This window comes from Paenibacillus aceris, assembly GCF_017874035.1.
Taxonomy (GTDB): domain Bacteria; phylum Bacillota; class Bacilli; order Paenibacillales; family NBRC-103111; genus Paenibacillus_E; species Paenibacillus_E aceris.
On the sequence record NZ_JAGGKV010000002.1, the window covers coordinates 344,899 to 402,569 of the forward strand.

Consider the following 57,671-nt stretch of genomic DNA (forward strand, 5'->3'; position numbering starts at 1 on the left):
CTGACATGAGATTAGCCTCCTCTAATTACAACCAACAAGAAATAATTTATAAGTCACAAAGCAGTATGTAAGCTTCTACTCTGTTTCAAACAAAAACAATGATTATCATTCGCTTTTAAAGATAGTATAATTCCAAGCTTTCATTTCCATACATTTGGCTTATGCCTTGCTATATGTACTGTGTAAGCGGCGAATTTCTTTCATAATAGCTTCAGTTGCAAGCTCTAAATCTTCAGAGCTGGCTCCTGCATATGCAGTAAGATCAAGTGGTTTGCCATACACGATGGTCATGCTGCGGAATAATGAATAATTACCAACAATAGCAACAGGCACGACCGCTGCACCAGATTTCAATGCAAGAGAGGCAGCGCCCTTCTTGCCCATTCCCCCAGCGTTATTGCGTGAGCCTTCCGGGAAAACCCCTAACATATTACCATCGCGGAGCAGTTGAACCGCAAGACGGATCGAATCTCTGCTAACGCCTCCGCGTTTGACGGGAAAGGCGCCTACTTTCGAAATGACAGAGCCCAAAACCGGAATATCAAACAGTTCAGCTTTCGCCATGAAATGAACCATACGCTTTAGCGGAGTTCCTAATAAAGGCGGATCCAACAAGCTTGTATGATTACCGCATAGCACTACGGCACCATGTTTAGGAACATTCTCCATTCCGATGGCACGCAATCGGAAAAACAAAGTGAAAAAGCAGCGAAACAAGGCCCTGCCGATGCGATATAGCATCTTATTTGCCACCTCCGACTTTGTCTTTACAAAGCCCAAGTATCTCGTCAACAACTTCTTCAATGGTCATGGAGGTACTGTCCATTAACACAGCGTCATGAGCGCGTCTGAGCGGAGAAATCTCTCGTTCTTGGTCCAATTGGTCCCTGCGAGCGATATCCTGTTCAAGCTCGGAGAGCGTCAAGGTACAGGTACCGTTGTTCTGCATCTCCTTAAAACGTCGCTCTGCACGTTCTTTCACACTGGCTGTCAGAAATACCTTGATTTCCGCATCTGGCATGACATGTGTGCCGATATCCCGGCCATCCATGACAACGCCCTTGGAAATCGCCATTTGCTTCTGAAGCGTGACCAGCAGCTGGCGTATCGCGCCATAACTGGCGATTTGGGAAACATGATCCGTAATAGCTGTGGTACGGATTGCTTTCGTCACATCCACACCATCAACGAAAACCTGTTGTCCTTCCTCTCCAGGAATGAGCTCAATCTTCATGCGATTAGCCAAAGCAGCCACTTCTGTTTCTTGATCAGGTAGCAGCCCTTCTTGCTGTACTTTCCATGTTACTGCCCTATACATGGCTCCTGTATCCACGTAAACGAATCCAAGTGCTCCGGCAACTAGCCGAGCGATGGTACTTTTACCGGCTCCAGCAGGTCCATCTATGGCAATATTGAACTTATCCAAGCTGCTGTTCCTCCTAACGATACTCCACAATACCTTACGAACAAAAAAGCAGGCACTGCCTGCTAATTGATTCAAATTATACCACACTACCTAGGCATATGCAAAACTTGGACGCATAATAGATTGCTGTGCGGCGCGCTTAAGAGCGCTCTCCCTTACCGTCGTGAGGCAGTATGTAGGGCTTTCCTTCAAGCGGCTCTACTCGCGTAAAATGCTTGCGTATGTAGGGAATTTGGAGGAGCAGTTGCACGCAAATAAGCACAATAAAACATACGAGAGTTGTCCGAATGATCACCTTCTCGACTTTTGCCGAAAAGAGAATAAACAACTGCTCGTAGGACTTCGCTTCCCGATCATTGGACATGAGCTTTCACCTGCTCGAATAGGCATATTGTCTGGTAGTATACCCATGCGAGCGTGCTCTCATGCATTTATCTTTTCCGGAAATCCATCTGGCGTTCAAAACAAAAACGAATTAATTTCTGCCGCTCCCGGTCGAGAATGTCAACAAAACTTAGCATAGCAAGCTGCTTGCCAGTTTCCAGCTGCTTAACACGAACAACCTCGCCGTTAAAGGGAATATGCTCAATATTTCCATTCTTAAATGGAACAAGCAGCCAGCAGGATACAGCCATATTCATACCGATTGGGATTTGTCTATCACAAACAAAGGAGATACCGCCTCCGCCAACATCTTCGGTCACGCCGATGAATTGGATTTGGTCTGATAATTTGACCGCGATTTCAAGTTCTGCCGGTACCCTCAAGAAGTTTCTGCGTTGGACCTGCGTTATGGCTTCCGGTTCCGGTTTGTGCAATTCCACCAGGCGAATAACATCTTCCCGATACCCCGTCACGGTCGTAGTGAAATAATTCTTCACGCCTCCCTGGCCGACAAAAAATGTGTTCAGCTCATCGCCGTGATACAGCTTTTTGAGTCTCCGTGTCTGCTCATTCATCGGAATTTCGATAACGATAGAAGTATCCGTCACATCTGCAATTCTGGATCTGTATTCGATCTTGGATTCTTCTTCATCGATACTATTTACTTGTATATGTAAAATTTGGTTAACCTTGGGCAGCAATTCCTGCACCTCCGAAACATATTATGACATAATTATACCACGCCCCTATCATTTGAATAGCAAAAAAAAGAAGCTAGGCACAAACCCGCTTCTCTCCAGACATTTATTTTGCCGCTCCGGCTGCTGCTTCGGCTTGATCCGGGCGAATGTTCTCGATTTTCTCCTCTGTTCCCAAATCACCATTAATATAAATTCGATAAATATTATTGTTCATTTTTCCGATAAACTCATGGCAGAGAACCTCTTCATCCAGCTCATTTTTGATAATAGCCAAAGATTCACTTGTCACTTTCATATTCGGACTTAACTGCTTACGCGCTTCGGCCGCTGTAATTTTGGGTTGTCCCAGGTTGCGCTGTACTTGGCCATAGATATAATCCCCAGCTTGAAGTCCGATCACTTCCAAGGTGTCAAGTGCCACCTTAACACTTATTTGTTGAGGGTAAATCGTTACATCCTTCTCACGTTTAGCAAAAATAATATTCGCAATATTTTGATATTGGTCATAGCTAACAGCACTCATGTCTTTATATTCATGTTGATCTAAAAACTCATTAGCAACATCCCGCGCTTGCCGGAGATCGAATTTCTTCTCCTTGACGTCACGCGGTTTCATAAAGTAAATCAATTGGCCGCCTTTCTTTGTATAGTCCATCTGGACGTTTTCTCCGCTGCCGCTACCCTTTGGAATCACAACACTAAAGCTTTTATTTTCGGGCGAGTTACCGCCGTTTTCTACAACCTGCATATTTGCGGTATCGTTTTGCCCCAGGAATTGTGCAGCTTTTTGCTTGATCTGATCAGCCGTCATGTCATTGCCCGACAGCATGCTCACTCTATTTTTGGATAAGGTGTTCATATTGCCGGGGCCCCAATTCAGCTCTTCATATGCCCCCACTTTTTTGTCCACAATGGAGAAGCCGTCAATGATTGCATTATCGTGCACTTCATTTTCAGAGGCTAACGCGAGTTCCACGTCCATCCATCTCAAATTGTTCGTCATGACTTTGTCTTGAACACCCCTTATTTCCTTCGTAATCTCAGCGGAGTGATCGTAAAGTGCACTTAACGTTTTTATTTCTGTTTCCGTTAATGGCTGTTTGGTCATGTCACGAACAGACATACGATAGGAATAATTAGCCATATTCGCTAAAAAATCTTCCGTTTTGTTAAATGGCAGCAGTGATAGCGGAAGCTGTGTGATATCACCTTGAGCCTGACTTGTCAGACGCCACACATTCACAAGCCCTTTCCGGTAGGAAGGTTCAGAGGTCGTGTTAACGGCCAACGTGTTTCCAAGTTCCGTATGCAGCTTATCCATATGGAAGGAAAGATCGTGGAACGCCCGCTGATATTGGTTCTCTGCTTTAATCAAAATCGTATTTTTCTCCTGATGCTCCAAATATCCCCAAACCGAAGCGCCGATTAAGGCAATCAAAAGGAATGGAAACATGACAATACTCAATCTTTTATACACGCGAATACCCCTTTCATCCCCTAACTTGCGCTTAGTTTTTGCTCGGAAAGACAGGTTTATACAAGATTGACAACAAAAAGAGGCCAATTCTTAAAGAACGGCCTCTCGTTACTCTTCGGTCTCCACTTCAAAATCATGCTCATTACTGCAGATGCATTGCCTAAAACCTGTTTCAATCTTGCCTTTTTCTTTCCTGCCTTTCAGCACAAACTTCTCTCCGCACTGTCGGCATCGAATCTTCACTTTCACACGTGATATGGACATGTATACCCTCCCGGTAGTTCCAAGCTTTGTAAGCCAGGAATCGCCATCTCTACAGTCCAGTATTGCCAAATTAACTCATTTTAATCTTCTCATCTGCTGCCGCAACACGCAGCGGTGAATGAGCATTCGCCCGGTCCACCCTCCAAATCGTACGAATCCAGAGAAAAGTCATGACCGGAATCATCACCCAAATCCAATTGGATTTGAAAACGAGCAGGATGTAGTCAAACAATCCATGCCAGAAAATCGGCAAAAGGAGTGAGAACCAGAGATACTTTTGCATTTTGTGAGGAACGAATTTGGCCTTCCCCAAATAGTACCCCATCATGACACCAAACAGTGCATGCGCCGAAACCGGCAGCAGGGCGCGGATCATAAGGGCGGTGAAAGATCCTGCATGAAGGAAAGCGTAGATGATATTTTCTAATGTCGCGTAACCCAAGCTTACCGCAACCGCGTATACAATCCCATCGTAGGGCTCGTCAAAGGCTTGATGCCGAAAAATCAAATGATACAAGACGAACCATTTCAGGAACTCCTCAACGCCACCTGACAGAAAGAAGGATGTGATGAAGGTTCCCTCGCCAAACTCTTGAGTCAAGGCATTTTGCAGCACCATCGTGGGATATACAAGCAGCACACCGAACAAGAACATGCGGATAACCAAATGAATCGGTTCTGTTTCGTATCGGTCTTTTAAATAAAAGTAAGCAAGCAGTGAGAGTCCTGGGGCTACAGCAGCAAGAACAATCGGCAGTATTTGCAAGTGCGGCTCCCCCTTTTACTAGAAGTCATGAACTACCGCGATCGAGGTACATTCATGTCATCTTACATTATAGTCATTTTCTAACGACTTATCTATGATTTATTCCGTGAACAAGGCGCGATCATTATGGAAAATGAGTGGAATATTCCCTATTGTGCCATTGCGGTTCTTCGTTAAGGCAAGTGAGATGGACTGCTGTCCGTCCGCATCAGATTTCTCCGGCTGCATAATCATCACAACATCAGCGGAGGCCTGCACGCGGTCAGGCACGTTATCTTGCCCCAGCTCTAACGCAGTAGCGGCAATAATCGGACAATCCCATTCCCGGGACCATTGTTTTAACGTAAAGGCAATAGCCGCCTGCTGCTGCTGCCAGGTCAATGTCGCCGTCCCTTCTTGTACTGGGATTCGCTGTAAATGATCGATGAAAATGACCGGCTCTTTGCCCACGATAACCGCAATCCGTTCAATGGAAGCTGCAACTTGATCCAATGTTGTATTCATCGTACATTCAAGCATCCACAGCATCTTGCTAATTTTGGCATAGTGTTTATTCGCCTCAGCCACCTGTTCGGGTTCGACTTTCCCGCCAAGCACCATCTGCGGTGCGATGCCGATTATACGCGCGATGCTGCGGGACCACAATTCGAAATTCGTCATGTCCCACGATACAAAGATGACAGGCGTTTCTTCGAACGCGATATGATCCGCCATCTGCTTCAGCAGCATGCTTTTGCCTATTGAACCTGATCCCGCTAGGAGGTACAGTCCATTCCCGAAGCCACCGAAAAGCAGCGTGTCCAACTTGGAGAAACCTGTACGGATGCTGGCTACTTGCCCACGGAATCGCTTCATATATTCTTCTAAATAAACCGTACTGTTCTTGATATCCGGCGCGACAGGAGCCAGCATAGCCTCCTCAACGGACTGATTCACCAAAGCTAGGAAAGCTTCTACCGGATTTTGAGCTCTCACGAAAAGATCGTTAATATCCCGAATGGTCTCAGGCAATGAGATGATATACGTCTCGTTCCCCTGTTCCCTCAAAACAGCTTCAATGCGCGTAGACTCTCGTCGTCCATACTCATCGTTCCCCATGCAGATATATACGCGTTTCCCGGCGAAAAGCGAGAGATGATGTTCCTTAAACACTCCGTAATCCGGCACGCAAACGGATGGGATTTTGGCCTGCGAGAGAGAAAGCACATCGAATATGCCGTTACATAGAATGACTTCATCGGATTCCTCTAAAGCCGTGTAATTAAAAAGATACTGGTCAATCCCATACAATGCCTTATATTTTGGTTCCTTATTGTCAATGGATCGTCCGATTAAGTCGACAATGTCGCCGTCGTAATTACGAATTGGCACAATAACCCGATGCTCGAAATAATCACCCAGTTGATTCTGGTCGACATAGAATCCGATCTTGCCGAGTTCAAAGCCAATCCGGTACAGTTGAGCGGTTTCTTCCGAAATCCCTCTCTTCTTTAAATACAAATAAGCCTCTTCTCTCATCTGTTTTTGGTAATAGCTCAATAAACTCTCCAAATCAACAGCTGCCAAAGTTGGCGCAAGACGTTTATGTTCTATACTTGTCATCGTGTTCTCCCCCATCATCTCTTCGCTAGGATGCAAAAGCTCGCTTTCCCACCAATCAAGGATAAACGACTTCGTCGTCCCATTGGTATGAGCGCGTTTGTCAAGATTGATGCGAAGCTAAAGTATAAAACTTATACTTTCTTATCAATTAAAAAAAGCATCAACAAAAACGTCTGTTTTTGAAGATGCTTGTTTCATTCAACAACAAAAAGCTAAGAAGATGGCCTTTATTTAAAGTGCTGACAAAGCACCTTTACCGCGTCATCGGCAATTATCGTCTTCCCATACTCCTCAAGCACCGCTTGTGTAACGGAAGCAGCTTCCCCGAATTCAGATAGGACCGCGATTAACGCTTGGTACTTCGTGTCTTCGAGATCAACAGGCTCTAGTTGTAAAATATATTTCCCTTTGTACGAATAAAGGGTGCCGCCTTCAATGAGAAGCGGATTAATTACTTTGGATACACGCAGCAGATCTTCAAAATCTCGGAATGCATAGGAGACTAAATCGCTTTGTTCAAGCGTTACTTCCATCTCGTACACTTCCTCAGCTTCATGATCGTCATATGCGTCTGAATTCGCATACAAGTCAAGCTTGCCTCTGGTTACAATGACAACCATTCCTTGCGCCGGCAGTGCAAACACTTCGACAGCAAGAGGGCCGGACGGGTCAAATCCGAGCTCTGAGTAGGCTTGATCCATCATTTCACTGAATAATTCATGTACTTTCGGAATTTCTCTCCACATGTCGTCCTTTTGAATTCCGCGTTCAGTTAAGTCATCGAATGTTAGGAAAATCCGTATCTTATCCTGACTTAAGCGTTCTATTTTCATGATAGGATCCTCCTTTGAGCTTTCCGACTGGAAAGCTTGCATCGAAAGCATGGTCATCTTATTAAAACAGAATATGATAAAAAAACAAAAATGTGAACCTCCAAGTACGAATTGGACAGGTATTCTTTTATCGTTTTCACCTACCATGTTAACACTAATTGATTGCAATTGCACGCGCAAGTTATGTATAAAAAGAAAAAGCACAGCCGGCCCCGTGGGTTTGCCTGACTGTGCCTATCCGCGAATTTATTGAATTGTCGATGTATTTTCCTTATTGGCTTGCAAAATTTCATTAACCGTTACACTCAAATGCGGGTCTTCTTTCACGATTTTCTCCACTTGATTCAGCCCGCTGCTCGCGCTTGAGCTTGCATTCGTGCTTGTGCTGGAGAAATTTTTAACGCCAGTATTACCGAATGATCTGCTTGTGAAAGTATCCTTCGCTTTATCCACTACTTTCCCCATCGATTCACTGGATGAGCTGAACGCGGAGAATAGCATTGATTTACTTTTGCGATTTAAATAGACGACCGCTGCAGCTCCGGCAATGCCACCTAACAAAAATGTACCTATCTTCATTGGGTCTCCCTCCATGTTAATTTAGTATGAATCCTCTATAGGTTGTGCGAGTTGCTTATAGGGCATACGTTAAGGCAAGAGGAAAACAAAGGAGATATGTTCTAAGTGAAATGTGGTACTATATGTATAGAATAAGAAGCAAAATAGTCCGAGGAGAACGAAAATGACTAACAAAGCCAGTGTCGTGTTGATCAGCATGATGATATTATTAGCTGCTTGCAGCGAGAGCCAATCGGGCAAAGACCCTGTTTCTACCACCAGTGCGACACCGACAGCAGCTGCTACGGCAGCACCAAGCCCTACCCCATCGGCAGCACCTACGCAAGCTCCTGCACCTACTCCTACGCCTGAGCCGACAAAGCCAGCTCCGCAAGAGGTGAAAAAGGACTATCATATGAACAAAAATTATGATATTGTCCCGAATGACCCGAACGGAAACAAAAAAGTCGTTCTTTTAACCTTTGATGACGGACCTAAAGAACGCGAAATGAATCAATCCTTAATCGATATTCTAAAAAAACATAACGCGAAGGCGATTTTCTTTTTGAACGGCTATCGGATCAAACAAAAGCCTGAATTAGTCAAGCTCATTCATGATAGCGGCAACGTTATCGGCAATCATGCTTGGGACCATGACAATTTGAAAGACATGACCAACGCCAAAATTGATCAGCAAGTCGATGATAACCAAAAAATTATCAAGGAATTAACCGGGCAAGCCCCGCAATTTTTCCGTCCGCCATTTGGTTCGGGCAATGACTATTTGAAAGCCAAAGTGAAAGACAATAAAATGCTCTATATGACTTGGTCAAATGGTTCATTAGATTGGGAAATGACTAACCAGAAAAATGACTCCGGCAAAGTCATCGAAAATGTACTGAAGCAGCTGCATAGCGGCAGCAATATTCTTATGCATGAGCTTCCATGGACGGTCAAAGCGCTAGACTCGCTGTTAACGCAGCTTGAGGAAAAAGGGTATACATTCGTCGATCCGAATGCAATCGAACTTGAAATGAGATAACAAAAGAGCTTTGCAATCCCTACCGCATTAGGAGGGGCTTGCAAAGCTCTTATTTTTTAGTAGCTGATATTTACCGTTCTCGTACTATCCACATAAGTCACCTTCGCCCCAAGTGTCTCTGAAAGCAACCGGACCGGAATCATTGTTGTTTCGTTGATAAGTTTAGCCGCTGCGTCTGTCTGATGCTCTACGCCATTCAAGTTATATGCATTGCGGTTTGTATAAAACATGATCGTCTTATCTTTCTTCTTGTACACGGCAGCCTTCTGCTTATCATCCCACTCCACCGTTGCGCCAAGAGCCGCGGCAAGATCTCTGATATAGAGGTACGATGTCCCCTCTTGAATATAAGGCTTCTGTTTCATGAGATAAGGGATGAGATCGAGAACATATTTATCCGCATCCAAGCCAAATGACACGAGATGATTTTGATTTAGTCCGAAATTGTTCATTTGCAGCGTGTAAGCAGCCGCATCTTCATGCAGTTTGAGCACACCTAAACCGGCACTTGGCTCTGTGCGGAACGACCATTCCTTCATATATGCCTTCGTGCTGCCATCCTCCATAGTCGCCGTTAGTTTCACTTTGGCTTTATAGGTCGTATCCAACTGCAGGGGCTTTGTGGGCATCAGAATAACTTCTGTATGAAGGTGATCATCATTCCCCGGCTCGCTCTTCAGTAAGCTGACAGATTTCCCGCTTTCATCCTCTAATTGCGCCTCATCCAATCTGACATTCTTCACGCCCGGCCCATTAACAGAAGCCATAATCGGATAGCCGACGGGATATTGCGCTTCAGGGTGATTACGAAGCGGATCCGGTGTCTCATGCCCGTCAAAAACAGTAGGCACATAGATATCATTACTTCCCGGGGAGACAACGAGTTCCGGTGAATTTCCTTCAGAGAACCCGAATTCAATGACATGGTACGCGTCTTCTTTGTATATGCCGATTTCAGTCAGTTCAGGCACCATGAAAGGCGTTCGATGATACGGTGCATCAAACAAACTATCGATGGCCTCAACCAGGGACACTCGATTGTATGCAACGTCCTCGGCGCTGCCTCCTGTGTATCCGATATATTGGGCTCGCTCTTTTAAAGATTTTCCGATATAGCCCGGCTGCGCAGGATCCTCATCGTGCAGGGATACGGAAGTATTAATCGGATCGATCTTATTTTGCGACAAATATTGCGCGTGTTTCTGGGCTGCTGTATTCAAAGCATCGCTGAACTTCACTTTTGTCAAACCTAGTTTTGCCCGGTAATCATTGATCGCCTGCAGGCCTTCCTGCTGTTCTTTGCTTGTCTCTGTAGACAACGAAACAGCATCCTTTACAACGTTAAAGTTCCAAGCGATCTGAACGGGTTCATAGCCGCTGAAGCTAAACATTAAGCGAGCGGAATAAGTCCCAGGCGCCAAATCTGCTTGCGGGTGATACACATATTTACCTGCAGCAGGCTCATAGCTGACGTTCACTTCCTGTTCATTTACATAAAAATGATAGTTTTCCGGGGCCATCCCTTCAATTACATCTAAATTCACCCCAATGTCCGGGCGCACAAGTCCTACATTTCCTTGCGGGTATGTCAAGTAGCCGTAAGATAACGCGTACGACGGCTTTGCGGACCAAATCAAACTTGAAAGCAAAACAATAAGGATGGCAACTATTTTTACGGAAGCAGTCCATTTTCTTGGTGCAAGTATGACATTCATTCCAATAAATCCTCCCATGACAAAATAAGCTAAAAAAATAAAAAGAAGCTATGAATCTATCATAGCTTCTCTAAAAGATTTGTACAACTTTGCTCGAATATGGAAAATTTATGAAGAGTACTTGATTCCCCACACGGTCAAAGCTATGACAAGAATAACAAAAAGCCAAAGTAATGTGACATAAAAGATGCGGGTCCATTTTCCGCGTTCAGAGGGATGCACTACCTTTCGCGGCGGTAAATAGGTGTCATCTTCCTCCCTTTCGATTGGCTTTCGCTGTGAACGAGAAGGCAATTTCTCTCCTGCATTCATGTGCTCTGTTCTTCCTCCTCCTTGCTGAACCGAAGTATACAGCCCATCACAAAATCAATAATAAAGTGAGCGATAATCGGTGTCCAAAGACTTCCTGTTTGTATATAAATCCAACCAAGGCCATAGCTAATACTGAAAACCATCCCGGTCATGAGCCAGTGCTGTAAGTAACGGATATGAATCGCTGCGAACAAAATGCTAGTCCAATACGGTCCCCAAGCATGCTGAATAGCTCCGCGAAACAACACTTCCTCGCATACGGCAACAATGAATGAAATGAGTGCAATATGCCAAACCGGACGGTTGGCAAAGATCATCTCATTAATTCCGCCATCATCGGATACTTCTTTAGGCACCCATCTGGAGATCATCATATCAATCCCCAACACGGCTACAGCAAATAAACTGCCCCAAATCGGTATTTTCCAACCGCCTTGAAACGTGAACATCGAAATAATCTTATGATTGCTCTGAAAAAAAATGATAATGATTCCGATAATAAGCGTAAGCAGTTGGGTTATGTAAAGATTGAGTAATAAAGTTCGGTCATTTAGATCATTCACATCGACTTTTCCGAAGCGGATATTCTTAAAATCGAATTTTTTCATGGATGCAGCCTCTTTCCTCGCATATTCCCTTTTATACCTATTTCACCTATACTAAGTTAAAAGAAAAAGAGAGAATAAGGAGCTTGATTATGGATAAGCGTCTTACCCGTACTGATTATTTATTTGCCCTCATGTTTATCTTTATGCTTGTTTGTATACTCGGCGCCTTCTTCTATGGATTGAAAATCGGCCAGGAAAAATCGGATCAGAAATACGAGAAAATATTGCATGCTGACAAGGCGGCCGTTCAAGAATTGGGCGCCTATGATCAGCAAGTTCTCGTTTCTTATTACCATACCATCTTTTTGCCCTTTAGGGAATTTCAGAATAAATGGTTTGAATTAATGAGTCAAATCGAGTCAGGCCATTCAACCGTCGACGCTTCAGCGGTGCTAAAAGAATTGTATAAGCTGGCCGATGAGAAATATGGCGACTTACAAAGCAAAAACATGCCGGCATCCTCACCGCTCCTTGTGCAATCACATCAGGGATATCTGAAAAGTTTAAAGCTTTTTGCGGATACGCTAAAAAGTTATCAAGGCAAAGCCAATGGCCTTAGCGCTCCTCAACTGCTTGATTCTATCCAGAAGGATGCGTACATCATCGAAGCGAAGACCCAAGCCCTTACCGCTCAAAAAAACTACTTCGATTCCATCGTTGCTTGGAACGGAACGATCGATCCTGACATTGAGAATTTCGATCCCAATAACAATGCCAATCTGGATCAATGGCGCGCAATGAACTTAAATGTCAAAAATCTTTACATAACGGCGAAGCTTCTGAAGAACAAATCATTCGCTCCTTTTTACCCGCAGGATCTGACGATCCGAATTGATGAGTTTATCGCTTCCGGGCAAGCCAAGAAGCTGAATGTCAATGATGTGAATCAAACCATGGACCTTTTGCTTAGTACGAACGCTGTTCGATCTGGCGATTTTGTAAAAGGTAAAGCCAAATGGTATGCCAATGAGCAGCTCCCGCAGCTTCCCTTTTTCTCAGATGTTAATTGAATCAACGATATGAATAGGCAAAGGAGTTAAGCGGCCGCAAGGTGCTTAACTCCTTTTTTGTGCCGGAATACACTTAGTCGTATTGAAAACCGCGCAGCATCGCTACCGCGGCCATGCCGCCATCTACATTAATAACCCGCTCTATGCCGTTCTCTTGCAAATACTCGGCAACCCGGTAGCTGCGCACACCATGTGCGCATACGAGATAAATATCCTGATCCTCCGGCAGTTCGCCTAAACGATGAGGGATTTGCCCCATTGGGATAAGCGTTGCTTCCTCCAAATGATAATATTCCCATTCATGAGGTTCCCTTACATCAATTATCACGCTATCCTTCAAAGCTTGCTGATCCAAAGCTTCTACAAATTTTTGCGGATGAATACTAGATATGTCCACTATGGCAATCCCCTTCCTCGCCTGCTTCTCATGCAATTTCTATTTATTCAGTACATTAGCGAAAAACAGGGCAAAATACAAGCAAAAATACCATTGCTTTATAAGCATCCTTGCTTTAAAATAAACAAAAATGCTTTGCAGTCTCTAAGAAATATGGCTTACATGTAAAATTGATTAAAATGATTCGACATGTATTGACACGACTTCAAACGCATGGTAATCTAATGAAAATTCTATCACAGTAAAGCGTTGACGGAGCCAAGCAAGTAAAGTAGTTTTCAGAGAGCCGATGGTTGGTGGGAATCGGTAACGAACATTTTGCGGAGCACTCCAGAGTTATTGCATTGAATATTAGTAGATGCAGTCGGAACAGGAACACGTTACAGTTCCAGGTCGCAAGACCGATTGAGGCTTCCCATGCGAATGGGCAGCGAACTAGGGTGGTACCACGAAAGCAATCTCTCGTCCCTTTGGATATAGACATCCGTGTCTGTTCCGGAGGGTTGGGAGTTTTTTTTATGTTCATATTCTAAGGAGGTTCGAATGATGTACAAAGTTCTAGTATCCGATCCAATTAGTGACATGGGAATTCAAATGCTTTATGATGCAGCTGATGTTGAAGTGGTTAAACAAACTGGTCTATCCGAAGATGAGCTTGTTTCCATCATAGGTGATTATGACGCGCTCCTAGTTCGCAGCCAGACAAAAGTAACAGAGAAAATCATGAACGCGGCATCCAAGCTTAAAGTAATCGGCCGCGCAGGCGTAGGCGTCGACAATATTGATCTGGAAGCAGCGACGAAACGCGGAATTATCGTGATCAATGCACCAGACGGCAATACGATCGCAACTTGCGAGCTTACATTTGCCATGATGATGTCCACAGCTCGTATGATCCCTCAAGCCTATAAGAAAACTGTCGGCGGCGAGTGGGACCGTAAATTCATCGGTGTTGAGCTTCGTTACAAAACACTAGGTATTCTCGGTATGGGACGTATCGGCAGCGAAGTAGCTAAACGTGCGAAAGTATTCGGCATGGAAGTTATCGGCTATGACCCGTTCTTGACAGAAGAGCGTGCTGAGAAGCTTGGAGTTAAGCTTGGAACGGTGAATGAAATCGTAGCGAAAGCTGACTTTATCACAGTTCACACGCCACTTACACCTGAAACGCGTCACTTGATCTCCAAACCGCAATTCGATATTATGAAACCCGGCATGCGTCTGATCAACTGCGCTCGCGGCGGTATCATTGACGAAATGGCAATGGTTGAAGCGATCGATCAAGGTATCGTAGCCGGCGCTGCTTTCGACGTATTCGAGGTTGAGCCTCCACAAAACGATCACCCGTTCTTAAACAATCCGAAAGTAATCGTAACACCTCACCTTGGTGCTTCCACGATTGAAGCGCAAGAAAACGTAGCGATTGACGTTTCTGAAGAAGTCCTTCATATTCTGCGCAATGAGCCGTTCAAAAATGCTGTCAATTTGCCGCCTGTACCAGCCAATGTGTTGAACAAACTTCAACCATACTTCGGTCTTGGCGAAAAGATCGGTTCCATTCTTGGCCAAATCGCGCAAGGCGCTGTGTATGAAATTGTCGTCAATTATGCGGGCGATCTGATCGATGTAGATACAAGCCAATTGACTCGTTATATTGTAAAAGGTGTTTTCGAGAATCAACTGGAAAGCATCAATATCGTTAACGCCATGCACTTGGCTAAATCGCGCGATGTGAACATCGTTGTTCAAACATCAAATACTTCAAGCTCCTTTACAAACCTTGTGACGGTTACCGTGAAAACAAAACAAGAAGAAAAAACACTTGCTGGAACTTTACTCTCCGGTTACGGCGAACGTATCGTTCGAATCGACCAATATCCGGTTGACTTCTCCGCTGAAGGAAACCTGCTGCTTATCTCCCATAACGACAAACCAGGTATCATCGGTCGCGTCGGAACGCTTCTGGGAAGCAACAACGTAAACATTGCAACGATGCAAGTAGGCCGTAAAGTGATCGGCGGATCCGCCATCATGGTTCTGACGATCGACAAACCAGCACCTGCTGAAGTGTTGACGGAACTGGCGACACAAGACGAAATCGTGAATGTTCGCGCACTTACAGTCTAATTCGTTCTTATAAAGGTACAAAGTGTTTCACGAACAACAAGATTTTGTCTGAATATTCTACAAAATGAAAGGCGTTTGCTGTGAGATTTCACAGCAAACGCCTCTTTTGTGTCGAATTTGTGACATTACATGGGTTCACAAGGCAGCAGCAATGTGAATGTCGTGCCTTGCCCCAACGTGCTTTGAGCAGTAACCAAGCCATAATGTGCTTCTACGATGTTTCTTACGATCGCGAGCCCCAGTCCTGTGCCTCCCGATGAACCTCGCGTTCGGGCTTTATCCGCTTTGTAGAATCGTTCAAAGATGAACGGCAGGTCGTCGGCAGGTATCCCCTGCCCCTCGTCGGAGACCTCAATCCTGATTGCCGGCTTATTCTTGTACGTAGCCGGCTCTGCCTTCATGGCAATACGGGCCCCAGTGGCCGTATGCCGGAAAGCGTTGTCGAGCAGGTTCGTCAGCACCTGCTCCAGCCGATCCTCATCCCCTCGTCCGAGGATGAGGGGTTTATCCGGCAGCGTCACGCTCAGCGCGATGCCGCGCTCTTTGGCCAGCACCGAAAATTTGCGGTGCATGCGTCTTATCAGGGAGTCGACTTCGACCTCCCTGTACACCAGCTCGAGATGGCCGGCTTCCATCCGGGCCAGATCGAGCAGGTCTCGGACGAGGCGCCCCATGCGGAGCGACTCGTCGTGGATGACCTGCACAAGCTCCACGCGCTCCTCCGGCGTGGAGGGAATGTCATCCAGCAGGGCTTCACTGTAGCCCTGCAGCATCGAAATCGGCGTACGGAGCTCATGCGACACGTTCGCCACGAAGTCTTTGCGCAGCTTGTCGAGGAGCTCCTCCTCCGTTACATTACGGAGCACCGCTACGGCGCCGCGCACTTCCTCGCTTTGCTCGCTCATGTATAACGGCGTCATAGCAACTGACCATACCCCGTTTTGCACATGCAGCTTGGTAGCGGCTTCTGTGGATTCTTCTACGACCGCTTCAAAAAGCGGAATCAGCGGCACTGGAATCGGAATCAAAAACGGATTGCTATAGCTCGTTAATCCCCAATCACCGAGCGCTGTATCCGGTTTACGGAAGCGTTTGGTCTCCTCATCATCTTCTGACCATTCAATCTCGCTCCACTCCTGCACAATTTTCTCCCCTTGCGGATTGGTCAGCATAACAGAGCCGTTCGCATCCAAGGTGATAACCGCATCGGTCATACTGTGCAAAATACTGGATAAATGTTCTTTCTCTTGGGAAAGTGCCCGGATGCTTTCCTGCATTTTCTCCCCCATATGGTTAAACGTCTTGGCCAATTCCCCAATTTCATCTTTAGATACAATGGGTACCCTAGTTCCGTACTCACCCATCGTGATGAAATCCGCCGCTTTTTTCAGCTGCTGCAGCGGCCGCGTAATCCGCGAGAACAAGAACAGGGCGAAAGAGGTAGTCATCAAAAAACCTACAATAGAGACATAAATAAACAATTTGAGCATGTAGGACTGCGTCGCCTCAAGCGATTGCAAAGATTGGTAAATAACAGTCGATCCAACAATATTCCCCTGCAGGTTTTTCAAAGGCACAGCAACAACAAGATACTCTTCCCCTGCCTTTAGACCGCCTATTTTGGACTTATTAATCGGCTTGCTGATGCTTTCGCCTGCAAATACCCGTTGAAGCTCGGCATTCGAAAATAAGTCGGTGACATGGAAAATGTTTAATGAGCTTCCTTGTGTAGATGGCATGACCATTTCATTCAGATCCTTGGAAATGACCAGCATTTTGGCATCCTGGAAGCCTAATAGCTCATTGCTCAATTGATAAAACTGTTCATTGTACATATGGTGAGAAGCTTCATCTGAAAAGTTCCGAGCCAGCTTCTCTATGTTAGCGGTTTGATCCTTCGCTTGCGAGAAATAATTCTCCATATAATTGACAAGAAAAAGACCTAGTATGAGCAGAACAACCCCAACTAGGCCAATAATAGTCAACCAAAGCTTACCTACGATGCTTCTGAGTATAAACACGTTATTTAGGCACCTCTAGCTTATAGCCTACACCCCATACCGTCGTAATCATCGCTGCAGCATCCGGGGAGACTTTATTTAATTTTTCACGGAGTCTTTTGACATGCGTATCCACGGTCCGTAAGTCTCCAAAAAATTCATAATTCCAAACATCCTTCAAAAGCTCCTCACGTGAGAAAACTTTATCGGGTGATACAGCCAGGTAATGCAGCAATTCGTATTCCTTAGGAGTCAACGCTACTTCTTGACCGCCTGCCGTTACCCGATGGGCATCGTGTTCAATAATCAAATTAGGGAACACAATATTGTTGCTAGAGCTTGCATCTTTGGACAAATACGCAGTTGCTGAAGAACGGCGCAGAATCGCTTTCACCCTGTAAATGACCTCGCGAGGAGAGAATGGCTTCACGACATAGTCATCTGCCCCAACTTCAAACCCGCTAACGCGGTTCGTCTCCTCTCCTTTGGCCGTTAGCATGATGACCGGCGTAGACTTCACCTGACGTAGGCGCGCGCACACTTCAATTCCGTCAATTCCCGGAAGCATAACATCGAGCAGCACTAAGTCATAGTCCGTCTCCGTCGCCATGCGCAGTGCATTCTCACCATCTTCTGCCTCTTCAATGATATAGCCCTCTTTTTCCAAATACATGCGGAGCAATCGGCGAATCCTTTCTTCATCATCAACAACGAGTATGCTAGCTTTCATTTCCATGGAGCTTCACATCCTTATCTGAATTAAGTTCAATTGATTTATACACCTGCATAGGAGTGCAGCCCTGCGATAACAAGGTTTACCCCAACTAACGTAAACATAACCACGATAAAACCGATAACGGTTAACCAAGCAGATTTCTTGCCTTGCCATCCCTTGGATAAGCGAAGATGTAAAAACACAGCGTAAAACAACCAAGTGATCAATGCCCATACTTCTTTTGGATCCCAGCCCCAGAAACGTCCCCACGCTTCCTGAGCCCAAATCATCGCAAAAATCAATGCGCCCAAGGTGAAAATTGGATAGCCGATCGCGATCGCCCGATAGCTGATTTCATCAAGATCTTCAGGGTCCATGCCTTTAACGATAGGTCCGATGGCGGCACCCAGCGGTTTGCGTGCGACGAGTCGTGCTAGCCAATATAACACAAGGCCTCCAAGAACAGACCAGATCACGGTGTTTAACTTACGTCCCGCACTTGCGCCTTCCATCCACGACGGTGCCGTAAACAGCGGTTCCGTCATGCCCAAAAACGGCTTCATTTCAACAAGCTTCGTATCGTATGGTTTTACAATTGGTGGCAGGACATAGGTTTCGTTTTGAATGTTCGTTTGTTGCTGACCTTGCGCATCCATAACGGCAACTTCCTTGGAGAAAATGGCTTTATAACCTGCACCGTTGAATGTAAAGATAGAAGCAATAAAGGCGACAAGCATGAGGATGAAAAATAGGGTCAGCTCTATGCCTCTTTGCTCGCGTTTATCTAATTTGGATGTTCCTTTGTAATCCACCGAGCGCATTAGATACATGAGACCGCCTGCGAAGCCAACACCAAAGAATGCTTCACCGGTCGCAGCTGTCGTGACGTGGATTTTCAGCCAGTAGCTTTGCAGCGCTGGAATCAAAGGCTGAACTTCGCTTGGGAATACCGAGGCATAAGCAATGATAATAAAGCCGATCGGCAATGCGAACACGCCAAGCACAGGCGTACGATAAATGAGATAGACGATCAAGAAAGCGAGCATGATCATCATACCAAGGAAGGTCATGAATTCGTACATATTCGAAGTTGGGATGTGTTTGCCTTCCACCCATCTTGTAAAGAAGAACGTGACTTGGCAGGCAAACCCGACAACGGAGGTTAAGAAGGCAACAAACCCCCACTGCTTCTGATGCTGCTCCGGATCCCGGTTACTCCACTTTTTCCCTGTAATCGAGAGGACGAATAGCAAAAATGCTGCCAGGTATACGAAAAACGCTATAAGTAAAAAGGTGCTGCTGACTGAATTGACATTCACCCCTGGTTCCCTCCATTGTCTAATGATTTCGGCAGTACATCGATGTTATTTTTCTTTAAGGCTGCTGCAACTTCATTACGTAAGCCGAACCAGTTCTTATTCGTATGCCCCCCTAATGTAAGCTTTCCGTCGTCGATACGAATCCAAATGCGGCGGTGCTGCCAATAGAAGCCCATAATAACCCCGATCATGAATATGGCAGACCCTACCCAAATATAAGGCATAGCTTTATCAACTCGAATGTTCAGGTAGGTCGTATAGTTGGCGAACTGAACGCCTTCCATGGAGCCTACTGCAATCTTCAGCTTCTGGCTGATTGGGCCGTTAATGGTGTCTTGCGAGAACGCTTCTTTATCGATTTGTCTTGGAAAATATAAGTACGGCTCACCGTTTGCAGCAAGTCCTGGGCCTGTAATGCTGAAAATAAACGCCGGAGCTTTCGGCTCATTCGACTTAGAGATAGGTTGTCCTTTCTCCAGACCAAACTCAGGAAAGAACCCTTTCAATGTCAGCTTGTAAGGTCCTACTTGATAAACATCCTTCGGATTGTTCATCGGCAAATCGAAACTTCCATATGTTTCACCCGTTGCCGGATTGCTCAGCGTCGGTTTTACCGAGATGAGCAGCGGTGTGGCTTTATAGTCAAATTGATACGCTTGCAAGCCTTTGTAATCCAAAGGGTGATTCACCAGAATATCGGCTCTATGCACTTCTTCCAAAACAGGGTCTTTCGTAGAATCATCACAATTCGCGGAGCAGTGATACAAGACTGCTTGAGTTTCATACGTTTTCGGTACGACTTGTCCCTTGGCCTTTATGCTTTCAGGCAAATCCTTTTCGTCATACAGCTCCAACGTAAATTTCTCATTTTTAATAAAATAGGAAGAATGAGGGATAGCTTTGGTTTCACCTTCCAAAATGCCCATATACTCATCCATATGCCATCCGGGAATGCTCCTCATCAAAACACCGATCAGAAAAATAATGAGTCCAATGTGGTTAATATAAGGACCCCAGCGGCTAAATCGGTATTTCTCGGCAAGCAGCGCCGTTCCATCCTTATGTATGCGGTAATTCTTTTTGCGTAAAAGCACGCCAAGCTTATCGGTCCACTCTGTCTCATCTGTCCCTTGCGGTAAATCTGTCACAAGGGTGACCTTTTGCCGAGTAAGGAAGTTGATATGCTTGCGGATTTGCTGCTTGGATAAAGCGCGATAAAGCGGCAATACCCGATCCAAGCTGCAGATGACCAGTGAAGTTCCGATCATAAATAGCAACGTAATGAACCACCAAGAGTTAAACGTGTGAGATAAACCGAGAAAGTGATAAATCGTTCCGAGCTTCCCATACGTTTCCGAATAATACTGTGCGGGATCCATATCCAAGAACGTGTTTTCTTGCGGATATATCGTACCAACGGCAGATGCCAGCAACGTAAAGATAATAATCCATACCGCTATTTTAACCGAGGAAAAGAAATTCCAGACTTTATCTAAAATAGAGGGGTTTGATTTCTGTGAGCGGCGGGCCATACCGTCGTAGCGCATTTCGAGTATATCTCTGCCGTCCGTATCAATCAGCGGATTTCCGCAGGATTCACAGAGCGTAGTTCCTGTGGGATTCTGATGCCCACAATCGCATTTGGTGTTGTAGAACATGATGACCTCCTGAAAACTCTAAGCATTTGGGCCGATTCAAGACTTGCCGGCAATCTTCGTAAGCGTTTCATCAACAAAAGCTTCCGTCATTTGTCCGATTTTTTTGACAGCCACTTTACCGTCCGTACCGATAAAGAAGGTCGTCGGATAATCCATGACGCCATATTGCTTACGTACAACTTCCTTCGCATCAAGCAGCACTGGCATGTTTAACTTATACTGATCCATGAAGCCCTGCACGGTCACTTTATTCTTGTCGACGTTTACCTCAAGAAAAATAACGCCTTCCTTGCTCCATTTGTCATATTGCTTTTGCAACGCAGGCATTTCTTCCTTGCACGGCGGACAAAACGTGCCCCAGAAATTAATCAAAACCGGTTTACCTTTGAAATCCGACAACTCATGTGTCTTGCCATCTAAGCCGACCAATGAGAAATTTGTCGCTTTATCACCGACTTGGGGATATTTTTTACTGTCAGAAGCCGACAAATTCGTAATAATGGTAAACACGCCAATAATAAGCACAATCGCAAAGATCCCGATCTGTACCCATTTCTTTCTTGCACCCACGGTTAATCACCTTCGCTTTTTCTCAACATGTTAGTTTTTTCACATAGGGTAATACCTTTATTATAACGAAAAGAAGGCCAATTCTTATTGGCCTTTTTGAACGTTATGTGTCTTGAAAGCTTCGTTCCTAAGCTCCTCAACCTCTTTAGGCGTCAAGTGGCGATACTTCGCTCTTGGCAGGCCTGTAAGAAAGATTGGACCGAATTTAATCCGCTTCAACCTGATCACCGGGAAGGAGATCGCCTCGAACATCCGTCTGACTTGTCGATTCCTGCCTTCATAGATCGTGATCTGAATGATGGACTCATTCTTTTCTAAATTCACGTCCGCATACTCAACCTCAGCCGGTGCTGTCATCCCGTCTTCTAATTGTATGCCCGTTTTTAGCTTCTCTAATAACGTTCCGTGCGGTACCCCTTTAACCGTTGCTTGATACGTCTTCGGTACGTGATGCTTCGGATGCGTGAGCAAGTGAGCAAATTCACCGTCATTCGTTAAAATGAGCAAGCCTTCCGTATCATAATCCAATCGTCCGACCGGATACACGCGTTCCTTAATTCCTGGTAAGAAGTCTGTTACTACTTTACGTCCCTCAGGATCCGTCGCGCTTGTAATGACGCCCTTTGGTTTATGTAAAATGACATAAATCTTCTTTTGTTGGCCGATGGCTCGTCCATCGACTTTAATCTCATCCTCCGCTGGGTTCACCTTTACGCCAAGCGTTGTCACAACTTCACCGTTCACTTGTACACGCCCAGCTGTGATGATTTCCTCACATTTGCGGCGGGATGCGACACCCGCTTCAGCTAACACCTTTTGCAGTCTTTCCATTATCCGCTTTCACCTCAAGCTAATGATAACGGAGTTGACAGCAAATCACAAGAGCGCCGCCTTAGGTAAACACCAAATAACAGATGACAATTGAGGCAATGAAGCCGACGAGATCTGAAATCAGCCCGACCTTCAGCGCATACCCCGCTTTACGAATGCCGATTGCACCGAAATACACCGTTATCACGTACAAGGTAGTATCCGTACTCCCTTGAACCGTCGAAGCGATCCGGCCAATCATCGAATCAGGGCCAAACTGTTCGATCAGATCTGTCGTAAAAGCGAGGGAGCCCGCTCCTGTAATCGGACGTAATATAGCTAGCGGCAGCACCTCGGTAGGAACGCCGATGCTTTCAAAGAAGGGGCGCATCCAGCCAACTAACAAATCCATCGCCCCCGATGCACGGAATACCGAAATGGCCACCATCATTCCGACCAGATGGGGAATGATTTTAATCGCCGTGTCAAAGCCCTCCTTGGCTCCATCGACGAACGATTCATAGACAGGCACTTTCCGGTAGGCTGCATATAAAGGAATGAACACGATCATGATGGGGATGGCCCATGCAGAGATGAGCGAAACGAAGGCATACATGCATAATCATCCTTTCAGAGGAGGGATGGGAGAGCGAGACCTTCGATACCATCGATCCACAAATATAGCGACAGCCGTTGAGATTATCGTTGCAATCAACGTCGTACCCACGATTTCCGCAGGATTGACCGAATTGTAATTCATCCTTATAGCAATTAGTGTCGTAGGAATTAATGTAATGCTAGACGTATTTAGCGCGAGCAGCGTGCACATGGCCGTGCTTGCGGTGTCTTTCTCCGCATTCAACTTTTGCAGTTCCTGCATCGCTTTAATTCCCATTGGCGTTGCCGCATTGCCAAGACCGAGAATATTGGCGCTCATGTTCGACATGATGTAGCCGATTGCCGGATGGTTTTTGGGTACGCTTGGAAATAAAAAGCGTACCGCCGGCTGCAGCAACTTGGCCAGCTTGCTCAAAATACCGGCATCCTCGGCAATCCGCATCATGCCCATCCAGAAGACAAGGACGCTGATCAATCCAAAACAGACCGTCACGCCGCTCTTGGCCCCATCGAAAGCAGCTTGCGTAACCGCTTCGACATTCCCGTTCAAAGCAGCAACGACGAAGCCGATGACGATAAAAAACAACCAAATCCAATTCACCATATCGTTAGCCTCCTTCTCATTTGGCTTGTGTGGCATCGCAACTATCTAAAGCGTGAGCCCTCTAATCCTCCCACCTTGATGTAGAGATTGAAAACAGCTCCTGAATTAACATCCGGCAAATGAAGCTGTAATGCGTTAGTAGCGTTTCTTGATAAGCCTTTCCTTCCTGGAAAGAGAACGTCGATTGGCTCTGAACCTGTAATAATGGACTCGCTTTATCGTAAATCGGTACCGTCTGAATCAGCTTCTGCTGAAGCGAATACTGCAAGGTCCCTCGCTCGGCTAACCGGTACTCCGTTGACGCAGGGTCGACGAGCGTCACGTTATGAGTCAACTGCGCTGCTTCCCCTTCTGCTAACGGATACGAGAACGTTCTGCCCGCAACCCATGGCGTTCCCTCGATTGCATCGCCTTTCTTAACGATCGTTTGCAGTGGATAGTATTTAAACCCGTACTGGAGCAGTCTCGCGTGATCGGCCCAATCATCGCCATCATTGAGCGTGACGACTGCAAGCTGTTGTCCGTCTCTCGTTGCCGAGGACACAAGGCAGCGCTTGGCGAGCTTCGTGTACCCTGTTTTCACCCCATCCGCACCTTCAAAAAGGGAAAGCATCTTGTTTTTGTTCAGCCACGAATAGTCCCAGGCTTCATTCGGATTGGGCACCTTTTTCAGCTTGGTGGAGACAATTTCTTTAAACACAGGGTTTTTCAGCGCATAAGCCGTCAACTTCGCCATATCATTAGGACTGGAACGATGCCCTTCACCTTCATCAAGGCCTGACGGGTTTGTGAAATGTGAATGATCCATGCCAAGCATACGCGCCTTCTCATTCATCAAGTAAACGAAGCCGTCCACGCTTCCTCCTATATATTCCGCGATAGCTGTCGCCGCGTCATTGCCCGAGCGGAGCATTAAGCCATACAGCATATCGTGCAGCCGCATTTCTTCCCCTAGCTTCAAGTAAATCGATGAGCCTTCTTTGCCAAACGCTGTTTTGCTGACCTTCACTTTATCGTTCAATTTCCCTTGTTCAATCGCGATAATTGCCGTCATGATCTTGGTCAAGGAGGCAATCCGCATAGGCGTGTCCCCTTTTTCACTATAGAGAATACGTCCGGACTCCACGTCGATGAGCGAGGCACCTACCGCATTCGTATGAATGCCGGGCGGTGCTGCTTCCACTAGCGCCCAAGGTGTGAGCAATAGATTAATTAGTGCGCTGCACATAATGATGAACTTGACTCGTTTCTTCATCGTTATCCCCCTACATGCCTAATAGACAAGACAAAACTTTGTACAAGTATATGCTTTTGAAATGGGGATATGTCCAAGAGATTGTGAGAGGAGCCTGCCAGTGCAGGCTAGTTTTTACTATTTTGGGGGTTCCCCACCGAAATGAGGTTTAACAACTGCTTGCACGGGTTACAGCTAAAGGGGAAATGAAACGATGATCGGCGCTACCTCTAATGTCATCTTTGCCGGCCTTGCTGGTATCGCTAATACTGCTGCTTCTTTCTCATGTTTATGAGTAACTTTGTTACTTGCTGTAAGTAAGGTACTGGAGCAGCAGGCTTGAGGTTAAAGGAACTGTGAGGCGCTATTTAGCCAGAAATAGCTGAATTGGGGTGACGCAGGAACTGTGATCCCTTATTTGGTTGTTTCACGGTAATTCTAGTCTTTTTCGAATGATTAACGAACTGTAGTTCCCCTAATGATTTCAAATGCCTCGATTCCGAAGAAATAGTGCCCTAGTGTTACGCTATTTTGCTAATCAGGCGCAATCAGGTATCGCCCCGCAGCAAATAAAAAAAGCTGCCACAAAGGACAGCTCCAACGAAACCCACTCGCTTATACGATGAAATTTTGATTTTCGATATTCGTAACATTATTGCCAGCGGTTGCTCCGGGCACATTCGTCTTCGAATTGAAGCCTTTCACCATGCTTTGAATTCTGTCTACAACTTGCGGTGCCGAATCGATGAGGCGTTCCAGAATATGCGTTTGATTGTCGAGTGGAACAACCTTCACGCCATTTTTCCCAACGACGAGGAAGGCAATAGGCGTAATGGAAACCCCACCGCCGCTACCGCCGCCGAATGGAAGCGATACTTTCGCATTCAACGCATCACTTTTGTTGATTGAGCCGCCCTCAATTTCTATTTCGGAATCCGTGACAAATTCGCTGCCTCCTGCGGCAAATCCGAAGCCTACTTTGGAAATCGGCATAATGACACTGCCATCCGGCGTTTCAACCGGATCACCGACAATCGTGTTCACGTCGACCATTTCTTTGATATTTTCCATGGCGACTTTCATGAGGCCTTGAATCGGGTGTTCTGACATAATAATATTCCTCCTTAGCGTTTTTCGCCATTAAAAACTGGCATCGGAAGCTTAATCGTCTATGACCAATATTGGTTCTTTTTTAGAATACCCTTAGAGGAATATCGTTATGTACATCACGAAGCGGTTTTCAGCCTTGACCTTGCCTTGAGTGCGATTTGGATCCATGTGCGAATGCCACCTTTTACTTTAGAAGCTCTAACCATGAGTCTTACGCCTGCAAACAACACATACCAAACACGGATACGCCCTGCGATACGCACTTCGGTTGAGAAATGCTTCGCATTAAATTGCGGTATCACATCAACCCGCGGCGTTGCCTTTACCTGCACATAGCGCATAGTAAATCCGAGTAGCGATGATTTGATCCCCCAAATCGCTCCTGTCGTAATGGCTGTTTCCGGGGCATCCCCAACCCCGACGCGTGTAATCCATTTTAACTCCGTACACTCGACCTTCGCTAACGTTTGCTTCGTCCAATCATACAGATTGAGGGTATGCACGAGAGCTTCTTTTGCCTCTTTATAGAATTGAATCACTTTATCTTTCGTAATATGATCCTTACTTTCATCCTTTAGCTTGGCGTATGTTTTATTCACAATCTCGGATTTGATCAGGATCCCTTTCGTGAACCCTCTGAACTGTATAATGGGAATGACGTAACGATAACGGATTAATCCAAATAACGCACGCATTTCCACAGAAAGTGTGTCATTATCTTTCACTCTGGAGAAATAAAATTCTCCCCGAATAAAGCTGACCAACACAAGGATGATAGCTAGGATGACGACAAGAAGCACTAACCCTACCCACAACAACCCTTCTCTCCCCCTTAACAAAAAAACTCCACTGCAAGAAGGTGACTTCCGGCAGGTGGAGTTAGTATGAGCTAAATAAGGAAATGAAATGCATTTGCGTTATTCGGTTTCATCCGAGACATCGTCCAACGTAATCTGTTTCTGATCCCCGCCTATCCGGTCAAATAACATACGGGTTTCTTCTTCCAGATCAAAACTACCTTGGAAGCCAGCCGAGTCCGGCAGTTCTTGAATGGAGCTGAGACCGAAATATTCTAGAAATTGTTTGGAAGTTCCGTACAAAATTGGCTTCCCGACCGCATCTGCGCGCCCGACTTCCAAAATAAGGTCTTTTCCCGTCAAAGTAGCCAATGCGCGATCACATTTCACACCGCGTATCTCTTCAATCTCTACTCTAGTAATAGGCTGTTTATAGGCAACTATAGATAAAGTCTCAAGTGCAGCTTGGGATAGCGATGAACGGGATGGTGTATAAGCCAGACGTTCGAAATATGGCGCATGTTCAGCTAATGTCGTTAATTGGTAGGCACCAGCTACCTCAACAATCTGAATACCTCTACCCTTACGTTTGAAATCGGTTCGCATATCTTTCAGCAAATCACGAACCAAATACAAATCAAGCTCCATAACCTCAGCAATCTGCTTGGCATCCAACCCTTCGTCACCAGAGGCAAAGAGCAGCCCTTCAATAATTGATTTCATCTGTGGAAAATTGAGCGTCAATGTCAGAAACCTCCTCTTTGGACTGAATGACGATATCTTCAAATAATTGATATTGAAAGCAAACGACTTTTTTCATTTTCATTAATTCAAGAATCGCCAGAAAGGTGACAACAACCTCTTCCCGCGTCATTTCGTAATCAAACAACTTTGAAAACAGCAGTTTGCCGCCTTTCATTTTAAGCAAGTCTACAACTTCTCTGATCCGTTCTTTAACGGAAATTTCGTCTCTTCGAATCCTTGTAACTATATTGCGGTTTGCAAGTTTCCGCAGCGTCCGCTGAAAAGCGAATAACAAATCAGCAACGTCAAGCCCTTCAACGGGATTCTCCTGCACATGGGGCAGAAATGGCGTCAAATCTTCCGGCTCACGCGTATAGACTAAGCTGCGCTCTACTTCCTTATCTCTCAGCATGTCGGCAATAGATTTGTATTTCCGATACTCTATGAGTTTGGCCACAAGCTCTGCGCGAGGATCAAGTTCGTCTTCCATATCGTCAAAATATTCATCAAATTCAATAACAGGAGGCTTAGGCAGCAGCATTTTGCTTTTAATGGAGAGTAGTGTGGCAGCCATGACAAGAAACTCACTAGTAATCTCCAACTCTAACTCTTGCATCGCTTGCACGTAAGCTAAGTACTGATCTGTAATTTCTTTGATTGGAATATTATAAATGTCAAGTTCATTTTTATCGATAAGATGAAGCAAAAGATCAAGGGGGCCTTCAAAAGCTTCTAGCTTATAAGTAACTTTCATTTATTCTCCCCCTTGTCATAGTGAAAATATATTCATAACAAACTGCGCGGCAAACGGATATATATGTTCTAGCGCCCACTGGCCTGCAGGTGTGATCATTAAAACAATAACAAGAATAAGTGCATAGAGCTGATTGCGATCCATCCATCTTTGACTCTTGGGAGGAACAAGACTTTTTAGTATATACCAACCGTCTAGCGGATACAGCGGTAACATATGTATAAAGCAAATCATGAGATTTACAATGACGCCGTACTGCAAATAGACTCGCCACTGTTCAACGACGATCGACTCGGATGCTCCTCCTACGATAAAAGAAGGAAGAAAGAAATAGAGCCACCAGAAGAACAAAGCGAGCAGCAAATTGGTAAAAGGACCAGCTGCAAACACAAGCGTATTGTACAGTTTTGGCCTTTTAAAATTCAAAGCTTCAACCGGCATTTTCTTCGACCAGCCATAAGGTCCGAAAACAATCATAGCCAACCCCAAGGCATCTAAATGTACCAAGGGGTTAAGCGATAATCGTTTGCCGTCACGGGCAGTCCGGTCTCCGAGCAACCAAGCGGCTCCTGCATGTGCTGCATCGTGGAGCGTCATTGCGATCAGAAAAGCGAGCAGCCGGGGCAGCAGTGTTTCCAGGTGATAATAAGAAAGCATTAGGAAGTAAATTGCTTCGTCAAATTAGCCATTTCAATCGCTGTTACTGCCGCTTCCCAGCCTTTGTTTCCAGCTTTAGTACCCGCACGCTCAACAGCTTGTTCAATAGAATCAGTCGTTAGCACACCGAAAATCGTAGGAACGCCTGTTTTCAGGTTAATCGCAGATACGCCTTTTGCTACTTCACTGCACACATAGTCAAAGTGTGGAGTTGATCCGCGAATGACAGCTCCTAACGTAATGACTGCGTCGTATTTTCCGCTTTCCGCCATTTTTTGAGCAATTAGAGGAAGCTCGAATGCGCCCGGTACCCATGCAATATCAACTTCATTTTCTTGCACGCCGTGACGTTTGAGAGCATCTTGTGCGCCACCCAGCAGTTTGGAAGTAATAAATTCATTGAAACGTCCTACAACAATGCCATATTTTAAATTCTGCGATACTAAATGTCCTTCATAAATTGTAGCCATGATAAGATTCTCCTTTTCTATATAAAAAAAGTGATTAGTGATGTAGCTTTCAGATCCCGCTGCCTGAATCGTGGAAACTCAGCATATGACCTAGCTTCTGTTTTTTCGTTTGCAAATAATTCAGGTTGTCCACTTTGCTGTCCATTTGGATCGGAACGCGTTCAACGACTTCTAGGCCGTAACCTTCAAGTCCTTTGATTTTACGCGGGTTATTCGTTAACAGGCGCAGCTGTGTGATACCCAGGTCCTTCAAAATTTGCGCTCCAATTCCGTAATCACGAAGATCCGGAGCGAAGCCAAGCTTAATATTCGCTTCGACGGTGTCGAATCCCTGCTCCTGCAGAGCATAAGCCTTCAATTTGTTGATTAACCCGATACCGCGACCTTCCTGTCGCATATATAATAATACACCATTGCCCTCTTCATCAATCTGTTTTAATGCAGCATCGAGCTGCGGCCCGCAATCACAGCGGTGAGAATGGAAGACATCTCCTGTCAGACACTCGGAATGAACGCGCACAAGAGTGGGTTTCGATGGGTCAATAGTTCCTTTAACAAGGGCTACATGTTCCTTATTATCTAGCTGATTCGTATAAGCAATGGCTTTAAATGTGCCGAAATCCGTTGGCAGCTTAATTTCGACTTCGCGCTCAACCAGTTTCTCCTGTTGATTGCGGTAGTGAATCAGATCTTGAATCGTTATGATTCGCAGATCATGTTTCTCAGCGAGTTCCATGAGATCCGGAACCCGAGCCATCGTCCCGTCTTCCTTAATGACTTCACAGATGACAGCTGCAGGATAGGAACCGCATAAAACAGCCAAATCAACCGCTGCTTCTGTATGTCCAGCCCTGCGGAGTACGCCGCCTTTCTTGGCAATCAGCGGGAAAATGTGGCCAGGTCTGCGGAAATCTTGCGGTTTGGTATTGGGATCGATCAAGCCCATAACCGTTCGTGAACGCTCATGCGCGGAAATCCCTGTACTCGTCTCCACATGATCGACGGAAACCGTAAAGGCAGTCCCATGATAATCTGTATTTCTAGCTACCATCGGCGGCAAGTCAAGCTCCCTCGCACGCTCTTCCGTAATGGGGGTGCACACAAGTCCGCGGCCTTCCTTAATCATGAAATTAATCACTTCCGGCGTCGTTTTATCCGCCAGTGCGATAAAATCCCCCTCGTTTTCACGATCTTCATCATCCACCGCAATGATTACTTTTCCTAAATTGAGATCCTTCAGCGCCTCTTCAATTGTACTGAATCGTATTTGTGTCATCTTTCACCTCTCCTAAAAGCTTTGCTTTAGCAAAGCTGACTTCGTAAGCCTGAACTTTACAAGCTAGGCTCCATTACATAAAGCCATGATCAGCCAAGAAACTCGCGGATAACGTACTCTGCTTTTTGACGCTTCCCTCCGAGGCTTCAGCCGGACCGAACTTTAACAGTCGTTCCATATATTTGCCCAGAACGTCGCATTCCATGTTGATCGTATCCCCTGCTTTTTTATCGTGCAGGATCGTTTGAGCCAACGTATGCGGAATAATCGAAACCGCAACGTCACGTTCAGTGACATCGACAACGGTAAGCGAGATTCCATCAATCGTGATGGATCCGCCGGCAATAATGTATCTGAAAATATGTTTATTATCCGGTTCGAACCGGTAAACAACCGCATTTTCTTCAGGTATGCGGGAAAGGATCGTCGCCGTTGCGTCCACATGACCTTGCACAATGTGACCGCCGAACCGGCCATTCGCCGCCATAGCCCGCTCCAAATTTACGCGTGTGCCAACTTGCAGCTTGCGCAGATTCGTTTTCCGGTACGTTTCCGGCATCACATCTACGGAGAAAGATTCACTATCAAAGGAAATGACGGTCAGACAAACGCCATTCACGGCGATGCTGTCTCCCAGATGGACATCTTCAAGTATTTTCCTCGCACCGATGGTTAATACCATCGCTTGGCCCACGCTATGAATGCGGCGCATGTGGCCGATTTCTTCAATAATGCCGGTAAACATGACAGCCCTCCATTCGTCAGCTCTTATACACCGGATAGCCGGTTATGCAAACATCCGGTCCGAATTGCTCGACCTTCAACCGGTCAAGCGTAATTGCATCATCCATCTTCGCGAAGCCTTCGAAGGAGATGTTCATGGGTGCTGCAGGGCCTCCGCCGATTATTTTCGGCGCAAACATCAGCACCAGCTTATCCAGCAGGCGACGCTCCAGCATCGCGCCGCTAAGCTTGCCTCCACCCTCGAGGAGGATGGAGCCGATCTCGCGCTCGCCGAGCTGCCGCATGGCGAGCGTCAGGTCCACCTGCGGGCCGTCCCCGCAGGTAAGGACCGTAATGCCGCGCGCTTCCAGCGCGGCACGCCGCTCCGCAGGCGCCTGTGCGGTCGCGAGCAGGATCGTCGGCTGACGATCCTGCTCCGTTAGCACCCGGGCGCCCTGCGGGACCCGCAAGCGCGAGTCTGCGACGATACGTACCGGCTGCACAGCCGGTACGTCGCCGCGCGCGCTTAAGAGCGGGTCGTCGGCGATGACGGTGTCAACGCCGACCATGATACCCTGGTGCCTGTGGCGCAGGGTATGCACGAAAGCGCGCGACACAGGCGACGTGATCCATTTGCTGTCGCCTGTTTTTGAAGCGATGCGGCCGTCGAGCGTACTGGCCGTCTTCAGCGTCACGAAAGGCATGCGCGTGACGATATATTTATTGAAAGCCTCATTCATAGCCGAGGCTTCCTCCGCCAACAGCCCGACGGACACCTCGACGCCGTGGGAACGCAGCTTGGCAATGCCGCTGCCCGCGACCTGCGGGTTCGGGTCGGTCCCGGCAACGACGACACGGATCACGCCGGCTTCAATGAGACGGTCGCTGCAGGGCGGCGTCTTGCCGAAGTGACTGCACGGCTCCAGTGTGACATAGGCCGTACTTCCTTTGGCTTCCTCGCCTGCCATCTGCAAAGCAAGAACCTCAGCATGGCCATGTCCGCGCTTTAGATGCGCTCCCATTCCGACGATGCGTCCCTCTTTCACCAGAACACATCCGACAACCGGATTAATCCCTGTTTGACCAAGAGCACTCTCAGCCATTTGCAGAGCAAGCCTCATGTAAGCTTCATCATTCAAGACATGCATGCGTGTTCACCGCCTTTCCAAGCTAATTTGAAATAGAATGCAAAAAGACCCCTCCGTATATCGGATAGGGGCCAGAGAATGTCTAGGTAACACGAAGAAGCTTCATCCATCCACACTAGTTGCATTTTTGATCAAATCAAACAAGCACGACCTATCCGCGCCAAAGCACAGACCTGCCGAATTTTTGTTCTCGTGAAAAAATGAACAAGCATGCACAGCGAATCCGTATTCGCGTATTCCTTCTCCCATCCAGACTATACTGTCGGTCCCGGATTCTCACCGGGTCAGCCGTAGCGAAGCTGTATGTCAGGTACCGCTAGCTTCAAAACGGGTCACGGACTAATCGTTAGCAGACAGCAAGCCTGCAGACGAATCACCGCCGGTGTGGAATTTCACCACGCCCCGAAGGTTTGCACACATATGAAAAGTAACTTATGAAAAATTTATCACTCAGCCATCCAAAAAGCAAGGTCTTTTTTGCCTTGTCCTACAAAAAACGACTAATCTTGCGTTAATTCAACCGTGCTGCGCTTAATTTTTTATGGACAGATTTTTGATGTTTGGATACTGAATCCGCTGACAATAGCAGCACCACATTGTAGAAAAAGAACCTGCTGATCACGATCAGCAGGTTCCTCTCTTATTTTGAAAATTATACTTCGACAACTTCTACTTTTTCCATCAAATCTCTGCCTTTGAAAGCATCGACCAGTTCCATACCTTTGGAAACTTTACCAAAAACGGTATGTTGTCCGTCAAGGTGAGGCTGTGGTTGGTAAGCAATGTAGAATTGGCTTCCACCTGTGTTTCTGCCTGCATGAGCCATAGCCAAGGAGCCGCGCTCGTGTTTGTTCGGGTTGATTTCACAGTTGATTTGGTAGCCTGGGCCACCAGTTCCTGTGCCGGATGGACAACCGCCTTGTGCAACGAATCCTGGAATTACGCGATGAAAAACAAGTCCGTTGTAGAAACCGGAGTTTGCTAATTTTTCAAAGTTGGCAACCGTATTTGGCGCGTCCTTTTCGAAAAGATCGATAAGAACTTCGCCACCGCCTGCTAGTTTAATTTTTGCTTGTTTGGCCATTGTGGTCCACTCCTTTAGACAATAATATCTTATTCTACTATGAAAACATCCATTTCACAAACCCGGCTGGAATTCCATGATAATTCTTCTATGGGCCATTATTCTTTTCTTTAGGAATTGAATAAAAAAAGAGACCATCTCCCAAGTCATTCCTGACCTAACTTTCGGAGATAGCCCTTCCTCAGCCCCAACACCGGGCTGTTTTCTATGTTAAACGGTTTTACTCACTTGTTTCATTCTTGCAGGAATGATATCGTTACCGACGATGTTATCGAACGTTTCCCGTTTCACGACAAGGTCGCTTTGACCCTCGCTCACGAAAACAACGCCTGGACGACGGATTCGGTTGTAGTTGCTTGCCATCGCATAGTTATAAGCGCCTGTACATGATACTGCGAGCACATCTCCTGTGTTCACTTCCGGCAGGTTCAGGTCCCAAATGAGCATATCGCCGCTTTCACAACACTTGCCGGCAATAGATACGACTTCCGTCGGCTCCTCGGTTGCACGGTTCGCGAGCACAGCCTCGTATACCGCCTCATACAAGGCAGGACGCGGGTTATCCGTCATTCCGCCATCCACGGATACGTATTTACGCACACCGGGAATGTCTTTCGATGTTCCTACCGTGTAAAGCGTCGTACCTGCATCTCCAACGATGCTGCGGCCCGGTTCCACCCAAATTTCCGGCAGCGGATATTCGTTGCGCCCAAAATTATCTTTGATCGCATCTGTAATAGCTTTCACATAAACAGAAACCGGAAGCGGAGTATCTTCGCTCACATAGCGGATGCCGAAGCCGCCGCCAAGGTTGATGACTTTGAATGTGACGCCGATTTCTTGGCGAACTTCAACAGCTAAAGCTGCCATTTTCTCAGCAGCAAGGCGGAAGCCCTCCACTTCGAAAATTTGCGAACCGATGTGAGAATGAATGCCCAGAAGTTCCAAGTTGCTTAACTGTGAAGCTTCTTCAATCGCACGGAATGCCGCACCATTACCTAGGTCGAAACCGAACTTAGAATCCGTTTGGCCTGTAGAAATATATTCATGCGTATGCGCCTCAACGCCCGGCGTGATCCGCAGTAAAATTTTCACCTTCTGGCGTTTCTCACCGGCAATCGCGTTCAGCATTTGAAGCTCGATAAAGTTATCTACGACGAAACAGCCGATTTTTGCATCAATCGCCATTTCGATTTCATCGATTGTTTTGTTGTTGCCATGAAAATGAATCCGGTCAGCCGGGAATCCAGCTTGAAGAGCCGTATACAGTTCGCCGTCGGAAACGACATCCAGGGACATCCCCTCTTCTTCCACAATGCGGCACATCGCCATTACGCAGAACGCTTTGCTGGCGTAAGCCACTTGGAATTTAAGACCGGATGCTTTGAATGCATCTACGAACTCGCGGCAACGTTCACGTACGAGCGCTTCATCAAACACATATAACGGCGTGCCATATTCGGCAACTAGCTTCGTTGTATCGACACCACCGATTTCAAGGTGACCTTGACCGTTAATTTTACTTGTTCCATGCAAATACATAGCTTCATTTCCCCCTCACCCTGAACCTGCTGCTACACATTTCCCGCTCAAACGGCCGAATGCGCATTACTATTTAAAGTACCATAGGAAAAGCGCATTTGACAATATCCTGCCAGCCTTTAATCGTAAAAAGGACAAGAAGAATTCCTTGTCCTTTTAGTTTATTACGATTTGGGTTGACGTGTGCCGTCAATTGGTTTCGTAATGCTTAAACGCGTTTTGGCTGCGAGTACCGGGCGGCGAACAAGAATTGAAAAGAAGCTCTTGGCATTAAACGGAATGAGCGGCCACATATATGGAGCGTTGTAGGATTTCCTTGTTGCCAGCCAGATCAGCCACAGGGTCGATCCAACTACAAAGCCCGGGACATGGAAGATCGCAACAGCTATGAGAAGGCCCAACCTGATGATTCGATTCGCGAGCCCCAATTCATAGCTTGGCGTAGCAAACATCCCAATCGAAGCAAGGGCCAAATACAGAATAACTTCATTAATGAACAACCCTGTCTTGACAGCGATATCCCCTACCAAAATGGCTGCCACCAAGCCCATTGCAGTGGCAAGTGGGGAAGGGGTATGTACCGCGGCCATCCGCATCAGATCGATCCCTATATCGGCAATCAGAAATTGAACAATCAGCGGGAGCGTTCCTTCTTTCTGCGGTCCAAGAAATTCTAAGCCTGCCGGCTTCAATGAAGGATCCATCACCATCATAAACCAGAGCGGGAGCAGAAAGATCGAAGACATAATGCCGGCAAACCGCACCCACCTTAAATAAGTGCCGATGAACGGCGTTTGTCTATATTCTTCAGCATGCTGCACATGGTGGAAAAAGGTCGTCGGTAAAATCATGACGCTCGGAGACGTGTCTACGAACAAACAGACATGACCTTCCAACAAGTGCGCAGAGACGACGTCAGGACGCTCCGAATACCGAACCATTGGATACGGATTCCAACCTTTATTGACGATTGCTTCCTCCAACTGCTTCTCCGCCAGCGGAAGCCCGTCGATCTTCAATTGGCTTATTTTTTCCTTAATAGCATCCACCAAATCAGCATTCGCGATATCGTTGATATATCCTATACAGACGTCCGTTTTGGTGCGCATGCCGATTTGCATGATTTCCAGCTTCAACCGCTCATCGCGCACTCTTCGTCTGACGAGTGTCACGTTCATCAGTAAGGTTTCTACGAAACCGTCTCTTGAACCGCGCACGACCCGCTCCAAATCAGGCTCGCCTATGGAGCGAACCGGATAGCTCTTGACATCGACAGCGAGAGCAGCTGTCTCTCCTTCGATGAAGAAGGCTGTCCCTCCCATCAGCACCTGCCCTACGATTTCAGACATTTTTTTGTAGGACTTCACTTGGTTATGCGGGATTAGATTATCCATGAAAACTTGAAGCGTATGGTGAGAAACGTTTTCTTCAGGAGCGTAGGTGAGCCGCGTCAGTATGTCGGTTAAGACCGTATCCTTGACGAACCCATTGCAGTAGAAGATTCCTACCCTCTTCGAACCAAACACCATTTCTCTAAGTACAAGATCAAAGCTGCGGTTGAGGCCGACACGCTCCTCCAGCACGCGTTTTACATCTTCTAAATTGCTGGGGATCTCTTCCTGAATTTTCAACTCTTTCTCTTCTGGGGTCATATCCGTAATCGGATTATACTCGGATAGATTTCCTTCCTCATCGATCGCTAGTTTATCCAATTTTTGCTGTGAATCATTCACATTATCTTGTTCGTTGTCATGTCCTGTTTTGACAATCACTTTCACGACGTACGCCTCCTTTACCTTAATAAAACAACCACTCAAACAAGGATCCAAACACTTTACCGAAAATCATCGCCATGAGCAGCAATATCATATAGGAACCCATGCCCACCCTTTTGGCAAGGATCGGCAGCACATTAATAATTTCTGTGAGCGCAGCCGCCAGCATACCGACAAAACAACCTGCAAATAAGCCGACAAAGGCTGTTCCCATCGGGAAGAGATGCACTTTCGCATCGCTAAAATCAACCCACGTGAACAAAAGTGAGCCCAAGACAACGGCGGCCTCATAAGCACGTATTTTCGAGAATGAACGAGTGATCTGCGCCAGCCTGGGGATAATGTCCAGGACTACAAGGAATGCCACCATACCGCTCCCTACGGCAATCCCTCCAGCTAAACCGATAAAAGCAATCAAAAGGACTTCCCCAAAGAGAGTCATCCCTTCGACTCCCCTTCCTCGTGAATTTTTATATACTCTTCGGTAATCACATAATGATTGACATTTTCTTGGTACATGAACATTTCCACTTCCAGAGGGCTTGGTTCTTCATTAAATTTCTTTTTAAACAAATGATTAAAGAAAATGACCATCCCAACACCTATGCCTAGCGAATACGGAATTTGCAGAATGAGGGGATGCTCGACTTTTTTGCCCGTCATTAATTCATAGATCCTTCGATGAACATCCAGCATGGACACATCCGCATGGAAATTCATAATCGCCAGTCCCGAACCTATGAACAATAGGAACCATACCAGACCAATGAGTACAGGACTCACTTTTTTATTATCCGTATAAATCTCAAGGAGCACATGAGGTTCGCCAAAATGTTCAATTTGCAGCTCCGGGTACCGTTCCTTCACTTTTCGAATGATCAGCATCATATCAATCAGGACGCGGTTGCCATCCTCCTGCTGCGGCTTATGAATAATCAGCTGATTCAATGCTGTTTCATATTCAGGCTCTACAAAAATTTGCGCGATATGTCGAAGCTGTACGACGCTCCCTTTACGAACACTAGCCCTTCTTCTGAGCCGGAGATACAATTGCGGAGCTCCTGTCCTAACCATGGTCTCACTCCCTTCAGTACTTACGGGTCTCATCCATGTATAGGAGTAGTATGCAAAATGTTTCCTACCCATAATCGTCTGCCTCAATGGTAAATTCTCCAGGAATAAAGCTGCCCTCAAATTGGCATAGTAAGAATGGATAACGATAACTTATTCCATATCAAAGAAGGTGAAAACATGGCAAAACTGGCGTTAACACTAGTGATTATTGGTGCGCTGAATTGGCTTTTAGTTGGGCTCTTCGAATGGGATTTAGTTTCAGCTATACTGGGTGGGGATTCTCATCGGGAATCTTCGGCTTTAAGTCGCATCATCTATACCATTGTCGGCTTATGCGGAATTTACTGCGTAAGATTTTATTCCGACGGCAGCAGATATTCTGCTAGATAAACGCATAGGTGAATAAAAGAAAGCCGCCATACCCAGTAGATCTACGGGTAAATAGCGGCTCTTTTACATGTTTTTTATCGAACGTGTTCAACTAATCCTTTACTTTCCTCATTCAATCCAATACAAATCACTTTCTTATTCAGCTGCTCGTATTTTGCAATCGTTTTGGCAATGGCCGTAACCGCCGAATGATCCCACACATGTGAGTTGCTAAAATCGATCGCAATCGTTTCCGGGTCATTTCTATAATCAAATAAATCGATAAAGTAGGTCATTGTTCCAAAAAACAACTGTCCGGAAATGCGATACGTTTTGGCTCCGTTAGCCTCTATGGAGGTGTGCGCCTTGATTTTTGCCGATTTCCAGCCAAATATAAGCGCGCTTAAGGTAACCCCCGAGAGGACACCAATGGCTAAGTTAGAGGTTGCAACAACGATAGCTACAGTGATCACCATAACCAGCGCGTCACTTCGTGGTATTTTGGTCAAGGTACGCAAGGAGTTCCAATCGAAAGTGCCCATGGACACCATAAACATAACACCGACTAGTGCCCCCATCGGAATTTGCTTAACCACATTGCCTAGCACCATGATTAGAAAAAGCAGAAACACCCCTGAAACAAAGGTAGACAGACGAGAACGTCCTCCTGATTTTACGTTAATCACGGTTTGACCGATCATCGCGCAGCCTGCCATCCCGCCAAAAAATCCAGAGAACATATTCGCAATCCCTTGCCCCCGAACTTCTTTATTTTTGTCACTTTTCGTTTCCGTCATTTCATCCACGATCGTCGCTGTCATTAAGGATTCCGTTATTCCCACTACGGCTAAAGCCAAGGAAATGGGAAGAATCACAGCAATGGCTTGCAGAGACAAATGGAAGTTTGGCACATGGAAGAAAGGCAACGTCTGTGTGATTTCCCCCATATCTCCCACTGTGTGAACATCCAAATGAAGGTTGATCGACACAATTGTCATAACAATAATGGCAACCAAGGCGGAAGGAACCGCTTTGGTTATTCTCGGCAGCCCGTAAATAATGACCAATGTACCGGCCACCATAGCATACATCTGCCAGTGGGCACCAGCAAAGCTAGGCAGCTGAGCCATAAAAATAATAATGGCGAGCGCATTCACAAACCCAACAACAACCGAGTGCGGAATGAACGTAATAAATTTCCCGAATTTCAAAACGCCCATAAGATATTGAATGATACCCGTCAGAATGCTTGCCGCGAATAAGTACTCGATCCCGTATTTTGCCACCAATGGTCCCATTAGCGAAGCCATCGCCCCGGTTGCCGCAGAAATCATCCCCATGCGGCCACCTGTGAAGGAAATCACCAGAGCTATGATGAAGGAAGCATATAAGCCAACCATCGGGTCTACCCCGGCCAGAATCGAGAAGGCGATCGCCTCGGGAATTAACGCTAAAGCAACGGTCATCCCGGATAATACATCTTTTCGTACATTAATAAACCATGAATTCTTCCATTTCCCGTACAACTAGACACGCTCCTCAGTAGAAAAAAACAGTAATTGATGTTCAAAATCGCATGAAATCCGCTTCATGATTGGCAGTTAATTATTATACAGAAATATTGACTTTGTCTCTATATAGAAAAAATAACCGCCCTCCGGATGGAGAACGGTTACTTTTGGTGCTGCCCGATTATTGGGCAATCTGATCTTTAATCGATTGTAAAATTTTCTTTTCCAACCGCGATACTTGAACTTGGGAAATACCCAGCCTGCTGGCAACCTCAGACTGTGTTTGATCCCGGAAATAGCGGAGATAGACTATGAGCCGTTCTCGCTCGGACAGTGTTCCAATGGCCTCGTTAAGCGCGAGCTTCTCGAACCACTTTTCACCGGTCTCATCAGAGATTTGATCCATTAAAGTGATCGGATCGCCGTCATTTTCGAATACAGTCTCATGAATCGATGAAAGCGGCTTATTGGCTTCCTGCGCGAAAACAACTTCCTCCGCCGTGATCATAAGCTCTTCTGCCACCTCTTTAATCGTAGGAAGCCTGCCAAGCCTTTTGGATAACTCGTCCTTCGTCTTGCGGATCTTATTGGCCAGTTCTTTGAGCGAACGGCTGACTTTGAGTGTTCCGTCATCCCGGAGGAAACGCTGAATTTCGCCGATAATCATCGGCACCGCATAGGTTGAAAACTTCACATCATAGGACAGATCGAATTTATCAACGGACTTCAGCAGCCCGATGCAACCGATCTGGAACAAATCTTCGGCTTCGTATCCCCGGTTCAAAAAGCGTTGAACCACAGACCAGACCAAGCGGATATTGCAGCTGACGAGTGTTTCTCTGGCGAGTCCATCTCCGGATTGGCTGAGGGCGATTAACCGTTTGACTTCCGAATCGTCTAAATAACTGTGAGAAGCATGCTTCAGATCGACATCCATAGATCAAACCCCTAATTGTATAAAGCTTTTTTAGATTCAATTCGCTTCAACATGTTTATTTTGGTTCCGATTCCGACGGCCGTCACAACTTCCACTTCGTCCATGAAATTTTCCATAATCGTGAATCCCATTCCTGAGCGTTCGAGTTCTGGCTTGGATGTGTAGAGAGGCTGTTTCGCTTGTTCCAAATCATCAATGCCTGAACCCTCGTCCTCTATCGTAATTCGGACTATATCATCTTCAATTTTCGTTGTAATGGTAATTACACCATCCGGTTTATTGTTGTAACCATGAATAATCGAATTCGTTACAGCTTCCGATACAACCGTTTTGATATCGGTTAATTCATTCAAGGTTGGATCCAATTGCGAAACGAAAGCAGCAACAGCTACACGCGCAAAGGCTTCATTCTCCGAACGACTGGCAAACTGCAGCGTCATAAAGTTCTGCTCGCTCATAGTGCAACCTCCAGACTGGACATTGCATTACGTTCGTTATCTTGAATGGATACGATCTTAAACATGCCGGAAAGCTCGAACAATCGGTAGACTGCAGGAGAAACGTCACAAACGACCATCTTGCCGCCTTTATTCGTAATTTGCTTATAGCGGCCGAGAATGACGCCTAGACCCGAGCTGTCCATGAAAGAAAGATCCTTCAAACTCAGGATCAAGTGGTGCGTATGCTCTTTGGCAATCGCTTCCTCCATCCTCGCTTTCACAACATCGGCAGTATGGTGGTCCAGCTCGCCTTTCAATCTAACAATCAGCGCTCTTCGGCCTTGCTCGAATTCAATTTGCAGGCTCAACATGTTCACTCCCCTCAGCTGAGAGACTTTGAGCTAGACTCAAAGATCCCTATATTAAGTCATGAAACTTAATTTTCTACAACTGAGACGGGAACTCCTGCCCCCCGACAAAACTAGAAGAAAACCGCTAAAACTAGAACTAAAGTGTGTTTATTCGAGGAATCTCACCATTAGTCCGTATGGAACATGTGTGCGGTCGTCCGTTTGAACAGCTTCCACCAAGATGCTTTATCCACAGCGACAGGAGACTCAAGAGGGTACTCGGTAAGCACATTATCGCCGCTATAAACAACAATTTTGCCAATGGGTTGGCCCATCGTGATTGGCGCTCTCAAGTTCGGATCCAATTGCAGCTCATGTCGAATGTTATCCGTAGCCGTTCCCTTTTTCATTAAAATGCTGTAATTTTGCTTTGCAACTAACGGAACTGTCGAAACCTGACCCTTATTTACGGTAAAACTACCCAGACTATCACCTGATTTGAATAAAGGGTAGTTCGTAAATTGGGCAAAAGCATAGTCAAACAGCTTCGTGACCTCAGCGTTCCGTGTTTTGGTATTCGGTTCACCAAGCACTACGGCCACGACGCGCAAATTATCGCGTTTCGCCGTTGCCGATAAACAGAACTTCGCTTCGCTAGTGTAGCCTGTTTTGAGCCCGTCTGCGCCGCTGTAGAAGCGCACAAGCTTATTCGTATTCACTAACCAGAACGGGGTAGGCGATTCTTTTCGCAAATAGTCTTGATAAGCGCCTGTAAATTTCGTAATCTCTTCATGCTTAAGAAGTTCTCGGGACATGACCGCTATATCATTTGCTGTTGTATAGTGATTGGCGACCGGCAGTCCGTTACAGTTTGAAAAATGTGTGTTTTTCATTCCTAGCTGCTGTGCGCGTTCGTTCATCATTTGCACAAAATTTTCTTCGGATCCCGCGATTTTCTCTGCCATAGCTACAGAAGCATCGTTACCGGAAGCCATTGCAATCCCCTTCAGCATTTCTTGAACGGTCATTTCCTCGCCTGGCTCCAGAAAGATTTGCGAACCGCCCATGGAGGCTGCGTACTCACTGACACGAACTTTCTCATCCATTTTAATATTGCCTTTGTCAATCGCTTCCATAATCAAAAGCATCGTCATGATTTTCGTAATACTTGCTGGCGGGAGCTTGGCATCTTTGTTTTTCTCCGCGATGACCGTGCCTGTGTCCGCGTCCATCAAAACCGCAGATTGCGCATTCGGTGTTAAATCAACCGTCGGCGCTTTCTTCTCTTCCGCATAAGCTGCCGGTAAGATTAGCATCACGCATAACTGTAAACAGAATAAACTTAGTAGCCCTTTTTTTCGCATTGCCATTGTACCCCTCCTGTGAGATATGAAGTGAAATCCAGACGCTTGCAGCTTGAATGACTGCTAATCAGTCTTGACGAATTTCACTCAAAATATTCCAAAGAGAGGGGAAATATAGCAGAAACAACAAAAAGCTATCCCACAGGTTTGAAAGACCCGTAAGATAGCTCCATCCATGTAGCAGGTGTACTAGACAATCACATCATAAATCAATTGCACAGGAGCCGGTTTGCCGGACTCTATGCGATAAGCGTCTTGAATCATCGCCGTGACTTCCTTCACGTCCTGCCGATTCGCATGAATGGTGCAAATGGACTCTCCGGCTTTGACAGGATCACCGATTTTCTTATTCAAAGTGAGTCCTACCGCATAGTCGATCTGATCTTCCTTCTTGGCACGTCCCGCTCCTAGAAGCATAGCGGCAATCCCGATTTGTTCGGCATCAATCTGATTCACATAACCTTCCTGCTCCGCAAGCACCTCGAAATGATGCGCAGCGGCCGGCAGAAGTTCGGGCTGGTCCACCACGTTCGGATCGCCTCCTTGGCTCGCCACAAATCGTTTGAACGTGTCCAGCGCCTTCCCAGTCATCACAATGTCGCGAACGGCCGCCTGCGCCTCTTCAAAGCTCTCAAACACTTTGCCGAGCAGCGACATGTACGCCGCTACAGATATCGCTACTTCCGTCAACTCCTTATCGCCTGTGCCGCGCAGCACTTCGATGGATTCGCGGATTTCATTGGCATTGCCAATTTCACGCCCGAGCGGCTGCTCCATATCCGTGATCATCGCAATCGTTTTGCGATTCAATTTGAGGCCGATATCAACCATTGTGCGAGCAAGCACTCTGGCGTCATCCACGGTTTTCATAAATGCCCCTGAACCGATTTTCACATCAAGGACAATAGCGTCAGCGCCGGATGCAATTTTTTTGCTCATGATGGAGCTGGCGATTAGCGGAATCGAGTCTACCGTTGCTGTAACATCCCGCAAGGCATACATCTTCTTATCCGCAGGTGCTAAATTGCCGCTCTGGCCAACGATGGCGATTTTGTTCGTATTCACTGCCGTTATGAAATCTTCCTTCGACAATTCAATTCGAAAGCCCGGAATCGATTCCAGCTTATCCACGGTTCCACCCGTATGTCCTAGGCCTCTGCCTGACATCTTGGCAACCGGAACACCGAGCGAAGCGACAATCGGACCCACAATCAAGCTAATTTTGTCGCCTACTCCTCCAGTGGAGTGCTTATCTACTTTAATTCCGGCAATCTCCGATAAATCAATCATTTCTCCTGAGCCTGCCATAGCCATCGTAAGCGCCGAGATCTCCTCACTTGTCATGCCATTGAAGAAAATCGCCATCAACAAGGCGGACATCTGATAATCCGGGATATCTCCTTTTGTATAACCATTGACGATATAAGTGATTTCTTGCTCAGTCAGCGCTTCTGCCGACCGTTTCTTATGTATTAGATCAACCATTCTCATACCCGTTCCTCCTAAGCGTTTTCATAATGATTAAAATCGAAAAAAGGGAGCTGCCAGAGCCCCCTTCGAACTATTATTCTCTTTTATTGAACAACTAATTTAGCTTTCATTTTAGCGTGACCTTCGCCACATGGTAGTACGCAATCAATCTCATAAGTTCCTGGTTTGTCGAATGTAATTTCTTTTGAAGGGTTTTCTTTATCCAGCTTAACATCCAACCCTTTAATTTCGATTGCGTGTACGCCTTCTTTCAAAGACAAGGAAACTTTCGTAGGCTCGCCACTTTTGATCGTGTAGTCCGCCGAGTCAAATTGCCAGTTTGAAGCAGCAATCTTAAGCTGTTGAATTTTACTGCTGGCTGCCTCTGCTTCTTTCGCCGCTTGGCGTCCAGAGATATCTTGAAAGAGGACTCCCAGCCCCAGTGCGCCCGCAAGTATAAATAACACAAAGAAAATCCACTTTTGCATGCATATCCCCCTCATAATGTGTTCACTTCATCTATTCTACCTAACATCGCGAGACAATCCCATACAGGTTTAGTGGCAAATCCTTGAATATTTTGTGACGGAATTGTGACTGGACCTTCGTAAAAACATCCCCCTTACCGGGGGATATTATCCTTACTATTTCCCATCATGCCGCAAATTACACGCCGCTCAGTCTGTCACGAATCTGGAAGCCCCCGGATAAAGCCGTTTGTCTCTTTCTCTCGACAGGTTGAAATGTTTGTTGCTTATCATTTAGTTCTTTAATCTCACGATTAATCCGGAACGTGCAGTCTTGGCAAAGCTTATGCTGACGAATCAGCTTCGTGCAGGATGCGCATGGATAGTTCAAATTCGGATAGTCGGTAAGCAGCAGCTTCCCCTCTTTGATCCATGCATACATCTGTTCGCTCGTAATCCCTATCGCAGCGTTTAACTGCTCATTCGTAGAGCGGTGATTTCTGCGCAAATAATCGAGACAACCCTGTAGCAAGGAATCTATGCTTCTGCTGCAATCTGCACATTGATTTCGCAAGTTTTTTTGGAACACTTTTCCACAGCGTGGACAGTTGGCCACCATTAATGATTGGACTGACATGCTCGATCACATCCCCGGACTGGGTAACCCTTACTAGATCACCCTCATATATAGTACTAATTCACTATATATTATCATGACTTCCTTCACATGAATAGGTCCAAAGGTGCGTGTCTACATTAAGAATCGATCAAATGTAGTTTCCAATTATCCCAGCTGAACTTCTCTTACAAAAGCCTTCACCAATGCGATAAACTTTGGTTTCGTCCGATTTGCGACCGCTACAACTTGCTCGTGCGTCAGAGGCTCCAGCTCCTCACCTACCGCCATATCGGTAATGCATGAAATTCCAAGCACGTTAAGTCCAGCATGACGCGCCGCGATCACTTCGCCTACTGTAGACATGCCAATTGCATCTCCGCCAATACGAGCGAGCATCATCAATTCAGCCGGCGTACAGTATGTAGGTCCTGTAATCCCCGCATAAACGCCTTCCTGCAGCTTTAGCGGTACGCCATCCTCTCCTGAAATAGAATGTGCCAGCTTATGAGCGAGTGCCCGGTATTCACGGTTATAGGCTTCAGACATGTCCGGGAAACGGACACCCAGATCGCTGTGGTTAGGTCCGATTAACGGGTTATCGCCTGTCATATTCAGATGGTCGCTTATGACCATGAGATCGCCAGCTTTAAATCCGCGATTCATGCCGCCTGCCGCATTCGTCATCACGACGGTTTGCACGCCGATCGCTTTCATGACATAGACGGGAAAGACAACTTTTTTCATATCATAGCCTTCATAATAATGAAAACGTCCCTGCATAACGATGACTTGTTTGCCTTCCAGTGTGCCTGCCACAAAACGTCCCTCATGCCCTTCCACTGTAGAAACGGGGAAATGCGGCACATCGCTGTAATCGATTGTGATCGGATTTTCCACCTGATTCGCCATATCGCCAAGGCCCGAACCCAATACCAGACCGATGACTGGCGCGGCACTGCCTAATTTTTGTTGAATAAACGCTGCAGCCTCATTAATTTTCTGTATGTAAGTCAATTCCATGTTGATCTCCTTATCAGATAAATAGCCTCAATTTGTGATTAAATAGCCTCAATAATGCCCAGTACTAATTTCAAAAACTTAGGTTTAACCTTCTCCGTCGTTTCCATCACCTCTGCGTGAGAGAGCGGTTGATCCAAGATTCCGGAAGCCATATTGGAAATACAGGAGAAACCAAGCACCTCGATACCTGCATGACGCGCTACGATAACTTCAGGCACTGTAGACATACCGACAGCGTCGCCGCCTAGCGTACGGAACATACGAATCTCAGCAGGGGTTTCATAGTTAGGGCCCAACAGTCCAACATAAACGCCTTCTTGCAGTTTAAAATCTTGAGAAGCCGCAACCTCATGCGCCAGTTTGCGCAGACGCTTGCTGTACGCTTCCGACATATCCGGGAATCGTACGCCAAGTGCAGAGTCGTTCGGCCCGATCAGTGGATTGCGGTATGTTAAATTCAAATGATCGCTGATGACCATCAAATCGCCAACTTGATAAGACTCGTTAATTCCGCCAGCCGCATTCGTTACGATTAACGTTTCCACACCTAATTCTTTCATTACGCGGACCGGAAAAGAAACAGTCTCAGCCCCATAGCCTTCATAAGCATGGAAGCGGCCTTTCATGACTAATACTTGTTTGCCTTTAATCGTACCGACAACCAGCTCGCCGGCATGACCTTCTACTGTGGACACCGGGAAATGCGGAATGCGCGAGTAATCAACCACGATTGGCTGCTCGATGAGATCGGCTAGAACGCCAAGGCCTGAACCTAAAATGAGTCCGATTTGCGGTTTAATATTCGTTTCCTTCGAAATAAAGGCGGCAGCCTCTTGAATCTTTTGAATCATGGATGTCTCTGACATATAAATTCCTCCTAAGCTTAATTTCTCAGCCTGTTTATTTTAAAAGATGTAAGAAACTCTCGCCTTGATCTGTAGGCTTCACGCCGAAATTATCGGCAATCGTAGCTCCAAGATCGGCAAACGTTCCGCGAATGCCCAAAGAAACAGGCGCCTCAAAGCTCGGGCTGTATAACAAAATGGGCACATATTCACGCGTATGATCCGTCCCTGCATGTATAGGGTCATTGCCGTGGTCTGCCGTCAGGATCAGCAAATCTTTCGGACCGAGTTTCTCTTTGAGCTGAGGCACATAGCTGTCGAATTCCTCCAAAGCACGCCCGTAGCCCTCCGGATCCCGGCGATGACCGTAAAGAGAATCAAAATCCACCAGATTCGTAAATGCCAGCCCTTTGAACGGTTCGCCAAGCACTTCAATGGTCTTGTGAATACCGTCTAAATTACTTTTCGTCGATGTCGCTTTCGTGACACCTTCACCATCAAAGATATCGTTGATTTTCCCAATCGCGATCACATCGAATCCGGCATCTTTCAAATGATTCATCACTGTCGGCTCCGGTGGCTTCACTGCATAATCATGCCGGTTCGGCGTGCGTTTGAAGGCTCCTGGCTCGCCAATATAAGGCCTTGCGATAACACGGCCTACGGCAAACTCCCCTCGCGTCAAACGTCTCGCAATTTCACAAGCGCGATACAGCTCTTCCAGCGGAATCACATCTTCATGCGCGGCTAATTGGAAAACACTGTCGGCAGATGTATATACGATCCAAGCTCCCGTTTTCATCTGCTCTTCGCCCAGCTCATCTAAGATTTCCGTCCCGGAGGCTGGTTTGTTGCCAATGACTTTACGGCCTGTCTCCTGCTCAAATTGTGAAATCAGTGCTTCCGGAAATCCATCCGGATATACGTTAAACGGCGTAGAAATACGAAGTCCCATCAATTCCCAGTGCCCTGTCATCGTGTCTTTTCCGACGGATACTTCGGCCATTTTGCCATAGTAAGCTTCTGGTGCTTCAGCTTGCGGAATCCCTTTGATCTCAGCAATACTGCCTAGACCCATACGCTGCAAATTAGGCAGCGAGAATCCGCTTACCCGCTCAGCAATATGTCCTAGCGTATGGCTGCCTGTGTCGCCAAACTCTTTTGCATCCGGTAATTCGCCGATGCCTACGCTGTCCAATACGATTAAACCTATTCGTTCAAAGCGCACGATTGTCCCTCCAAATTGTTTCACAATGTTATCCACCCTTGATTATCGCACTTCTAATCTATGAATGCAAAACAGCAGCTTCTCCAATTGGAAAATGCCGCTGTCATGCTTTTACATATTCGCTCTCGGATGAGCGCTATTGTAAACATCCTTCATTTTGAGCTTGGTCACTTGCACATACATCTGGGTGGATGAAATGTCGGAATGTCCCAGCATCTCCTGAACGGATCTTAAATCTGCCCCATTTTCAATCAAATGAGCTGCAAAGGAGTGCCGTAAGGCGTGAGGGGTAATCTCGCTTGCGATATTCATTTCCCCTGCGTACCTTTTCAAAATTTTCCAAAAGCCCTGTCTCGTCATCCTAGTTCCCAAGTGTCCAATAAATAAAGCTTCTTCATCCGCCGACTTCTTCAGCAATTTCTTCCGATCCTTATGTATATAGGCGGTTAAACACCGGATAGCAATGGAACTAAGCGGGATATTGCGCTCTTTATCCCCTTTTCCCATGCATCGAATGAACCCGAGCTGCAAATGAACATCGTCTACATTCAAAGAAATTAGTTCGGAGACCCGGATTCCCGTCGCATACAGAAGCTCGAGCATCGCTTTATCACGTGCTCCGCTTACAAGCTCCGGCTGAGGGGCATCCAACAATTTGCCAACGTCTTCGACCGAAAGCACTTTGGGCAGCTTCTTTTCCAGCTTCGGCGCCTCAACATAAAGCGATGGGTCTGAATCAACCAAACGCTCTTTCACTAAATACTGGTACAAAGCTCGTATTGAAACCAGATTCCGCGACAAAGTTGCCGAGGCACGGCCAAGCAATTTCATCTGTGACAAATAGCCCGCAATATGGGTTTTACTCGTTTCTTTCCAAGCAGTCACGCCCTGCCGCTGTAAATACATCATAAATTGCTGCAAGTCTCTCTCATAAGATTCCAGAGTATTCTTAGCTAGTCCGCGTTCAACGGACAAAAACCGGATGAAGGACTGCAGATCAACCGTCATCATGCGATTATGCTCCTTCGTTATCATGCCATATTTCTATCTGATAGCATTCAACGATGCATTAGCGATCTCCTCTTTTATTCGCCATACCAATAAAATAATCGCAGCCTGTCGCTCATTCTGCCTGACTCCGGCAGCGTAGAACGCTCGTGCTGTCCAAATACCTTAACGGAGTTGCCAGTTGGCGTGCGATACCGATTCACAGGCTCTATCCAGCCGGAAAGCACCATCATCACTTGATATAAAACAACGGTTAGCGCCATGAAAAGCATCATAAAACGTAAACGAACAAGTAATTTGCGATATGAAAATATCATAGGCCAGCCCCATTTCTGTCCCTTTCTTTAGGACAGGATATGAGGCTTAGGCCCATATTATGACAGTTCGGACAACTTCACAAAGGGAAGTCCCAATGCTTCAGCAACCGCTGGATGTGTTACGCTGCCTTGGTACGTATTTACCCCCAATTGTAAGGCGTAATTGGCTGCGATCGCTCCTGTTAATCCTTTATTGGCTAGCTCCAGCGCATACGGGAGCGTTACGTTCGTTAAAGCTAGCATCGAGGTTCGAGGAACTGCACCCGGCATATTCGCTACCGCATAATGCACGACGCCGTGTTTCTCATAAGTCGGGCTGCTGTGTGTAGTCACACGGTCGATCGTTTCGATCGATCCACCTTGATCCACTGCGACATCTACAATGACGGCGCCTGGCTTCATGGTTTTGACCATCGCCTCTGTTACTAATCTGGGGGCTCGGGCCCCAGGGATAAGAACGGCCCCAATCAAGAGATCTGCTTTCGCAGCGGCGCTTGCAATATTGAAAGGATTGGACATCAGTGTATTCAGCCTTCCTCCAAAAATATCATCCAAAGCACGCATTCGATCCGCACTCCGTTCGATAATCACGACGTTGGCTCCGAGGCCAAGCGCCATTTTGGCCGCATTGGTTCCCACAATCCCGCCACCAAGAATCACCACATTGGCTGGTGGAACACCGGGGACGCCGCCTAATAAAATACCGCGTCCCCCATAGAATTTCTCCAGAAAGTGCGCGCCGATTTGAACGGACATGCGTCCTGCAACTTCGCTCATAGGCGTCAGCAGCGGAAGCGATCCATTGGGCAGCTGAATTGTTTCATAGGCAACCCCCGTTACCTTCTTGCTAAGAAGTTGTTCTGTCAAATCGCCCGCTGCAGCCAAATGCAAGTAGGTGAACAGCAGCTGCCCTTCACGGAAAAAGCCATACTCGGCAGGGAGCGGTTCCTTCACCTTCATAATCATTTCGCTGCGACTCCATACTTCAGCGGCTTCCGGTATGACAACGACGCCTTCCTTGGCATAGTCATCATCACTGAAGCCGCTGCCGCTGCCTGCGCCGGCCTCAACCAGCACTTGATGACCAGCCATCCGCAGCATGCTTGCTCCACCAGGTGTTAAGGCGACGCGGTTTTCATTATTTTTAATTTCCTTCGGTACGCCGATCACTATCGATTGCTGAGTCACTCGCCTCTACCTTCTTTCTCATGAACGTTAGTCATAATGTACCCATGCTTACAGTCCAATTATGTGAAAGGAGATTCTTCTTTCTTCTTACCCAGTATATGAAAACTACGCAAAAACGCCTGTACGCACAGGGTGTGGTACAGGCATTTTCTTTGTATAAACAGCTCTATTCAGACGCTGTTGTTTTGGATTTGTCCAATGAGTCCGGTTTCCCTCGTTCGTTACAGCGATAGCAAATACCTTGAAAATCAAGTCGATGATCTAATACTTGAAAATGAAAATCCTGATCTAGTCTTTCTTCCAAAGGACCAAGCCAGTCTTCCATAATTTCATCCACGGTCCCGCATTGAACGCAGATTAAGTGATGGTGGTGGTGACGCGTGCTGTCATCCCGCAAATCGTACCGGGCTACACCGTCGCCAAAATTCATTTTCTCCAGGACGTGCAGCTCACTCAGAAGCTCTAATGTTCGGTACACGGTTGCCAGACCGATCTCCGGAGCTTTATCCTTCACAAGCATAAACACATCTTCGGCGCTAAGATGATCTTGTTCATTTTCTAAGAGTACGCGCACAGTCGCTTCCCGTTGAGGGGTAAGCTTGTACCCTTGGGATTGCAACTGCTGCTTAATTTTCTCAATCCTTGCTTCCATATGCCTCCCCCTCAGAAAGGTGGGCATCCAAGCCCAATTTTAGCCACTCTTTTTATTATAGGGGGAGCTTGCAGACAAAGTCAAACAGAAACATGTTGATTCTTGTCATCCATAAAGCGGAATTAGCATTGGCGTAACCCATTTCATCATTAATTGCGACACATACCCCTCCCAAAGCGCTGCTCCAAGCAGGAAAACGCCCATTACTAGGGTCAATGTCGTGAAACGCATAAAAGGTTGGTACATGTTACCATTACGACTCATAAAGCGATTTTTGATCATATAAATGGAAAACGACATCGCCGCCACACTGCAGAAGAGAATCGCCGGAATGACAATCAAGTTTTGCGGTGCGATGGAAACGAGCGCAAACAGCATGCCCTTCCATGACATTTGACCAACGAGATAGCCGACAGTAAAACCGATCAGCACACCCTTGAGAAAATCCAGGACAAGGATTAGCGGAAGGCCAATCACCGACAAACCAAACAGCCAGATCAATAAAATCCACTTCATATGCATGCCAAAAGATTGAACGAACGACTGCCTGCTGTCAAAATCGGCGCCATCATTAACTTCATGAAAAAAACTGCCCAAATGCCTCGTCATTTCTTGCTTTTGTTCTAAGGAAAGCGCATTAACCATAACGGCGCCGAACACAACACCTATGAGAAAGAGCACGGAGACGAATATAAATAGCGGCAAATTATCCTTCATATATTGTTTCATCGTTAGGTTCCTATTCACTCTCGCAGCTCCTTCCGTGTGTACAACCTCTACAAAGACAAGCTTATGAGCGAGAGCCGGAAACTATGAACGATTTTTCACTTTGCCGTATCTTCCGCCTCCACCAACCTCAAGTGAAAGTGTGCCTTCACGCGCACTGACAAGGTAGGCAGCAATTTCTTCGCCCACTTCACGCTCGAGCTCTTCCTGCGTCGTGCGATGCAGCACATTCATCTCGGTTCCAAAGCGGTGAAGCAGCTGATTCAATTTCTTGGGGCCAAGACCCGGGATAAACTCAAGTGGAACTTGAAAATGATAAGGTGGCCGGTAGGGAGGCAAATACGGCTCCTCACGATCCGCCAAATCCAAGATCCGATCCATGACACCTCTGACAATTTTATTGCTGCCGCAATCTGCGCAGCGCTCTACCGTGCCCAGCTGATCATCCAGAACCGTTTCACATAACGAGCAGTAGGTGCGGTGGTACTTGCCTAACCGGGGATTCAACCCGTAGTTTGCAGCAATATCACGCCCTTCTTGACGATGCAGCGCTTTTACGAGTTCTTCGTAAGTAGGAGCAGCTAACCGTATTTCGTTATACTCACGCCCTATTTTGCCTAAAGAATGCGCATCTGAATTCGTCACGAACGTAAACGGATCCAGCTCAGATATCAAGCCAGCCATCTCTGAATCAGCGCTTAACCCCAGCTCAACGGCAGAAATACCTTCCAAGTCAAGCAGATTTTCCATCTTGTTTGTCGCGCTGCCGTACACGCTTTTGTGAGGCGTGAAAATATGAGCGGGAATGAGAATTCCCCCTCTACCAAGCACCTCTTCCTGAAGCACTCGCGCGGGCACATAAATACGCTGCGAACTCAGCTCCACATTTTTCATGTAGCCCTTCATCCACTTCGTAAAACCCTGCATCGTCTCCAGATTAGGCAGATACGCCAGCAAGTGCGCAGGCTTCATGCCCGGCTCCCTGACTTCTATCTCACTCCCCAATAGGATCGTTGTATCCCGGTAACGAATCCCCCCGCCAGCCAGCTCAACCATTTCTCCTTGTTCCAGATATGACATGATGTCGTCTTGCACAGAGGGTGAATGGCAGTCGATAATGCCAATGATCTCCATCCCTTTGCGGACAGCCGCTTCATGAGCAATATTGAAAAAAGTGAGATTATTTGCGGCACTAATCTTCACGGCTTGGCCGCTCTCCGTTCGCCCAATGTGAATGTGAAGGTCTACGTAGTAAGACTTCATTCTAAATCCGGCCCGTTAACCGATATAATTGCCATGCATAAACCGCCAAAATGGTTTTCGCATCGCTGATACGTCCATCACGCATGTATTGCTGCGCTTGTTCCAGCGTTATAGCTTCACATTCCAGAAACTCATCCTCATCCGGATTGGCATTCCCTTTAACCAAATCTTCGGCGATGTACAGATGGATGATTTCATCCGCAAACCCAGGGGACGTATAGAAGGAACTGACCAGCCTCACATTCTCAGACCGATATCCGGTTTCTTCCTCTAATTCGCGCAACGCAGCTTTCAGCGGCTCCTCGCCCGCATCCAGTTTACCTGCCGGGATTTCGACCTGGCTTTTCTCCAGCGGCTTACGGTACTGCTCCACAACGATCATCTTATCCCCGATTAATGGAATGACAGCCACTGCTCCCGGGTGCTTTACGATTTCTCTTGTTGCCGTCTCCCCATTAGGGAGCGTAACGGTATCCACCTGAAGCGAAATAATTCTCCCTTTGAAAATAGATTCAGAATTAATAGTGACTTCTTCGAATTTTTTATGTTCAGACATTCGGCACCTCATCGATTTCTAAATTGGAATAACTTGTCCAGCTTTTGCATATCGATCATTATATCAAATTTTAACCGGAAAAGAGGAAGATCGATATGAAGAGTTATGTAGCAGAAAGTCAATTTCGCCTCGTAGGAAAAGCATGGGAAATTAAACGCCAGCTTCAACTTATGCTCCAGCAAGGCGGACAAAGCATCACATTGATTGATTATCTAGCTGGATTGCACAGTCCACAGCAGCGCAAACCCCTTGGAAATAAGCAGGGTCCTGCCATAATCCCCTTCCCATCGAGGTAATCGGTTGCGGATAGGAGCTAAAGGCCTCCGCGATCTCTTCGATCGAGACAACAGGCATCATCATGACCCGATGACGCTCCAGACTATACGCCTGCTCCCCAATCATAGCGTGTTCGTCATCTTCTAATTGCGGCAAGGGTACGACTGCCGGACATCTAGCGGCAAGCTGAAGCGCAGTCAGCGTATGATGGCTAATCCCCCGATGGCGGGAACGTTTATCGGCAAAAGAAATGCGCGGAATCACAATCGGAGTCCCCCCCAGAGCGTGTACGGCATTCACCAATTCGCCGATTTCAATACCCGAATAGCCATAACGCGTTCCTGTCCCTACAATTCCCGGACCCATCGTGACCAGACTAAGGTCCGCTTTGGCTACATGCTTAGCGGCGATTAAGGCGCTAAACTTGTTTATAGCCTCTAGCTTTCCACCGTACGCTTGACCATAGGTAATGGTGCTTTGAAGCCACCTCATGTCCTCCAATTGAGCCGCATGCTGACTCCAAGCAAGCGGGAGTGCGCCGCCGTCCGTCATGATATAAGATATATTCTTCGACAGCTTTAACGGCTGATTTTGCTGCAGCTCGCGGTACCGCAGCCAACACACCGCCGCTGGCAGCATACTATGTAATTCCCCGAGTAAAACAGGCATACCTTCCAAATTCTTATCGCCATTAAAAACAGTATGAAAAATGCTGATCTCTTCTTCAACAGCCAGAACACTCCGCTGTAACGGAGTGTATTTGAGTTTCATAATATGACCTTTCGTTGAACGGCTTGCAGAAGGAAGTTGGCCATTATCCAAGTGCCGCGGCAGAACGATATGATAGCCTCCTGAGCCTAACGACAGCTCCTCTGCCGTTACATTTAGTACAACACTGTCTCCGGGATGAAGCAAAGGTGAAATATCGGTATAATGGACAGCACGTTTCTCCTCGCCGCTGAACCGCATTTCGACGCTAACAACTTGCACCCCTTCCCTGACGGACATAATGCCCCTGACCGTTCCTTCTTCCCGCCTCATCATGCCTGTCTCCTCCTTATGCTCCTTGCCTACTTGCAGCATATGTGGATTAACGCGGAATTAAACTTACTCGGTTGATTTTCTCCAATGACATCTCGTTTACTCATAACACGCATACAAAAAAAACCGATTAGCTTGCCACTATTCGGCAAGTACTAATCGGTTGAACAGACATTTTAAACTTTTGCAGCTTCCTTCACAAGAGCAACGACCAGTTCAGCCGTTTTAACCAGATCGCTGATGGCGATATGCTCTTTCGTCGTATGGATTTCATGGTAACCAACAGCCAGGTTAACCGTTGGAATTCCCATGCCATTAAAAATATTCGCATCGCTGCCGCCGCCGGAATGGAACGTACGCGCTGTCAGTCCAAGCGTTGACAAGGCTCTTGACGTTAGCTGCACGATAGGCGCCGAGTCGTCATGCATGTAGGAAGCATATACGATGTCTGCTGTAAACTCGCAAGTTGTTCCTGCATCTGCCGCTGCTGATTCGCAAGCCTCTTTCATCGCAGCGATTTGCGCTTCCAGCTTATGCTGCACGATACTGCGAGCTTCCGCTTCCATTCTCACTTTATCGCAGACGACATTTAGCGGGCCTTCGCCAGAGAAACTGCCGATATTCGCTGTAGTTTCACTATCGATTCGTCCGAGCGACATGCGTGAAACTGCTTTGCTTGCGACTTGGATGGCACTGATGCCATCTTCTGGATTTACGCCAGCGTGAGCTGATTTCCCATGGAAAATAATTTCAATTTCCGCACGGCCGGGAGCTGCTGTAGCAATATCGCCAATGCTGCCGTTGGAATCCAGCGCGAAGCCGAACTCAGCTTCCATTACGCTGCGATCCATAGCACGTGCGCCTTTCAGACCGCTCTCCTCACCTGCCGTAATAACGAACTGAATGCGGCCATGAGGAATGTTTTGCTCTTTGAGCACTTGAATACCTTCGAGCATAGCTGCGATTCCTGCTTTGTCGTCACTACCCAGGATCGTAGTTCCGTCGCTGCGGATGTAACCATCTTCGCCAATTTGTGGCTTGATGCCTTTACCCGGAGCTACTGTATCCATGTGCGATGTAAAGAAAATCGTTGGAATCGCAGCATTGTTGTCCGTCGCTTCCAGCGTACAAATCAAATTGCCTGATCCATGTCCGCTTTTTGCCTTGGAATCATCTTCCACTACAGTTAAGCCCAAACGGCTGAATTTTTCTTTCAGAACGGCGCAAATTTCTTGCTCAAAGCGGGTCTCGCTGTCTACTTGTACGAGCGAGATGAATTCTTCTACCAAACGGTTTTGCTGAATCATGTACTTTCCTCCGATGCTCACTTTGGGTTACAATAAAAGGGTACAAGCTTTTTTTACGATAAAGGAGTGACTTTTCGTGTTACAGAATAGACGTTGGTTTAAAGTCGTGATTTACGTAATGCTGATCACTATGCTTCTCTCAAGCCTATTGTTTACTGCCGGATTATTTTTTGATTCCTAGTTTAATAAATTTTTGTATCTGCGTTATAGCTTTCTAAATTTTCTTTGACCCTCTGTAGGAACCTACCGCAGATGACGCCATCCAGAATCCGGTGATCCAGCGACAAACACAGGTTAACCATAGAGCGGACAGCGATCATATCTTGAATAACAACAGGCTTCTTCACAATCGATTCGAAGGTCACAATAGCTGCTTGCGGGTAGTTGATGATCGGATAAGACAGAATCGAACCGAAGGAGCCTGTGTTATTTACGGTGAACGTTCCACCCACCATATCATTCAGCGACAATTTGCCGGCACGTGTCTTCTTCGTCAATTCATCAATTTCCCTAGCCAGTCCGGCGATATTCTTTTGATCCGCCTTTTTGATCACCGGCGTCATAACCGAATCTTCCGTTCCTACGGACAGGGAGATGTTAATATCGCGTTTCACAATAATTTTATCTACAGCCCACACGGAGTTGATGATCGGATAATCTTTAATCGCATTGACGACAGCCTTCATCATGAAAGCCAGATAGGTTAAGTTAATGCCCTCGCGGCGCATAAAGTCGTCCTTCACTTTATTCCGCAGAACCACGAGATTCGTAACATCCACTTCAATCATCGTCCAGGCATGCGGGATTTCCGTT

At 46.6% G+C, this 57,671-nt stretch carries 63 protein-coding genes, 1 pseudogene, 1 riboswitch and 1 other annotated feature (2 of these 66 only partly in view); of the genes and pseudogenes, 6 read left to right on the forward strand and 58 right to left on the reverse strand.

The features are described 5' to 3' along the window. The 11 genes from rpsA to J2Z65_RS05855 form a co-directional block, all read right to left on the reverse strand. Positions 1-7: the beginning of a 30S ribosomal protein S1 gene (rpsA, locus tag J2Z65_RS05805; protein ID WP_167053752.1), read on the reverse strand. Its footprint begins 1,304 nt before the window's first position; only the first 7 of its 1,311 coding nucleotides appear in the window; its start codon is at positions 5-7; its stop codon lies off the left edge, out of view. A gap of 152 nt (positions 8-159) precedes the next feature. Then, on the reverse strand, positions 160-741 hold the full coding sequence (locus tag J2Z65_RS05810; protein WP_167053750.1) for a lysophospholipid acyltransferase family protein: 582 nt from the start codon (positions 739-741) through the stop codon (positions 160-162). A 1-nt stretch (position 742) separates the two neighbouring features. Next, entirely contained in the window at positions 743-1,426 is a 684-nt protein-coding gene (gene cmk, locus J2Z65_RS05815) for a (d)CMP kinase (protein ID WP_167053748.1), read from the reverse strand. A gap of 139 nt (positions 1,427-1,565) precedes the next feature. Beyond that, a complete protein-coding gene (locus J2Z65_RS05820) occupies positions 1,566-1,790 on the reverse strand; it encodes a hypothetical protein (protein WP_167053746.1) in 225 nt (74 codons plus the stop codon). 67 nt (positions 1,791-1,857) lie between these two features. Further along, positions 1,858-2,520, reverse strand: a complete 663-nt coding sequence (locus J2Z65_RS05825; protein ID WP_338111566.1) for a flagellar brake protein — start codon at positions 2,518-2,520, stop codon at positions 1,858-1,860. A 94-nt stretch (positions 2,521-2,614) separates the two neighbouring features. Then, positions 2,615-3,988, reverse strand: a complete 1,374-nt coding sequence (gene ypeB / locus J2Z65_RS05830) for a germination protein YpeB (RefSeq protein ID WP_167053742.1) — start codon at positions 3,986-3,988, stop codon at positions 2,615-2,617. 108 nt (positions 3,989-4,096) lie between these two features. Then, positions 4,097-4,252, reverse strand: coding sequence for a hypothetical protein (locus J2Z65_RS05835; protein WP_167053740.1), 156 nt, complete (start codon positions 4,250-4,252; stop codon positions 4,097-4,099). Positions 4,253-4,322: 70 nt separating this feature from the next. After that, positions 4,323-5,018, reverse strand: coding sequence for a glutamic-type intramembrane protease PrsW (prsW, locus tag J2Z65_RS05840; RefSeq protein ID WP_167053738.1), 696 nt, complete (start codon positions 5,016-5,018; stop codon positions 4,323-4,325). Between the two features lie 99 nt (positions 5,019-5,117). Further along, on the reverse strand, positions 5,118-6,620 hold the full coding sequence (locus tag J2Z65_RS05845; protein ID WP_167053736.1) for a DnaB-like helicase C-terminal domain-containing protein: 1,503 nt from the start codon (positions 6,618-6,620) through the stop codon (positions 5,118-5,120). 227 nt (positions 6,621-6,847) lie between these two features. Continuing rightward, the gene (locus J2Z65_RS05850; RefSeq protein WP_167053734.1) at positions 6,848-7,453 is read right to left on the reverse strand and encodes a genetic competence negative regulator; all 606 of its coding nucleotides are present in this window, start codon (positions 7,451-7,453) and stop codon (positions 6,848-6,850) included. Between the two features lie 246 nt (positions 7,454-7,699). Continuing rightward, on the reverse strand, positions 7,700-8,032 hold the full coding sequence (locus J2Z65_RS05855) for a hypothetical protein (RefSeq protein ID WP_167053732.1): 333 nt from the start codon (positions 8,030-8,032) through the stop codon (positions 7,700-7,702). Between the two features lie 163 nt (positions 8,033-8,195). Between J2Z65_RS05855 and J2Z65_RS05860 the strand changes: the two genes are divergently transcribed. Next, positions 8,196-9,053: a polysaccharide deacetylase family protein gene (locus J2Z65_RS05860; protein WP_167053730.1), complete on the forward strand. Its 858-nt coding sequence runs from the start codon at positions 8,196-8,198 to the stop codon at positions 9,051-9,053. A gap of 56 nt (positions 9,054-9,109) precedes the next feature. Here J2Z65_RS05860 and J2Z65_RS05865 read toward each other — a convergent pair whose 3' ends face one another. Together J2Z65_RS05865 and J2Z65_RS05870 are read right to left on the reverse strand one after the other, a co-directional pair. Continuing rightward, the gene (locus J2Z65_RS05865) at positions 9,110-10,768 is read right to left on the reverse strand and encodes a stalk domain-containing protein (RefSeq protein WP_167053728.1); all 1,659 of its coding nucleotides are present in this window, start codon (positions 10,766-10,768) and stop codon (positions 9,110-9,112) included. A 308-nt stretch (positions 10,769-11,076) separates the two neighbouring features. Next, positions 11,077-11,688, reverse strand: a complete 612-nt coding sequence (locus tag J2Z65_RS05870; protein ID WP_167053726.1) for a CPBP family intramembrane glutamic endopeptidase — start codon at positions 11,686-11,688, stop codon at positions 11,077-11,079. A gap of 89 nt (positions 11,689-11,777) precedes the next feature. On the opposite strand from J2Z65_RS05870, the gene J2Z65_RS05875 reads away from it, so the two are divergent. Further along, positions 11,778-12,698: a hypothetical protein gene (locus J2Z65_RS05875; protein WP_167053724.1), complete on the forward strand. Its 921-nt coding sequence runs from the start codon at positions 11,778-11,780 to the stop codon at positions 12,696-12,698. A gap of 73 nt (positions 12,699-12,771) precedes the next feature. Here J2Z65_RS05875 and J2Z65_RS05880 read toward each other — a convergent pair whose 3' ends face one another. Beyond that, entirely contained in the window at positions 12,772-13,095 is a 324-nt protein-coding gene (locus J2Z65_RS05880; RefSeq protein ID WP_338111565.1) for a rhodanese-like domain-containing protein, read from the reverse strand. Positions 13,096-13,335: 240 nt separating this feature from the next. Continuing rightward, positions 13,336-13,568 (forward strand) — a binding site (T-box leader). A gap of 73 nt (positions 13,569-13,641) precedes the next feature. Here J2Z65_RS05880 and serA point away from each other — a divergent pair. Continuing rightward, positions 13,642-15,222, forward strand: coding sequence for a phosphoglycerate dehydrogenase (gene serA / locus J2Z65_RS05885; RefSeq protein ID WP_167054411.1), 1,581 nt, complete (start codon positions 13,642-13,644; stop codon positions 15,220-15,222). Positions 15,223-15,347: 125 nt separating this feature from the next. Here serA and J2Z65_RS05890 read toward each other — a convergent pair whose 3' ends face one another. From J2Z65_RS05890 to J2Z65_RS06000, 23 genes are all read right to left on the reverse strand, one after another. Beyond that, on the reverse strand, positions 15,348-17,243 hold the full coding sequence (locus tag J2Z65_RS05890) for an ATP-binding protein (protein WP_167053723.1): 1,896 nt from the start codon (positions 17,241-17,243) through the stop codon (positions 15,348-15,350). Position 17,244: 1 nt separating this feature from the next. Further along, entirely contained in the window at positions 17,245-17,958 is a 714-nt protein-coding gene (locus J2Z65_RS05895) for a response regulator transcription factor (RefSeq protein ID WP_127451191.1), read from the reverse strand. Positions 17,959-17,996: 38 nt separating this feature from the next. Next, positions 17,997-19,256 (reverse strand): cytochrome c biogenesis protein CcsA, encoded by a 1,260-nt coding sequence (gene ccsA, locus J2Z65_RS05900; protein ID WP_167053721.1) that lies wholly within the window; start codon positions 19,254-19,256, stop codon positions 17,997-17,999. Then, complete coding sequence (gene resB, locus J2Z65_RS05905) at positions 19,253-20,914, reverse strand: cytochrome c biogenesis protein ResB (RefSeq protein WP_167053718.1); 1,662 nt, start codon at positions 20,912-20,914, stop codon at positions 19,253-19,255. The genes ccsA and resB overlap by 4 nt, the downstream gene beginning before the upstream one ends. Before the next feature lie 36 nt (positions 20,915-20,950). Then, positions 20,951-21,484, reverse strand: a complete 534-nt coding sequence (resA, locus tag J2Z65_RS05910; protein ID WP_167053716.1) for a thiol-disulfide oxidoreductase ResA — start codon at positions 21,482-21,484, stop codon at positions 20,951-20,953. An 84-nt stretch (positions 21,485-21,568) separates the two neighbouring features. Next, positions 21,569-22,315: a pseudouridine synthase gene (locus J2Z65_RS05915; protein ID WP_167053714.1), complete on the reverse strand. Its 747-nt coding sequence runs from the start codon at positions 22,313-22,315 to the stop codon at positions 21,569-21,571. Between the two features lie 61 nt (positions 22,316-22,376). Then, complete coding sequence (locus J2Z65_RS05920) at positions 22,377-22,910, reverse strand: spore maturation protein (RefSeq protein WP_167053712.1); 534 nt, start codon at positions 22,908-22,910, stop codon at positions 22,377-22,379. Between the two features lie 6 nt (positions 22,911-22,916). After that, complete coding sequence (locus tag J2Z65_RS05925; protein WP_167053710.1) at positions 22,917-23,516, reverse strand: nucleoside recognition domain-containing protein; 600 nt, start codon at positions 23,514-23,516, stop codon at positions 22,917-22,919. Positions 23,517-23,577: 61 nt separating this feature from the next. Further along, positions 23,578-24,771: a D-alanyl-D-alanine carboxypeptidase family protein gene (locus J2Z65_RS05930; RefSeq protein WP_167053708.1), complete on the reverse strand. Its 1,194-nt coding sequence runs from the start codon at positions 24,769-24,771 to the stop codon at positions 23,578-23,580. A gap of 594 nt (positions 24,772-25,365) precedes the next feature. Further along, on the reverse strand, positions 25,366-25,860 hold the full coding sequence (gene ytfJ / locus J2Z65_RS05935; RefSeq protein ID WP_167053706.1) for a GerW family sporulation protein: 495 nt from the start codon (positions 25,858-25,860) through the stop codon (positions 25,366-25,368). Positions 25,861-25,976: 116 nt separating this feature from the next. Continuing rightward, positions 25,977-26,675 carry a DUF2953 domain-containing protein gene (locus tag J2Z65_RS05940; RefSeq protein WP_167053704.1) on the reverse strand — a complete coding sequence of 233 codons (699 nt, stop codon included), beginning with the start codon at positions 26,673-26,675 and terminating at the stop codon, positions 25,977-25,979. 102 nt (positions 26,676-26,777) lie between these two features. Beyond that, positions 26,778-27,380 carry an SMC-Scp complex subunit ScpB gene (gene scpB / locus J2Z65_RS05945; RefSeq protein ID WP_167054409.1) on the reverse strand — a complete coding sequence of 201 codons (603 nt, stop codon included), beginning with the start codon at positions 27,378-27,380 and terminating at the stop codon, positions 26,778-26,780. Then, complete coding sequence (locus J2Z65_RS05950; RefSeq protein WP_167053702.1) at positions 27,364-28,155, reverse strand: segregation and condensation protein A; 792 nt, start codon at positions 28,153-28,155, stop codon at positions 27,364-27,366. The genes scpB and J2Z65_RS05950 overlap by 17 nt, the downstream gene beginning before the upstream one ends. 15 nt (positions 28,156-28,170) lie before the next feature. Further along, positions 28,171-28,812: a site-2 protease family protein gene (locus J2Z65_RS05955; RefSeq protein ID WP_167053701.1), complete on the reverse strand. Its 642-nt coding sequence runs from the start codon at positions 28,810-28,812 to the stop codon at positions 28,171-28,173. Next, positions 28,812-29,282, reverse strand: coding sequence for a 6,7-dimethyl-8-ribityllumazine synthase (gene ribH, locus J2Z65_RS05960; protein WP_167053699.1), 471 nt, complete (start codon positions 29,280-29,282; stop codon positions 28,812-28,814). The genes J2Z65_RS05955 and ribH overlap by 1 nt, the downstream gene beginning before the upstream one ends. Before the next feature lie 49 nt (positions 29,283-29,331). Continuing rightward, on the reverse strand, positions 29,332-30,558 hold the full coding sequence (locus J2Z65_RS05965) for a bifunctional 3,4-dihydroxy-2-butanone-4-phosphate synthase/GTP cyclohydrolase II (RefSeq protein ID WP_167053697.1): 1,227 nt from the start codon (positions 30,556-30,558) through the stop codon (positions 29,332-29,334). A 73-nt stretch (positions 30,559-30,631) separates the two neighbouring features. Further along, positions 30,632-31,303: a riboflavin synthase gene (gene ribE, locus J2Z65_RS05970; protein WP_167053695.1), complete on the reverse strand. Its 672-nt coding sequence runs from the start codon at positions 31,301-31,303 to the stop codon at positions 30,632-30,634. Between the two features lie 16 nt (positions 31,304-31,319). Further along, complete coding sequence (gene ribD, locus J2Z65_RS05975) at positions 31,320-32,429, reverse strand: bifunctional diaminohydroxyphosphoribosylaminopyrimidine deaminase/5-amino-6-(5-phosphoribosylamino)uracil reductase RibD (RefSeq protein ID WP_167053693.1); 1,110 nt, start codon at positions 32,427-32,429, stop codon at positions 31,320-31,322. 233 nt (positions 32,430-32,662) lie between these two features. Then, positions 32,663-32,843: riboswitch (FMN riboswitch) on the reverse strand. 238 nt (positions 32,844-33,081) lie between these two features. Beyond that, complete coding sequence (locus J2Z65_RS05980) at positions 33,082-33,513, reverse strand: peptidylprolyl isomerase (RefSeq protein WP_167053691.1); 432 nt, start codon at positions 33,511-33,513, stop codon at positions 33,082-33,084. 210 nt (positions 33,514-33,723) lie between these two features. Beyond that, entirely contained in the window at positions 33,724-35,055 is a 1,332-nt protein-coding gene (lysA, locus tag J2Z65_RS05985) for a diaminopimelate decarboxylase (protein WP_167053689.1), read from the reverse strand. A gap of 164 nt (positions 35,056-35,219) precedes the next feature. Further along, entirely contained in the window at positions 35,220-36,824 is a 1,605-nt protein-coding gene (locus J2Z65_RS05990) for a spore germination protein (protein WP_420850775.1), read from the reverse strand. Positions 36,825-36,852: 28 nt separating this feature from the next. Continuing rightward, complete coding sequence (locus J2Z65_RS05995; protein ID WP_167053687.1) at positions 36,853-37,272, reverse strand: stage V sporulation protein AB; 420 nt, start codon at positions 37,270-37,272, stop codon at positions 36,853-36,855. Next, a complete protein-coding gene (locus tag J2Z65_RS06000; protein ID WP_167053685.1) occupies positions 37,269-37,904 on the reverse strand; it encodes a stage V sporulation protein AA in 636 nt (211 codons plus the stop codon). Before J2Z65_RS06000 ends, J2Z65_RS05995 begins: the two co-directional genes overlap by 4 nt. Positions 37,905-38,081: 177 nt before the next feature. Between J2Z65_RS06000 and J2Z65_RS06005 the strand changes: the two genes are divergently transcribed. Continuing rightward, positions 38,082-38,294: a DUF378 domain-containing protein gene (locus J2Z65_RS06005; RefSeq protein ID WP_167053683.1), complete on the forward strand. Its 213-nt coding sequence runs from the start codon at positions 38,082-38,084 to the stop codon at positions 38,292-38,294. Positions 38,295-38,368: 74 nt separating this feature from the next. Here the strand turns inward: J2Z65_RS06005 and J2Z65_RS06010 are convergent, their stop codons facing one another. The 18 genes from J2Z65_RS06010 to J2Z65_RS06095 all read right to left on the reverse strand — a co-directional run bounded on the left by J2Z65_RS06010 (position 38,369) and on the right by J2Z65_RS06095 (position 54,234). Next, entirely contained in the window at positions 38,369-39,799 is a 1,431-nt protein-coding gene (locus J2Z65_RS06010; RefSeq protein WP_167053681.1) for a SulP family inorganic anion transporter, read from the reverse strand. A 166-nt stretch (positions 39,800-39,965) separates the two neighbouring features. Then, positions 39,966-40,721 carry an RNA polymerase sporulation sigma factor SigF gene (gene sigF, locus J2Z65_RS06015; protein WP_126141164.1) on the reverse strand — a complete coding sequence of 252 codons (756 nt, stop codon included), beginning with the start codon at positions 40,719-40,721 and terminating at the stop codon, positions 39,966-39,968. An 11-nt stretch (positions 40,722-40,732) separates the two neighbouring features. After that, positions 40,733-41,179, reverse strand: coding sequence for an anti-sigma F factor (spoIIAB, locus tag J2Z65_RS06020; RefSeq protein ID WP_167053679.1), 447 nt, complete (start codon positions 41,177-41,179; stop codon positions 40,733-40,735). Then, positions 41,176-41,529 (reverse strand): anti-sigma F factor antagonist, encoded by a 354-nt coding sequence (gene spoIIAA, locus J2Z65_RS06025; RefSeq protein WP_167054405.1) that lies wholly within the window; start codon positions 41,527-41,529, stop codon positions 41,176-41,178. The genes spoIIAB and spoIIAA overlap by 4 nt, the downstream gene beginning before the upstream one ends. A gap of 170 nt (positions 41,530-41,699) precedes the next feature. Beyond that, positions 41,700-42,875, reverse strand: coding sequence for a D-alanyl-D-alanine carboxypeptidase family protein (locus tag J2Z65_RS06030; RefSeq protein ID WP_167054402.1), 1,176 nt, complete (start codon positions 42,873-42,875; stop codon positions 41,700-41,702). Between the two features lie 189 nt (positions 42,876-43,064). Further along, positions 43,065-44,366 (reverse strand): pyrimidine-nucleoside phosphorylase, encoded by a 1,302-nt coding sequence (locus J2Z65_RS06035; protein ID WP_167053677.1) that lies wholly within the window; start codon positions 44,364-44,366, stop codon positions 43,065-43,067. 83 nt (positions 44,367-44,449) lie between these two features. Continuing rightward, complete coding sequence (locus J2Z65_RS06040; protein ID WP_167053675.1) at positions 44,450-44,833, reverse strand: cupredoxin domain-containing protein; 384 nt, start codon at positions 44,831-44,833, stop codon at positions 44,450-44,452. 178 nt (positions 44,834-45,011) lie between these two features. Next, positions 45,012-45,449: a flagellar protein gene (locus tag J2Z65_RS06045; protein ID WP_167053673.1), complete on the reverse strand. Its 438-nt coding sequence runs from the start codon at positions 45,447-45,449 to the stop codon at positions 45,012-45,014. 147 nt (positions 45,450-45,596) lie between these two features. Further along, on the reverse strand, positions 45,597-46,451 hold the full coding sequence (locus J2Z65_RS06050; RefSeq protein WP_167053671.1) for a purine-nucleoside phosphorylase: 855 nt from the start codon (positions 46,449-46,451) through the stop codon (positions 45,597-45,599). A gap of 38 nt (positions 46,452-46,489) precedes the next feature. Continuing rightward, positions 46,490-47,317 carry a purine-nucleoside phosphorylase gene (locus J2Z65_RS06055; protein WP_167053669.1) on the reverse strand — a complete coding sequence of 276 codons (828 nt, stop codon included), beginning with the start codon at positions 47,315-47,317 and terminating at the stop codon, positions 46,490-46,492. A 34-nt stretch (positions 47,318-47,351) separates the two neighbouring features. Further along, on the reverse strand, positions 47,352-48,524 hold the full coding sequence (gene deoB / locus J2Z65_RS06060) for a phosphopentomutase (RefSeq protein ID WP_167054400.1): 1,173 nt from the start codon (positions 48,522-48,524) through the stop codon (positions 47,352-47,354). Positions 48,525-48,635: 111 nt separating this feature from the next. Continuing rightward, positions 48,636-49,532 (reverse strand): site-specific tyrosine recombinase XerD, encoded by an 897-nt coding sequence (gene xerD / locus J2Z65_RS06065; protein WP_167054398.1) that lies wholly within the window; start codon positions 49,530-49,532, stop codon positions 48,636-48,638. 77 nt (positions 49,533-49,609) lie between these two features. Continuing rightward, a complete protein-coding gene (locus tag J2Z65_RS06070) occupies positions 49,610-49,849 on the reverse strand; it encodes a DUF4227 family protein (protein ID WP_167053667.1) in 240 nt (79 codons plus the stop codon). Positions 49,850-49,906: 57 nt separating this feature from the next. Then, complete coding sequence (gene ald, locus J2Z65_RS06075) at positions 49,907-51,022, reverse strand: alanine dehydrogenase (RefSeq protein ID WP_167054396.1); 1,116 nt, start codon at positions 51,020-51,022, stop codon at positions 49,907-49,909. Between the two features lie 181 nt (positions 51,023-51,203). Beyond that, positions 51,204-51,689: a ferric iron uptake transcriptional regulator gene (fur, locus tag J2Z65_RS06080; protein WP_167053665.1), complete on the reverse strand. Its 486-nt coding sequence runs from the start codon at positions 51,687-51,689 to the stop codon at positions 51,204-51,206. A gap of 105 nt (positions 51,690-51,794) precedes the next feature. Next, positions 51,795-52,436, reverse strand: coding sequence for a stage II sporulation protein M (gene spoIIM, locus J2Z65_RS06085; RefSeq protein WP_338111563.1), 642 nt, complete (start codon positions 52,434-52,436; stop codon positions 51,795-51,797). A gap of 63 nt (positions 52,437-52,499) precedes the next feature. Beyond that, positions 52,500-53,678, reverse strand: a complete 1,179-nt coding sequence (locus J2Z65_RS06090; RefSeq protein WP_167053663.1) for an endonuclease Q family protein — start codon at positions 53,676-53,678, stop codon at positions 52,500-52,502. A gap of 1 nt (position 53,679) precedes the next feature. Continuing rightward, positions 53,680-54,234 (reverse strand): NUDIX hydrolase, encoded by a 555-nt coding sequence (locus tag J2Z65_RS06095; RefSeq protein ID WP_167053661.1) that lies wholly within the window; start codon positions 54,232-54,234, stop codon positions 53,680-53,682. A gap of 95 nt (positions 54,235-54,329) precedes the next feature. Here J2Z65_RS06095 and mciZ point away from each other — a divergent pair. Beyond that, a pseudogene (gene mciZ, locus J2Z65_RS36065) lies at positions 54,330-54,395 on the forward strand (Z-ring formation inhibitor MciZ); the annotation flags it as partial. A gap of 34 nt (positions 54,396-54,429) precedes the next feature. Here the strand turns inward: mciZ and J2Z65_RS06100 are convergent. Together J2Z65_RS06100 and J2Z65_RS06105 are read right to left on the reverse strand one after the other, a co-directional pair. Further along, complete coding sequence (locus J2Z65_RS06100) at positions 54,430-55,554, reverse strand: DUF3866 family protein (RefSeq protein WP_167053659.1); 1,125 nt, start codon at positions 55,552-55,554, stop codon at positions 54,430-54,432. A 173-nt stretch (positions 55,555-55,727) separates the two neighbouring features. After that, positions 55,728-56,858 carry a M20/M25/M40 family metallo-hydrolase gene (locus tag J2Z65_RS06105; protein ID WP_167053657.1) on the reverse strand — a complete coding sequence of 377 codons (1,131 nt, stop codon included), beginning with the start codon at positions 56,856-56,858 and terminating at the stop codon, positions 55,728-55,730. 76 nt (positions 56,859-56,934) lie between these two features. Between J2Z65_RS06105 and prli42 the strand changes: the two genes are divergently transcribed. Then, positions 56,935-57,039 carry a stressosome-associated protein Prli42 gene (prli42, locus tag J2Z65_RS35165; protein WP_167053655.1) on the forward strand — a complete coding sequence of 35 codons (105 nt, stop codon included), beginning with the start codon at positions 56,935-56,937 and terminating at the stop codon, positions 57,037-57,039. 1 nt (position 57,040) lies between these two features. Here the strand turns inward: prli42 and J2Z65_RS06115 are convergent, their stop codons facing one another. Then, positions 57,041-57,671, reverse strand: the 3' portion of a protein-coding gene (locus tag J2Z65_RS06115) for a dihydrolipoamide acetyltransferase family protein (protein WP_167053653.1). The gene runs 737 nt beyond the window's last position; only the last 631 of its 1,368 coding nucleotides appear in the window; its start codon lies off the right edge, out of view — the gene reads right to left on this strand; it ends in the stop codon at positions 57,041-57,043.

Bases quoted from the DNA above. Each gene is read 5' to 3' on its own strand.
- J2Z65_RS05810 (WP_167053750.1), bottom strand. From the start codon at position 741: ATGCTATATCGCATCGGCAGGGCCTTGTTTCGCTGCTTTTTCACTTTG.
- J2Z65_RS05820 (WP_167053746.1), bottom strand. From the start codon at position 1,790: ATGTCCAATGATCGGGAAGCGAAGTCCTACGAGCAGTTGTTTATTCTC.
- J2Z65_RS05835 (WP_167053740.1), bottom strand. From the start codon at position 4,252: ATGTCCATATCACGTGTGAAAGTGAAGATTCGATGCCGACAGTGCGGA.
- J2Z65_RS05845 (WP_167053736.1), bottom strand. From the start codon at position 6,620: ATGACAAGTATAGAACATAAACGTCTTGCGCCAACTTTGGCAGCTGTT.
- J2Z65_RS05850 (WP_167053734.1), bottom strand. From the start codon at position 7,453: ATGAAAATAGAACGCTTAAGTCAGGATAAGATACGGATTTTCCTAACA.
- J2Z65_RS05855 (WP_167053732.1), bottom strand. From the start codon at position 8,032: ATGAAGATAGGTACATTTTTGTTAGGTGGCATTGCCGGAGCTGCAGCG.
- J2Z65_RS05860 (WP_167053730.1), top strand. From the start codon at position 8,196: ATGACTAACAAAGCCAGTGTCGTGTTGATCAGCATGATGATATTATTA.
- J2Z65_RS05865 (WP_167053728.1), bottom strand. From the start codon at position 10,768: ATGAATGTCATACTTGCACCAAGAAAATGGACTGCTTCCGTAAAAATA.
- J2Z65_RS05870 (WP_167053726.1), bottom strand. From the start codon at position 11,688: ATGAAAAAATTCGATTTTAAGAATATCCGCTTCGGAAAAGTCGATGTG.
- J2Z65_RS05875 (WP_167053724.1), top strand. From the start codon at position 11,778: ATGGATAAGCGTCTTACCCGTACTGATTATTTATTTGCCCTCATGTTT.
- serA (WP_167054411.1), top strand. From the start codon at position 13,642: ATGTACAAAGTTCTAGTATCCGATCCAATTAGTGACATGGGAATTCAA.
- J2Z65_RS05895 (WP_127451191.1), bottom strand. From the start codon at position 17,958: ATGGAAATGAAAGCTAGCATACTCGTTGTTGATGATGAAGAAAGGATT.
- resB (WP_167053718.1), bottom strand. From the start codon at position 20,914: ATGTTCTACAACACCAAATGCGATTGTGGGCATCAGAATCCCACAGGA.
- J2Z65_RS05915 (WP_167053714.1), bottom strand. From the start codon at position 22,315: ATGGAAAGACTGCAAAAGGTGTTAGCTGAAGCGGGTGTCGCATCCCGC.
- J2Z65_RS05920 (WP_167053712.1), bottom strand. From the start codon at position 22,910: ATGTATGCCTTCGTTTCGCTCATCTCTGCATGGGCCATCCCCATCATG.
- J2Z65_RS05925 (WP_167053710.1), bottom strand. From the start codon at position 23,516: ATGGTGAATTGGATTTGGTTGTTTTTTATCGTCATCGGCTTCGTCGTT.
- J2Z65_RS05930 (WP_167053708.1), bottom strand. From the start codon at position 24,771: ATGAAGAAACGAGTCAAGTTCATCATTATGTGCAGCGCACTAATTAAT.
- ytfJ (WP_167053706.1), bottom strand. From the start codon at position 25,860: ATGTCAGAACACCCGATTCAAGGCCTCATGAAAGTCGCCATGGAAAAT.
- scpB (WP_167054409.1), bottom strand. From the start codon at position 27,380: ATGAAATCAATTATTGAAGGGCTGCTCTTTGCCTCTGGTGACGAAGGG.
- J2Z65_RS05950 (WP_167053702.1), bottom strand. From the start codon at position 28,155: ATGAAAGTTACTTATAAGCTAGAAGCTTTTGAAGGCCCCCTTGATCTT.
- J2Z65_RS05955 (WP_167053701.1), bottom strand. From the start codon at position 28,812: ATGCTTTCTTATTATCACCTGGAAACACTGCTGCCCCGGCTGCTCGCT.
- ribH (WP_167053699.1), bottom strand. From the start codon at position 29,282: ATGGCTACAATTTATGAAGGACATTTAGTATCGCAGAATTTAAAATAT.
- J2Z65_RS05965 (WP_167053697.1), bottom strand. From the start codon at position 30,558: ATGACACAAATACGATTCAGTACAATTGAAGAGGCGCTGAAGGATCTC.
- ribE (WP_167053695.1), bottom strand. From the start codon at position 31,303: ATGTTTACCGGCATTATTGAAGAAATCGGCCACATGCGCCGCATTCAT.
- ribD (WP_167053693.1), bottom strand. From the start codon at position 32,429: ATGCATGTCTTGAATGATGAAGCTTACATGAGGCTTGCTCTGCAAATG.
- J2Z65_RS05980 (WP_167053691.1), bottom strand. From the start codon at position 33,513: ATGGCCAAACAAGCAAAAATTAAACTAGCAGGCGGTGGCGAAGTTCTT.
- lysA (WP_167053689.1), bottom strand. From the start codon at position 35,055: ATGTATTTGCATGGAACAAGTAAAATTAACGGTCAAGGTCACCTTGAA.
- J2Z65_RS05995 (WP_167053687.1), bottom strand. From the start codon at position 37,272: ATGACTCTCTTTGGGGAAGTCCTTTTGATTGCTTTTATCGGTTTAGCT.
- J2Z65_RS06000 (WP_167053685.1), bottom strand. From the start codon at position 37,904: ATGGTTAGGACAGGAGCTCCGCAATTGTATCTCCGGCTCAGAAGAAGG.
- J2Z65_RS06005 (WP_167053683.1), top strand. From the start codon at position 38,082: ATGGCAAAACTGGCGTTAACACTAGTGATTATTGGTGCGCTGAATTGG.
- sigF (WP_126141164.1), bottom strand. From the start codon at position 40,721: ATGGATGTCGATCTGAAGCATGCTTCTCACAGTTATTTAGACGATTCG.
- spoIIAB (WP_167053679.1), bottom strand. From the start codon at position 41,179: ATGAGCGAGCAGAACTTTATGACGCTGCAGTTTGCCAGTCGTTCGGAG.
- J2Z65_RS06030 (WP_167054402.1), bottom strand. From the start codon at position 42,875: ATGCGAAAAAAAGGGCTACTAAGTTTATTCTGTTTACAGTTATGCGTG.
- J2Z65_RS06035 (WP_167053677.1), bottom strand. From the start codon at position 44,366: ATGAGAATGGTTGATCTAATACATAAGAAACGGTCGGCAGAAGCGCTG.
- J2Z65_RS06040 (WP_167053675.1), bottom strand. From the start codon at position 44,833: ATGCAAAAGTGGATTTTCTTTGTGTTATTTATACTTGCGGGCGCACTG.
- J2Z65_RS06045 (WP_167053673.1), bottom strand. From the start codon at position 45,449: ATGTCAGTCCAATCATTAATGGTGGCCAACTGTCCACGCTGTGGAAAA.
- J2Z65_RS06050 (WP_167053671.1), bottom strand. From the start codon at position 46,451: ATGGAATTGACTTACATACAGAAAATTAATGAGGCTGCAGCGTTTATT.
- J2Z65_RS06055 (WP_167053669.1), bottom strand. From the start codon at position 47,317: ATGTCAGAGACATCCATGATTCAAAAGATTCAAGAGGCTGCCGCCTTT.
- xerD (WP_167054398.1), bottom strand. From the start codon at position 49,532: ATGACGGTTGATCTGCAGTCCTTCATCCGGTTTTTGTCCGTTGAACGC.
- J2Z65_RS06070 (WP_167053667.1), bottom strand. From the start codon at position 49,849: ATGATATTTTCATATCGCAAATTACTTGTTCGTTTACGTTTTATGATG.
- fur (WP_167053665.1), bottom strand. From the start codon at position 51,689: ATGGAAGCAAGGATTGAGAAAATTAAGCAGCAGTTGCAATCCCAAGGG.
- J2Z65_RS06090 (WP_167053663.1), bottom strand. From the start codon at position 53,678: ATGAAGTCTTACTACGTAGACCTTCACATTCACATTGGGCGAACGGAG.
- J2Z65_RS06095 (WP_167053661.1), bottom strand. From the start codon at position 54,234: ATGTCTGAACATAAAAAATTCGAAGAAGTCACTATTAATTCTGAATCT.
- J2Z65_RS06100 (WP_167053659.1), bottom strand. From the start codon at position 55,554: ATGATGAGGCGGGAAGAAGGAACGGTCAGGGGCATTATGTCCGTCAGG.
- J2Z65_RS06105 (WP_167053657.1), bottom strand. From the start codon at position 56,858: ATGATTCAGCAAAACCGTTTGGTAGAAGAATTCATCTCGCTCGTACAA.